Raw genomic sequence first — 56,803 nt, forward strand, 5'->3', positions numbered from 1 at the left:
GGGGTTTTTTTGTTTGTTTTTTTTTTTGGGGGTGGGGGGGGGGGGGGTTGGGGGTGTTTTGGTTAAAACCCCCCCACCCCCCCCCCCCCCACAACCCCCCCCCACGGGTGCCGCGCCGGCATCGCTCACATGCCGCACCTCTGGCACGTGCCGGCGCGGCTACCGGTCGGGTCCCAGCCCTCTCGGACAAGGACGGTGCGGACCTCCGCGGCGACGTCGCACGGGGAATTCCGCACGTCGTTCCAGCCGTAGACGAGGCGCGCCCGGCCGGCGAGTTCCGCCGCGTTGTCCCGTTCCCGGTCACGGAAGGCCACGTCCGCCATCGCGTGAGTGGCCCGGCCGTCGAGCCTGACCGTCGCCGGGGCACCGTGCGAGTCATAGGTGACGTCTTCCCAGAGGGTCTTTCCCTTCACCTCGAAAGGTGTTTGCCGGCTGCCTTGCGGGAGACCGTGTGCGTCTTCGACCGCTTCCTTGTATTCCACCTCCAGTGCTGACATGAGTCCTCCGCCGAGAAGCGCGAGGCCGTGCCGGATGGCGGGCCGGTAGCGGAACGGGGGTCTGAGAAATACGCATTCCTCCATCGCTCGCAAGGAGACTTTGCTGCGACTGGCAAGATCGACCACCGTGGTGGTGGCCAGTTTCGGGGTTCTCTGCGAGGTGGCCAGGTCGACGATCGTGTCCGTCAGGCGGGTCCGGGGCGGCGCTGTTCCGGTCGCGATATGAGGCAAGGCGCGCGAGCGGTGCACGATGACCAGCGGTGGGCACGAGACAGCTGAAAACGTGTACGGAACCGTGATCTCGACCGGGCCTTCGATGACCGGCAGGAGCCCCCATTCTTCGGCGGCGGTGCGATGACTCAAGATGGCGTGGCCGCCGCCGTACTTCAGTGCGGCGTGGATCTTGGCGGACCTGGAGAGTGCGCCGGTGAACATCGCATAAACGCGCGGTAGCACCCGTTGCCAGCGTCCAGCCTCCAGGTTGGCTTCGATATCGGCCACCGTATGGCCATAGGCGCGAAGTTGCCGGGTGTTGACGATTCCATGCTGTTCCGCCAGGAGTACGGGCCAGCTCGGGCGTTGTTCGGCCGGGATCGAGGCCTCGGACCAGCGGCTGTGAGTAGGCACCTTCCCAAGATCGCCGTCCGATGACGGTCATGGCGGGCATGGAGTGAATCTGTGGATAAACAGGTGGAGAGAAGCGGCGGCTGTGGATAACTGGGTCGGGGGGGGGGGGGGGGGGGGGGGGGGGGGGGGGGGGGGGGGGGGGGGGGGGGGGGGGGGCGCCGCGCCCCCCCCCCCCCCCCCCCCCCCCCCCCCCCCCCCCCCCCCCCCCCCCCCCCCACCCCGACCCATGCTTCACCGCAGCATGAACACTCACGAGATCGTTACGCGTCCCCTGTAGCGTTTCGTGTCCCGCGAGCGATGAGTGATTCCCTTGCCGCACAGGCATTCCGCCAAAAGCAGGCGAACGCAGGACACCGGTAACGAACCCGGTCCTCCGGCCGACCAACGGGCAGCGGAATGCGGCTGGAGGAATTCGTCATGAAGATCAGTGTCTTCGGGCTCGGTTACGTCGGTTGCGTGTCGGCGGCGTGCCTGGCCGGACGCGGGCACGAGGTCGTCGGGGTCGACGTGAACCCGGTGAAGATCGACCTCGTCTCCAGTGGCAAGGCGCCGGTGGTCGAAGAGCGGATCGGGGAACTGACCGCGGAAGTCGTCGCCCAGGGCAGGCTGAGAGCGACCACCGACGTAAGACAGGCGATCGCGGACAGCGAAGTCTCCCTCATCTGCGTCGGTACCCCGTCCTCGCCGAACGGCAGCCTGTCGACGGCGTTCCTGGAGCGCGTGGCCGAGGAAATCGGCGAAGCGCTCAGGGAAAAAGCCACCCGGCACACCGTCGTCTTCCGCAGCACCATGCTGCCGGGCACCTGCCTGGACCTGCTCGTCCCCATCCTCGAGAAGGCGTCCGGCCGCACCGCCGGCGTCGACTTCGGGGTCGCGGTGAACCCCGAGTTCCTGCGCGAGGGAAGCAGCGTCAAGGACTTCTTCGACCCGCCCAAGACCGTCATCGGCCAGCTCGACGAGGCCAGTGGCGACGTCGTCGCGGCGCTGTACGAAGGGCTTCCCGGCGAGGTCTTCCGCGTCGCGATCCCGGTCGCCGAGATGACGAAGTACGCCGACAATTCCTTCCACGGGCTCAAGATCGGCTTCGCGAACGAGCTCGGCGCGATCTGCCGTGCGCTGGGGCTCGACTCGCACCAGGTGATCGATGTCTTCCTCGCCGACCGCAAGCTCAACATCAGCCCCGCCTACCTCCGCCCCGGGTTCGCCTTCGGCGGCTCGTGCCTCCCCAAGGATCTGCGCGGCCTGGTCTACGCCGCGCACCGCGCGGACGTCGCCGTCCCGATCCTCTCGCACGTGCTGCCCTCCAACGACGAACACCTCCAGCGTGCCTTCGAACTGGTCGCGCGCACCGGAAAACGCAAGATCGGACTGTTCGGCCTGTCGTTCAAACCCGGCACCGACGACCTTCGCGAGAGCCCGCTCGTCGAGCTCGCGGAGCGGCTGCTCGGCAAGGGTTACGACCTCCGCATCTACGACGCCAACGTCAGCCTTTCGCGGCTGATGGGCGCGAACCGCGAGTACATCGAGGGCAGGCTGCCGCATCTCGGCCAGCTGCTGGCCGGCTCCATCGGCGAGGTCGTCGACCACGCCGAGGTCTGCCTCATCGGCTGCACGGACCCGGAGGTCCTCGCGGCGCTCCCCGCGGGCGGCGGCCACACCATCATCGATCTCGTCCGCGTACCCGACGCCGCCGAGCGCCGGGCTGAAGAGGGATATGTCGGTCTTGCCTGGTAAAGCTCTCATCCTCGTCGAGAACCTTTCCGTCCCCTTCGATCGCCGCGTCTGGCAGGAATGCCAGACCCTTCGCGACGCCGGCTGGGAAGTCCACGTCATCTGTCCACAAGGGACGAAACGGGACACCGAAGCCGAGGTCACCATCGACGGCGTCCACATCCTGCGGTACCCGCTGAAGGCCGCCACCGGTGGTCCGGCCGGGTACGTCCAGGAGTACGGATCGGCGCTGTGGCACACGCTTCGCCTGGCCCGCAAGGTCGGCCGCGTCGACGTCGTGCACGCCTGCAATCCGCCGGACATGCTGTTCCTCGTCGCGCTGTACCTCAAGCGCCAGGGCGCGAAGTTCATCTTCGACCAGCACGACCTCTGTCCTGAGCTGTACCTCTCGCGCTTCGACCGCGGCGAGGATTTCCTGTACCGCGCGGTCTGCGCCCTGGAGCGCCGCACCTACAAGACGGCCGACGTCGTCATCGCGACCAACGAGAGCTACAAGGACGTCGCTGTGAAGCGCGGCGGCAAGTCGCCGGACGACGTCTTCGTCGTGCGCAGCGCGCCCGTGGTCGAGCGGTTCCACATGGTCCCGGCCGAGCCGGAACTGAAGAAGGGCAAGCCGCATCTGCTGGCGTACCTCGGCGTGATGGGCCCGCAGGACGGCGTCGACTACGCGTTGCGCGCGCTCGCGTCGCTGCGTGACGAGGTCGGCCGCGCCGACTGGCACGCCGTGTTCATCGGTTCCGGTGACGCCTTCGACGCCATGGTGGCGTTGTCCAAGGAACTGAAGCTCGACGACCAGGTCGAGTTCACCGGCCGGATCCCCGACGAGGACCTGCTGCGCTACCTGTCCTCGGCCGACGTCTGCCTTTCGCCGGATCCGCTGAATCCGCTCAACGACGTGTCGACCATGAACAAGATCATGGAGTACATGGCGATGAGCCGTCCGATCGTCTCCTTCGAACTGCGGGAGGCGCGGGTTTCGGCGGGCGAGGCCGCGCTTTACGCGCCGGCCAACGACGAGCCGGAGTTCGCGAAGCTGATCGCGCATCTGCTCGATTCGCCGGACGAGCGAGCGAGGATGGGTGAGCTGGGCCGGGCGCGCGTCGCCGGGCCGCTCTCGTGGGAGAACTCCCAGAAAGCCCTGCTCGCGGCCTATGCGGCCGCCGTCCGTTGATCGGCTTCCCGGTCGCGTTTTGAACAAGACTCCGGCGATCCTGTAACCAACACCGCGGTCACTCCGACGGGATTGATGCTGCACCCGCACGCACCGATGGGAGACCCCGGCTTTGACTGACGACACGGTGCGCCTGTCCATGATCGGACAGGTTCTGCGCGGGAGGTGGCGGACCCTGGTGGTCCTCGCCCTCCTCGGCGCCCTGGTCGGCGCGGGATCGTCGGTGATCCTTTCCCCCGGCTACCGGACGACGTCCAGCGTGCTGCTGCAGGGCCCGCGCGAGGCGGACGAGCTGCTCACCCAGGCCGAGGTGGCGACCAGTTCGGTCGTGCTCGACCGGGCCGCCGCCGGGCTCGGCGACGGGCAGACCGGCGCCGATCTGCGGGCCAAGGTGGCCACGTCGGTCGCGCAGGGCAATGTCATCACCATCGAGGCGACCGGTGACACTGCCGAACAGGCGCAGCGGATGGCCGATCAGCTCGCGAGCGAGTTCGTGAAGTACTCGACGCAGATCATCGCCGGTTCCGGGGACGCGGCGGTCCAGCTGGCGCAGGAACGCCGCGAGACGCTGCGGCAGCAGGTCACGCAGACGAACCAGCGCATCAGCGACCTCTCCGCGAAGGTCAACGAAGGCAAGACGACCGTCGAGAGCGTCCAGCTCCGCACCGAACTGCAGGGCCTGCGCTCGACGATCGAGTCGGCGATGTCCAGTTTGAACGCGGCCGACACCGCCAGCGGCCTCGGCAACATGGTCGTCCTCGGCTCGGCCGAACTGCCGTCGTCGGCGGCCGCGCCCACCCTCCCGCAGCTCGCTCTGGGCGGCGCGGCGCTGTTCTTCTTCATCGGCCTGTTCGGCCACCTCTTCACCGCCCGCACCGACCGGCGGCCGCGGGACGAGGAGGAGATCGCCGCGGCGATCGGCAGCCCGGTGCTGGCCACCTTCGACGCCGTCGAACAACCGCCGAGCGACACCACCTTGCGGGCCAAGCTCCTCCGTGACGACCGGCCGTGGAACGTCCCGCGGGTCGACGTCTTCGCCGACGAGATCGACTCCGACGTCTTGTACCGGCGCCTGATCTCCCGGCTGCCGCGCCGCCGGCTGCTCGTGGTCGCCGCCGGCGGCGATCCCACCGGCCAGGCGGCCGCCGAACGGCTCGCCGCCCTCTCCGAGAGGTGGTTCACCGTCGTGACGGTGTCCCCGGCACGGCCCGTCGTCGCGGACACCGACGCGGAAGGCGTCCTCGTCGTGACGAGCCTCGGTGCCCGGTCCGCGTGGGAGCTGGTCGGGATCTCCGAAGCCATCGCCGACGCCGGTCTCGCCATGGTGGGCACCGTGCTGATCCGGCCGGTCCGGCCCGCTCGCACCCGGCCCGGCACGCCCGCCCCGTCCGACCACGAAGCACTGGCAGGTACAGCGTGACCAGCGCCGAAAAAGCGAAGTCCGAGCCGCTCGTCGACCTGCAGCGGCTGGTCGTCTCGGTACGGAGACGACGTCGGCTGTGGGTCGCCACCGCCCTGCTGGGGCTGATCGCCGGCGGGCTGGTCGCGATGCTCCTGCCGTCGCCGCCGACCGCGGTCGCGCAGATCCTCGTGATCCACCCCGACGACTCGCCGACCGACAGCGGAACCCTGATGCGGACCGACGTCGCCGTGCTCAAGACGACGAAGACCGCGGGCGAGGCGCTCAAGAAGCTCAACAGCACCCAGGCGCCGGAGGAATTCCTCAAGGATTACGACGGGCTCGGCCTGACGAACAACGTCCTCCAGCTGACGGTCAAGGGCAAGACCAAGGACGAGGCGCTGGCCCGCGCGCAGGCGATCTCCGACGCCTTCATCGCCGAGTACATCGGCCGCAACCAGGCGGCCGCGGCCGCGCAGCAGAAGGCCCTGCTCGACCAGCGCAACCAGGCGCAGAACGAGCTCACCCCGATCGAAGCGTCGATCGTCACCGAAGAGGCCAAGGGGCGCAACGCCAACCCCGCTCAGCTGGAACGGCTGTACTCGCGCCGCGCCGAGCTGACGTCCAAGATCTCCGACTACGACGGCCGCGCGCAGGAGGCGGGTATCGGCACGCCGAAGGTCGCCGCCGGCACGCAGATCGTGGACGCGCCGCGGATCCTGCCGCATTCGCTGCTCAAGACCCTCGCCACGGACGCCGGGATCGGCTTCGCGCTGGGGTTGCTCGTCGGACTGGGGCTCGCGGCCATCACGAGCGTGGTGAAGGACCGGCCGGTGCTGCGCCGCGAGATCTCGCAGCACCTCGGCGCCTCCGTGATCGCGCAGCTGTCCAAGCCGCCGCGGTTCCTGCGGTCGTCGCGCGCGGCGACCGGGCGGCAGCGGGTCGCGGCGACGCTGGTCCGCGCGGTCCGGCCGGAGGGCGGTTCGGTGTCGCTGCTCGACCTCGGCGCCCGTCAGATCACCGCCGCGCTCGCCGTCGACATGGCGCGCGAGCTGGCCGAGAAGGGGCCGGTCTCGCTCGTCGACGACCTGCCGAAGACGAACCTCCGCGAGCTGGCGGGCGAAGGCCCGATCACGGTGCTGGACCGCGGCGACATCCCGGTGGCGGCGAAGGAACGGCGTATCGGCGTCGGCTCGATCGAGCCCGGCACGGCGTGGACCGACCTCGAATTCCTCGGCGAGGAGACGATCCTCGTCGTGCGCACCGGGTACGCGAACACCGAATGGCTGCACACCGTCGCCCGTCAGCTGGCGGACCGGCGGATCCCGATCATCGGCGTCGTCGTGGTGGACCCGGATCCGCGCGACCACACCGACGGGACGCTGTGGGACGGCCTGCACACCGCGTTGCGCGGTCGCGCCGGTGCCGTGCCGGAGAGCAGGCCGGTGCCCGAAAGCCGTCCGGTGCCCGAGCGGAAGACCTCACCGATGCGGCGGATGCCGGTCGAGCGGGTCCACGGGCCCGCGCCGAAACCGGTCGAGATGTTCCCCCGGGAGAAGAAGAACGGGCGGCGGCATCCGACGCCGTACAAGCGGCCGGAAGAGCACGACAACGCCGATCAGCCGACCAAACGATTCTCGCCTGTGTCACCGGACAACGCCGAAGCCTTGTAGGGGGAGCGAAAGCAGATGTGCGGTATCGCAGGGGCCTATTCCTGGCCGGACGGGGGACCGCTCACCGATCGGCTCACCAAGACACTCGCGCACCGGGGCCCGGACGGTTCCGGCAGGTACGATCACGGCGAAGTCCACTTAGGACATCGGCGCCTGTCGATCGTCGACCTGACCGAGACCGGTGCGCAGCCGATGGTCAAGGACGGGCTCGCGCTCACCTACAACGGCGAGCTGTACAACGCGCCGGAACTGCGGAAGGAACTCGAAGCCGCCGGTGTGCGCTTCCGTGGCACGTCCGACACCGAGGTCCTGCTGGAAGCCTGGCGGAAGTGGGGCACCGACGGCCTGCACCGGCTTCGCGGCATGTTCGCGTTCGGTGTCTTCGACGAGCGTTCCGGCGCCTTGACCTTGGTGCGAGACCAGCTCGGCATCAAGCCGCTCTTCCTGGTGCGCCGCGGCAAGGGCGTCGCGTTCGCGTCCGAGCTGAAGGCGCTGGCCGCCGAACTGGGCGGCTCGCTGACGGTCGACGACACCGCGCTCGTCGCCTCCCTGCTCTACTACTGGGTCCCGGACGGCCGCTGCGCGTTCCGCGAGGCCGAGAAGCTGCCGCCGGGCAGCTGGGCGCGGTTCCGGCCGAACGGCGACGTCGAGCGTGGCACGTTCTGGTCGCTGCGCCAGGTCGCCGAAGAGGGCGCGGCCTATGAGGGCGAGTTCGACCTCAACGCCGTCATCGAGGACTCGACGCGCAAGCACCTGATCTCGGATGTGCCGGTCGCGACGTTCCTCTCCGGCGGGCTCGACTCCAGCTACCTGACCGCGATCGCCGCCCGCGAGCGGCCGGGGATCTCCGCGTACACCATCGGTTTCCGCGCCGAGGACGCGAAGTTCGAGGCCATGCCGGACGACCTGATGTACGCGAAGAAGGTGGCCGCGAAGTTCGGCGTCGACCTGCACGAGATCGAGATCGCGCCGCAGGTGCTGGATCTGCTGCCGCGGATGACGTATCACCTCGACGAGCCGATCGGCGACCCGGCGGCGATCAACAGCTACCTGATCTGCACCGCCGCCCGTGAGGCCGGTGTCAAGGTGATGCTTTCGGGCATGGGCGCCGACGAGCTGTTCGCCGGATACCGCAAACACCTCGCGAACACGCTCGCCGTGCAGTACCAACGGGTTCCGGGTCTCGTGCGAAGGCCCGTGGAGTCCCTTGTGGACAGACTGCCGGTGGCGACGTCGAAGCGTGGGTTCCGTTCCGTCCGGTTCGCCAAGCGATTCCTCTCGTTCGCGGAGCTGCCCGAGGAGACCGCGTTCCGGCGCAGCTACACGATGTACGACCAGGCCGAACTCGTCGGCCTGCTGAACCCGGATCTCGCGGGCGCGGTGGACGACGTGATCACCGAACACGCGGACACCTACCACGACAACACGTTGTCGGACTTCGTGAACCGCATGTGCCTCGCCGATTCCCGGCTGTTCCTGCCCGGGCTCAACCTCGCCTACACCGACCGGTCCAGCATGGCCGCGTCCACCGAGGTGCGGACGCCGTTCGTCGACATCGAGGTCGTGAAGGCCGCGTTCCGGATCCCTGGCGACAAGAAAATCGTGAAGCGCCAAGGGAAGATGGCGCTCAAGGAAGCGGCGCTGTCCATCCTTCCCGCCGAGATCGTGCACCGGCCGAAGGGGCTGTTCAGCGCGCCGCTGCGGGCTTGGATGAGCCGCGACCTCGCGCCGCTGGTGCGCGAGGTGACGAACGAAGGTGAATTGGTGAAGGCCGGGTTCCTCCGCCGGGAGGCCCTGCAACGGCTCGTCGACGAAGACGCGTCCGGGCAGCAGGACCGGTCCAAGCATCTCTGGCACATCTTGACCCTCGAGTACTGGTATCGCGGCGCCGTCGCGGCCCGGACCACCTGATCGCTGAGGAGCGACGTGAAGCAGGTAGTGCAGAACTACAAGAGCGGGGAGCTGGCACTCCTCGACGTCGAAGTGCCCGCGTGCAAACCGGGAGGTGTGCTGGTCCGCACCGCCTATTCGCTGATCTCCACCGGTACCGAGATGATGAAGGTGTCCGAGGCGAGCCTTTCCCTGGTGGGCAAGGCGAAGGCGCGGCCGGATCAGGTCGCGAAGGTGATGCAGAGCGTCGCGGCGAACGGGCTGGGCGCCACCTACCGCAAGGCCATGAACAAGCTCGACTCGTACACGCCGCTGGGGTACTCGCTGTGCGGCGTGGTCGAAGAGGTCGGCGCGGGCATCGACGACGTCGCCGTCGGGGACTACGTGGCGTGCGCGGGGAACGAGCACGCGCTGCACGCGGAACTGAACTGGGTGCCCAAGAACCTCTACTCGAAGGTGCCCGACGGCGTCGACCCGCGGCACGCCGCGTTCGGCACGGTCGGCTCGATCGCGATGCAGGGCGTCCGCCAGGGCGAACCGCAGATCGGCGACATCGCGCTGGTCATCGGGCTCGGCCTGATCGGCCAGCTGGTCGTGCAGTTGCTGGTCGCCTCCGGGGTCCGCGTGGTCGGCGTCGACCCGGACCCGGCGCGGTGCGCGATCGCCGAACGGCTCGGTGCGCTGAAATGCGGTGATCCCGGCTCCGGCGTCATCGACACCGCGGTCGCGGAGATCAGCTCCGGGCACGGCGTCGACCAGGTGTACCTCGCCGCGGGCGGCAGCACGAACGAGCCGGTGGAGCTGGCCGCGAAGCTGGCCCGCGACCGCGGCCGGGTGATCGACATCGGCAAATGCTCGCTGAACCTGCCGTGGAACGCCTACTACGAAAAGGAACTCGACGTCCGGTTCTCCCGCTCGTACGGCCCCGGCCGCTACGACCCGGAGTACGAACTCGAAGGCCGCGACTACCCGATCGGCCAGGTCCGCTGGACCGAGCGCCGCAACCTCGAATGCGTCGTCGACCTGATGGGCAGCGGCCGCCTCGACGTCGAGCCGTTGATCTCGCACGTCTCGGCCTTCTCCGACGCCGTCGAGACGTATCGGAAGCTGAACGAGGGCGAGCTCAAAGCCGTCGCGGTGCTGTTCGAGTACGAGAAGCGCCCGGTCGCCGTCACCGAGCAGGTCGCCGCGGTCACCATGCCGAAGACCGCGTCGGTCCGGGCGGTGCCGAAGCCCGGCAGCTTGCGGATCGGCTTCATCGGCGCCGGCAACTACGCGTCCTCGATGCTCCTCCCGCATCTCGCGGAGATGGAGTACATCGACCTCTACGAAGTCGTCACCACCTCCGCGCTCTCCGGCGCGAACGCCAAGCGCAAGTTCGGCTTCGCCCGAGCCACCACCGATCTCGACACGATGCTCGAAGACTCCTCGATCGACGCCGTGTTCATCGTGACCCGGCACAGCTCGCACGCCGAGCTGACCCGGCGCGCGCTGCTCGCGGGCAAGGCCGTGTTCGTCGAGAAGCCGCTCGCGCTGTCGGAGAAGGAACTCGAGGTCGTCCTCGGCGCGATCGAGGAATCCGGCAACGACCGGCTGCAGGTCGGGTTCAACCGCCGGTTCGCGCCGCTGCTGAACGAGTCGATGCTCCACTTCGGACCGCGGATCGGCCCGGCCTCCGTGCGGTACCTGGTCAACGCCGGTCAGCTCGACGCCGGCAGCTGGTACAACCAGGCCGACAGCGAGGGTTCGCGTTTCGCGGGCGAGGGCGGCCACTTCATCGACACGGTCAGCTGGCTGCTCGGCTCCGACCCGGTGTCCGTGTACGCCACCGCGACCCCCGGCCACCAGGACCTGCAGATCCTGCTGCGCTACCCGGACGGCTCGACCGCGTCGATCGCGTACACCACCAGCGGTTCGTCGGCGTTCCCCAAGGAAACGATCGACGTCACCGCCGACGGCAAGGTGCTGAAGTTCGACGACTTCGCGCGCGCGTCGGTGTTCGGCCGCAAGAAGTGGGCCAGCTCCCGCATCCCCAAGGGGCGGGACAAGGGCCAGGCCGCCGAGCTCGAAGCGTTCGTGAACACGCTGACGACCGGCGTTTCGATGCCGGTGTCGGTCGAGTCGCTCGTTTCGACGACGCTGGCCACGCTCGCGGTGAACCGCAGCCTGGAGACCGGTGCTCCGGTGCGGATCAACGCCAAGGAGGGGCTGGGCTGATGGATCCGTCCTGGTACCTGCGAAGACTGTCGAGGATGGGGCCCGCCGAGGTCGCGGGCCGCGTCACCGACGTCGTGCGCAAACGCCAGTGGCGCGGGGTCGCGAGCGAGACGCCGGCTTGGCTGCCGGACCGGCGATTCGCGACGGTGCCCGGTGAAGACGTCCTCTCCGCCGTATCCGGTGAAGCGGTGAAGGATCTGCTCGTCACCGCCGACCGGCTGATGGACGGGCGCGCCGAGTATTTCGGCGTCGAGCGGGACGACCTCGTCGACCCGGACTGGTCGCACGACCCGAAGACCGGGCGCCGCGCACCGTCCGATGTGTACTCCTTCGACATCCCGTACCGGAGCGAGGAGACCGTCGGCGACATCAAGCAGATCTGGGAGCCGTCGCGGCATCAGCACCTCACCGTGCTGGCCGCCGCGTACGCTCTGACCGGCGAGGACCGGTACGCCGAACGCGTCGCCGCGCACCTGAAGTCGTGGTGGGCGGCCAACCCGCCGATGCGCGGGGTGCACTGGGTCAGCGGGATCGAACTCGGCATCCGGCTGCTGTCGTGGGTGTGGGTCCGGCGGCTGCTCGACGGCTGGGCGCAAGCGCCGGCGCTGTTCGAGGACAACCCCGTGGCGCTCAACCAGATCTGGCACCACCAGCGCTGGCTGGCCGCGTTCCCGAGCCGGGGTTCCTCGGCGAACAACCATGTGATCGCCGAGGACGCCGGACAGCTCGCCGCGGCTTGCGCGTTCGCCTGGTTCCCGGAATCCGCCCGGTGGCGGGATTCGGCGCTGGCGTCGCTGGACAAGATGCTGCGGCACAACACCTTCGACTCCGGCCTCAACCGGGAACTCGCCACCGAGTACCACGGGCTCGTCCTGGAGCTGGGGCTCGCCGGGGCGCTGGAGGCGAAGGCCGCCGGTGTCGCGGTGCCCGAGTCGACCTGGCTCGTGCTGCTCCGGATGACCGACGCACTGGCGTCCATTGTGGACAATCGGCTGAGGCCGCCGCGGCAAGGCGACGCGGACGACGGCTTCGGTCTCATCGTCGACGGTGCCGAGACGAGCCGCTGGGCGTCGCTGATCGACACCGGATCCGTCCTTTTCGGACGGTTGGACTGGTGGCCGGAGACACCGGGTGGTGACGTCCGCACGCAGCTCTTTTCCGCGCTGGCCAAGGACATCCCGGTCGAGGCGCGGCGCCCGGTGCGGCGGCGGGACGATTTCGCCGACGCGGGAATGACGATCCTGCGGGACGGCGAAATCTGGTGCCGGTGCGACGGCGGGCCGCACGGCTTCCTGTCCATCGCCGCCCACGCGCACGCGGACGCGCTCTCGGTGGAGGTCCGGCACGACGGCGTCGACCTCCTCGCCGACCCGGGAACCTACTGCTACCACGGCGAACCGAAGTGGCGGTCGTACTTCCGGTCCACGGCAGGGCACAACACGCTGGAACTCTCCCGCGCCGACCAGTCCGTTTCCGGCGGGCCGTTCCTGTGGACGAAACACGCGGTGACCACCGTGATCGCGGCGGGAACGCCGTCGCGCTGGAGCGCGGAACACGACGGCTACGCACCGTCCGTGCACCGGCGTTCGGTGGAGCTGGACGGCACTGACCTGAGGATTCTCGACGAGGTTCGAGGCGGCGAGGCACAGCTCTGCCGCCTCGCGTTCCACCTCGGACCCGCCGTCGAGGTCGTCTTGGCCGGGAGCAGGGCCGTCCTGTCGTGGACGGTCGACGGCCGGGACAGGTCGGCTTCGTTCGAGCTCCCACCGGAGCTCACCTGGTCGGCGCATCGCGGCGAGACCACGCCGCCGATGGGCTGGTATTCGGCCGGGTTCGGCCGTCGCGAGCCCGCGTGGACCCTGCTCGGTGGCGGAACCGTCGCCGACGGTGCCACGTTCACCAGCGTGCTCACCTTCGAATCAGGTAACGAGGACCCTCCATTGTGATCGCACGACCGCACCGCCTCCGCCGGGCAGCGCTTCTGGTGCTGCTCGGCTCATTGACGCTCACCGCCTGCACGACCCCGGTCGAGGAACCGGGACCGGATCCGGCCAAGCCGCCACCCTCCGCGCAGGTGTGCGACAAGCTGCCGGAGGGCCCGGCCGAAGCGCCGGCGGGAGCGGTGAAGATCGACCCGGCGGTGCAGGGCGACCTCGCCACGAAGACCCGTTCGAACCCGGCCGGGACGACGTTCTGGCTGGCGCCGGGGACGCACAAACTCGGCGACGACCGCTACGACCAGGTCAACCCGAAGCCGGGCAACGTCTACATCGGCGGACCGAAGGCGATCCTCGACGGCCGAAAGATCAACCAATACGCCTTCTCCGGGAACGCCGCCGACGTCAAGATCCGCACCCTGACCGTCCAGGGTTTCGCCGCGCCGCACGACGAAGGCGTGGTCAACCACGACTCGGCCGACGGATGGGTCATCGAGCACAGCACCGTCCAGGACAACGACGGCGCGGCGCTGATGGCGGGCGCGCGGCAACAGGTCCGCGGGAACTGCCTGCGGCGCAACGGGCAATACGGGATGAACGCCTACGCGCAGGACAACCGGATCACCGGTCTCGTCGTCGACGGCAACGAGATCACCGGCAACAACACCGGTGACTGGGAAGCCAAGATCGACGGCTGCGGCTGCTCCGGCGGGATCAAGTTCTGGTCGGTCGACGGCGCCGACATCACCGGCAACTGGGTGCACGACAACCGCGGCGTCGGCTTGTGGGCCGACACGAACAACAACGACTTCCGCATCGAGGCCAACGTCATCGAGAACAACGACGGCGCGGCGCTGATGTACGAGACCAGCTACAACGCCGTCATCGCGGGGAACACCATCCGCCGCAACAACGCGGTGGACGGCAAGCGCTACATCGACCGCGGCGACAGCTTCCCGGTCGCGTCGATCTACGTGTCCGAATCCGGCGGCGAGCCGAGGGTGAAGGCGCGGACGGACAAACTGGAGATCTCCGGGAACACGTTCGAGAACAACTGGAACGGCGTCACCCTGTGGGAGAACTCCGACCGGTTCTGCAACAGCCCGGCCAACACCTCGTCCGGGTCCTGCACACGGCTGGTGCCCGAGCAGGCGAAATGCGCGCAGCCCGCGATCGCGGCGGGCGGGTTGAACGCCGACTGCCGGTGGAAGACCCAGCGCGTCGAGATCCACCACAACCGGTTCGTGCTCGACCCGGCCGTCGCCGGCTGTGAAGAGAGCTGCGCGCGGATGGCGATGCTCGCGAACTTCGGCACGTACCCGGAGTGGTCGCCGTACAAGGGCGAGGTCGTCCAGCAGGCGATCACGTTCCACCAGGGCAACCGGTTCTACGACAACGTCTACTCCGGGCCCTGGAACTTCGTCGCGTTCGAGCCGAGCCGCGTCCTCGGCTTCGGCGAGTGGCAGGGCGCGCCGTACAAACAGGACCAGGGCAGCAAACTGACCCGTGCGGGAGGTGGCTGACATGCTCGAATCCGCGGTCCGTCCGGCGGCGGCGATCCGGAGCACGCCCAAGGCGGTCGGCATCGCCTGGACGCTGCTGATCATCAACACGCTGGGCTCGACAGGGGCGAAGACGGTCATCCCGCTGCCGAGGTCCGTCAGCCAGCTGATCACCATGGGCGCGCTGGGCACCGCGTTCCTGATCGCGCTCGCGCTGAACGCCAGGCTGCGGATCAGGCCGAGCGCGTATCTCTTCCTGCTCACGGTGCTGCTGGTGCTGAGCGTGGTCGCGAGCCTGAACCTGGAAGGCGGCTACGGCGCGCTGTTCCGCTGCTTCCGGTTCGGGCTCTTCCTCAGCACGTTGTGGTTGCTGACCCGCTGGTGGAACGGCGGCCTCGACCTGGTCCGCACCCATATCCGCGCTTACGGCGTGGTGCTGGTGACCGTGGTGATCGGGCTCGCGCTGAGCCCGGGCAAGGCGATGCCGTTCGAATACGGCGGACGGCTCACCGGGACGCTCTGGCCGCTGACCCCGCCGCAGGTCGGCCAGTACGCGGCCATCGTCATCGGGCTCACGACCCTGCTGTGGCTCGGCGGGAAACTGGAGCGGCGGAACGCGCTGGTCGTCATCGTGCCGTCGTTCGCGATCCTGCTGCTGACCCACACCCGGACCGCGATGCTCGGCCTGGTGGCCGGGACCGTGGTCGCGCTGATGTCGCAGTGGATGTCCAGCGCCCGCGCGCGCAAGGTGTTCACCGGGCTGGTCCTCGGCGGGGTGTTCTGCGTGGCGGCGCTCGGCGGACTGCTGCAGACCTGGTTCCTGCGGGGCCAGTCCGAGGAGAACTTCTCCAGCCTCACCGGCCGCGCGAAGGTGTGGGACGCGCTGCTCGACGCGCCGCGGACGACGCTCGAGTACCTGTTCGGTGTCGGGCTGACCGACAAGTCTTACGACGGGCTCCCGATCGACAGCAGCTGGCTCGCCGTGTACCACGAACAGGGCTATGTCGGGATCGCGATCGTGGCCGCGTTCCTGCTCGTGCTGGTGGTGGTCGCGGTATTGCGGCCGCCGTCGCCGGCCAGGGCCTGCGCGATCTTCCTGATCACCTACTGTCTTTCCGCCTCCTACACCGAGGCGGGCCTCGGCGACGCGTCGCCGTACCTGCTGCACCTGGCCTTGGCCGCGTCGCTGCTGGTGCGTGTGCCCGCCGAGAACCCGGAGTTTCTCAAGGAGACTGTGTGAAGGTCCTCGTGATCCACAATCGGTACCGATCCGAGCAGCCGAGCGGGGAGAACAACGTCGTCGACCAGGAGACCGCGCTGCTGGCCGAGGCCGGGCACGAAGTCGGCCTGTTCGAGCGGCGCAGCGACGACATCGCGGAGATGTCCTTGCCGCGCAAGGCCGTCGTCCCGCTGCGGGTGCCGTGGAACCGGGCGGTGCGCGCGGAACTGGCCAGGCGCCTGGCCGACGACCGGCCGGACGTCGTGCACATCCACAACACGTTCCCGCTGCTTTCGCCGTCCGTGCTGGCCGCGTGCACGGACGCCGGGGTCCCGACGGTCGCGACCTTGCACAACTACACCCAGATCTGCCCGCCCGGCACGCTGTACCGCGAGGGCTACATCTGCACCGACTGCGTGGGCCGCAAGCCGATCCCGGCGGTGCGGCACGGGTGCTACCGCGGCTCGGGGCTCGCCACCGTGCCGATGGCGGCGAGCATGGTGCTGAACCGCAACCGCTGGTGGACCGGCGTTTCGCGGTTCTTCTGCATTTCGCGGGCGCAACGCGAGATCCTGATCGCCGGCGGGATGCCCGCCGAGCGGCTCGCGGTGAAGTACAACTACGTCACCGACCCGGGCAAGACGCGCAAGGGCGCGGGGGAGCACCTGCTGTTCCTCGGCCGGATCACCGAGGAAAAGGGCATCGGCCTGCTGATGAAGGCTTGGGACCGGCTCGTCGCGGCGGGCGGCCCGGTGCCGCCGCTGGTGATCGCCGGCACCGGCCCGATGCAGGACGAGGTCGCGCGCTGGGCCCACGGCCGGGACGACGTCCGCTACGTCGGCCTTCAGTCCAAAGTGGAGTGTCAAGACCTGATCGTCCGCTCGAACGCCGTCATCGCCCCGTCGGACTGGCTGGAAGCGTTCGGGCTGGTCGTGGTCGAGGCGATGGCCGCCGGTGTCCCCACCGTCGCCGCCGCGCACGGCGCCTTCCGCGAACTCGTCGAAGACGGCGTCACCGGCCTGCTGCACGAACCCGGGGACCCCGAGTCGCTGGCGGACCGGTTGCGCGAGATCGTCGGCGACGCCGAACGAAACCAGGAGATGGGCTGGGCGGCCCGGCTGGTGTACGAGCAGGAGTTCACCCCGAAGGTCGGTCTCGAACGGCTCATCGGCGGCTACCAGGCCGCGATCGACGCGTGATCACCGGTCCGCCCGCGGTCCCGCCACGGGCGCGGATCCCGCTCTGGACACTGGGCGTCTTCGGCTTCGTCGTCGCCCTCGTCCTCGGCTTGCGCTACGCCGGGACCTCGCACACCGCCGGACTGGACGCGCTCGTGCTCCCCGTCGTCGACCGTGTCGAGGGCCCGCTCTGGTACCTGGCGACCGCCATCGACTTCGCGGGCGAACCGGTGGGCGCGGTGGTGGTGATCGCGCTGTTCGGCTGGCTGTGCCTGCGGCACCGGCGATCGCGTACGGCGATCCTGATGCTGGCCGCCAGCGCGGTGACGGTGGCGCTGACCTCGGGACTGAAACCCTTGACCGGCCGTCTGATCCATGGTGAGTTCCTCTCTTATCCAAGCGGGCATACGGCCTTCGCGGTGACCGTCGCGACCGTTGTCGCGCTGCTGGTGATCGATGTCCGGGGCCTCGGGACTGGCGGCTCTGTCGCGGTGCTGGTGGGGCTGGACGCGTTCGCGGGGCTTGCGATGGGGTGGGCCGAGGTGGCGCTGGGGGCGCACTATCCGACGGACACCTTCGGGGGGTTCGGGGTCGCTGTCGCGGTGGTGCCGGTGGTGGGCTGGGTGGTGGACCGGCTCATGCGGCCCGCTTGACGTTCGGTCTCGGCCGGGCCTGCGCCGTCCGGAAGGCGGCTTGCAGCTCGCGCTCGACTTGTGCCGGCTCGGTGCGCAGCCGGGACGGCAACGTCTGGAGCACGACGATCCCCGCCGCGACATAACGCGCGTTGCGCGCGACGGTGGTGCGATGGCCGTCGAGGCCGGCGTGGTGGCGGTAGGAATCGATCTCCCAGGCGAAGGCGCACTCGTCGCACCAGAAGTCCGGGGTGGCGATGTAGTTCCCGTTCGCGTCGAAGATCGGGACGTTCCAGTGTCCGGGCGGGAGGCCGGATCTTCGCCAGAGCCGCCAAGCGTCGGCCTCCGCGACGGATCTCGCTCCGGCGAGGAGCGGGGCCAGGGCTTTCCGGGGCAGGGCGGTTCCGGTGCGGCCGGCTTGGTCCAGTTCGCAGGTGAGCATTTCGGTGGTGCAGAAGCGGCGTTGGACGGACTCGGCCATCATCGCCTGGATCTCGTCTTCGCCGGTGAGTCTTCCGGCGGCGTCGATGACGGCTCGGGGGACGGGCGCCACCGGGAGATCTCCCCGGAAGTGGGGGCGTGGAAGGCGGTGAGTCCGCTCTATGCGGGCGAACCCGGCATCGGTCACACCGCGGTTCGCCGGGATGAGGACATGGATTTCCTCCTGCTGAGGAACCCTTTCCAGACCGTGTCGGCGGAGTGCCCAAACGCCGGTGAGCACCGCGTCTCGACGGGCATGGAGGAGTGCGGCGCGGACGCGATGCTCATCGTTCGGTGGGCCGCTGCTCAGCAGCACGACTCCGGGCAGGAGCGTCTGCCAGGGCCCGCCCGCCGCGCATCGGCGAGAGATGGTCCGTCGTGGCACTCCGATCTGTTCGAGATCGGTCGCGCGGACCACCTCCGGATGACCCGGGGCGGTGAGCAGGGGATCGGTAGTCCAGGTTCCTCGTCGCACCGGATCATCGTGCGCCTCGCCACCGACAATTTCCGCTCTCGGGTGGCGCGAAAGTCCCTCTCACGTCGAAAAGGTGGCGACGATGTAGGAATTGGGACACTCAACGTCCCAATTCCTACATCGTCGCGGGAGGTCCCCACTGCTCTCCACTCAGCACCCACCATCCCCAAAAGAACTACAAGCATCCTGCGAGTAAGGATCCCCCTGCCACTCCGAAACCCCCACCGTCCGCGATGTGTCATGAACAACGAACCGCCACTCACCCGAGTAAGCGTTGTCGTACCACCGATTCCCCTGCCGGAACGTGACAGCGTCCGAAACGGACGAACCCCGATAAGGCGACCACTCCGGAAAAGTCCCGAAGTTCGCCAAGAGCGCCATCCGCCCGCAATATCCTGAGCAGGAAGACCCGTGGGAGAACTTGTTGCCGTGAATCGAAACCCGCTGCGTCTTCCACCGGCAGTCGTCGTACAACGGACGCGATGAGATCCCGGGAGCGGAACAGGAAGAGACCGAAGGAACGAGAAGCGTGCAAGAGCCGGAAGAAGTGTTCGCCGGGCTGTTGCAGAAGCGGTCGGCATTCTCCCACAGGGTGATTCCGGACCAGTTGTCCTCGAAGACGTTGTCGACGATCTCCACCAGCGAAGTCCGGGCAGGGACACGCGGCTCACCGCCGGATTCCGAGATGTACACCGTCCCGACCGGGAAATCGTCCCCGCGAGCGGCGAAAGCCCGGCCTTGCACGAGCGTGTTCCGCCGGAAGGTGTTCCCGCGGACCACGACGTTGTAGGAGATCTCGTAGAACAACGCCTCCGCCTCGTTGTCCTCGATCAGGTTGTCCTCGATGAGGAAGTCGTTGTTGTTCGTGTCCGCCCACAGCCCGGCGCCGTGGTTGTGGTGGACCCAGTTGCCGCGGACGTCGGCGCCGTTCACCGCCCAGAATTTCGCGCCGCCGCTGCAGCCGCAGCCGGGTTCCTTCGTTTCCCAGTCGTCGGTGTTGTTCCCGGTGATCTCGTTGCCCTCGACGAGCAGCCCGGTGATGCCGTCGCCCGCCCGGTAGGCGTTGATGCCGTACTGCCCGTTGTTCCGCAGGCAGTTCCGGAGGATCTCCTGACGCGGTCCCGCCATCATCGCGGCGCCGCGGTTGTCCTCGATCGTGTTGCCTTCGATGGTCCAGTGTTCGCCCGAGTCGTGGTTGACCACGCCTTGATCGCGCGGCGCCGCGAAACCGCGGATCGTGAGGCCGCGGATGACGACGTCGCGCGCCTGCTGGGTGAACGCGTAACGGTTGACGCCGCCACCGTCCAGCACGGCACCGGGCGCGCCGAGGTAGGCGTTGCCGTCCTTGGGGATGATCTGTCCGAACTCGTCCGGGTCCAGCGTGTGCTTGCCCTCGGTCAGCCAGAATGTCGTGCCGGCCGGGAGTTCGCGGGTCTTCGCGGAAAGGTCCGTCCCCGGCGAGACGACCACGGCGCCGTCCGGTTTCCCCGGGCTCACCGGCCCCGCGGCGCAGGCCGCGACAGGAGCCGTCGAAGCCGGGACGACTCCTGTCGCGAGCAGCAGCAGTACAACGAGGAACGCGGGCATACTGGAACGGTAATCCGGTATCGACCGTCCCAGATGGACACTTACAGGTGAACCTTCAGCAGGTCACCGTCTCTCCGAAGCCGCTGCACGTGTCCTGCAGGTAGGGCGACGCCTGCCACTGCGCCGCGGTCAGCCGCCGCGACGTGTCGTGGGCGACGAACGTCCACGGACCGTAGTACTGGTTGTCGTACCACCGGTTGTCCTGCCGGAAGGTGATCGCCTCCGAGATCGTCTGTCCCTTGTAGGGAGACCAGGCCGGGAAGGTCCCGTAGTTCGAGAGCACCGCCATCCGCCCGCACAGGTCGAGACAACCTTCCAGCGACGAGTCGAACTCGAAGGTGTTCTCGTGCACCGAAACGTGCTGCGTCTTCCAGCGGCAGTCGCTGTACAGCGGCTCGGTCGCGATGCCCGGGTCGGAGCAGGAGGACGTCGGGGAGACCAGCGCCGTACACGAGAGCGTCGAGGTGTTGGCCGGGCTGTTGCAGAAGCGGTCGGCGTTCTCCCACAGCGTGATCCCCGACCAGTTGTCGGAGAACATGTTGCCGCGGATGTCGATCCGGCCGGTGCGGGCGGGCAGTCTGGGCTCGCCGCCCGATTCGCTGAGATACACCGCGGCGACCGGGAAGTTGTCGCCCTTCGCGGCCCGTTTCCGGCCTTGCACCAGCGCGTTCCGCCTGAACGTGTTCCCGATCAGGTCCAGGTTGTAGGAGATCTCGTAGAACAGGCCCTCGGAGTCGTTGTCCTCGATCAGGTTGTCTTCGATGAGGAAGTCGTTGTTGTTCGTGTCGGCCCAGAGCCCGACACCGTGGTTGTGGTGGACCCAGTTGCCGGTGATGTCGGCACCGTTGACGGACCAGAACTTGGCCCCGCCGCTGCAGCCGCAGCCCGGGATCTTCGTCTCCCAGTCGCCGGTGTTGTTCCCGGTGATCTCGTTGCCCTGGATCACCAGGTCGGCCAGCCCGGCGCCGAACCGGTAGGCGTTGATGCCGTACTGCCCGTTGTTCCGCAGGCAGTTCCCGATCACCCGCTGGCCGGTCCCGGTCATCATCCCGGCGGCGTCGTTGTCCTCGATGACGTTGCCTTCGATGGTCCAGTGGTCGCCGGAATCGTGATTGACCACGCCTTGGTCGCGTTCGGCGACGAAGCCGCGGATGGTCAGCCCGCGGATCACCACGTCCTTGGCCGAGGTGGTGAAGGCCGCGCGGTTGATCCCGCGTCCGTTGAGCACGGCGCCGGGTGCGCCGAGGTAGACGTTGCCGTCCTTGGGCATCACCTGGCCGAACTGGTCGGGGCTCAGCGTGTGCTCGCCCGGTGACAGCCAGAACGTGGTCCCCGGCGGGCTGAACCGGGTCCGGTCGGTCAGATCGGTGCCTGGATCGACGACCTGGGCGCCTTCCGGGGCGGAAGGGACGCCGACGGTCGTGCCGCACACCCCTCGAGTCGGCTCTTCGGACGCCACCGCTGTGTGCACAACGGCGACCTGGAGCAGTAGTACGGACAACGCGGCGCAGAGCACCCGCGTGCCGGTCGAGCGGTCTGCGATCCCTGAACTCATACCCTTCTCCGAAATACCGGCTTCACCGGACGGCCACCCAGCCACGGCGCCGGATCATCCGCGTCGAGCGCTTTGCGGTACACGAGGCATGCCTGCGAGACCACTTCGACCGTCCGGTCGATGTCTGCTTCGGACAACGCGCTGCTGACCACGAACGACGGTCCGAGGACCCCGCCCGTGACCAGTTGCCGCAGGAACAACGTTCGGTAGTCCTGCGACGGTTTCTTCTCGGCGTCGAGCGTGCCGAAGACGAGATTGCTCGCCCGGCCGCGCAAGACGACGTGTTCCTCGACTCCCGCCGAGGCCGCGGCTTCGCGGATCCCGGCGGCGAGCCGGTCGCCGAGCGCGTGCAGCCGCGCGGCGATGCCTTCTTCGGTGTAGGTCTCCATGACCGCGATCGCGGCGGCCAGCGAATGCGTTTCGGCGCCGTGCGTGGTGGACAGCAGGAAGACGCGCTCCTTGGCGGTGCGCAGGCCGCCGAGTTCCATCAGCTCGCGTTTGCCTGCCAGCGCCGAGACGGCGAACCCGTTGCCGAGCGCCTTGCCGAACGTCGAGAGGTCCGGCGTGACGCCGTAGAGACCCTGCGCGCCCTTCTCGGACCAGCGGAAACCGGTGATCATCTCGTCGAAGATCAGGACGCAGCCGTACCGGTCGGCGAGTTCCCGCAGGCCGACGAGGTACCCGGCGGGCGGTTCGAGCTGGGTGGCCGGTTCCAGGATCAGGCAGGCGACCCGGCCGGCGTTCTCCCGCAGCAACCGTTCCGCCGCCGGAAGGTCGCCGTAGGGGAACGAGACGGTGAGATCGGTGATCCCGTCCGGGATCCCCGTCGACATCGGCGTGGTGCCGATGAACCAGTCGTCGATGGAGAAGAACGCGTGATCGCCGCAGATCGCCACCAGTGGCCTGCCGGTGGCCGCCCTGGCGAGTTTGACCGCGGCCGTGGTGGCGTCCGAGCCGTTCTTGGCGAATTTGACCATCTCTGCGGTCGGCACGGTTTCGAGGAACTTCGTCGCCGCGCGTTCCTCCACAATGGACGGACGGGCGAAGTTGGTGCCCCGGTCGATCTCGCGGTGGGCGGCTTCGCTCACTCGCGGGTGCACGTGCCCGAGGCTGACCGCGCGCAGCCCCGAGCCGTACTCGATGTATTCGTGCCCGTCGACGTCCCAGACATGCGAGCCGAGCCCGTGCGAGATGACCGGTGCCAAGTTCTCCGGGTACTGGTCGTCGCCCTTGGCGTAGGTGTGCGCCCCGCCGGGGATCATCGCGTGGAGGCGTTCGTTGGCCCGCATGGATCGGGGGAGATGGCGGGTCATGCTCCTCACCTCGTGTTCCGTAGGACAGCGGAAAGCGGGAGCGCGGCGCGGTCCCGCTCCGACATCAGCGCCACCGGGAGCGGCCACGGGATCGCCAGTTCCGGGTCGTCGTGGGCGATCGCGACGTCTTCGGCCGGGTCGTGCGCGCGGTCGATCCGGTAGGAGACGTCCGCGTGGTCGGTGAGAGCCTGGAAGCCGTGCGCGCAACCGGCCGGGATGTACAGCGAAACCTGGGTCTCCCCGGACAGCTCGAAAGTCTCCTTGCCCAGGTACGTCGGCGAATCCGGTCTCAGGTCGACGACGACGTCGAAGACGGCGCCCCACGAACACCGGACCAGTTTCGCCTCGCCGAGACCCGAGCGGAGGTGCATCCCGCGTAACACTCCCTTGCGGGACCGGGAAACGCTGTCCTGGAGGAATCCGTTCGGGTCGATTCCGACCGAGCGGACGACGTCGGCGTCGAACGTGCGGCTGAAGAAGCCGCGTTCGTCGGCATGCGGGGTCGGCTCGAACAGGTACGCGCCCGCGATGGCGGGCACCGGAATGGCCTTCATCGGACTCCCATCGGCAGGAAGGCGGCCGACAGGACGGCGAACTGCTCTTCCAGCAGCCGTGCCTGTTCCGCGCCTCGTTTCGCCACGATCTCGGACAGCTCGCCCGCCCTGGACTCGAGCTCCGCGAACTGGCGCACCAGCGCTTCGAAGTCGATCTCCTTGGCGGACTGGCAGAACTCGCCGAGCCCGAGCGTGGTCATGAGGACCTCGTTCTTGCGGGCGTATCCGATGCCCAGCGTCGGTTTCGCCAGCTTCAGCGCGCACAGGACGTTGTGATACCGGGTCGCGACGACGGTCTCGACGGCCGACATCTCCCGCAGCAGTTCGTCCAAAGTGGACATCTCGGCCGTGGCGATCAGCGGCGAACCGACCTTCGCCATGATCTCGTCGACGACCTGCCGATCGGCCTGGTCGCCGATGAACAACCGGACCGGGCGGCCGTCACCGGCCAGCTTGGCCACGAACCGGGTGATGTTGTCCACATAGGACTCGTAGATCTCGTCGGCGCGGGCGCGATCCTCGTTCCCGCCGTGATACGCCATCACCCCGACCCCGACGGAGCGGGGCCGCACCGGTTCCGAAGGCGCGGGGAGGGCGAAGGCCAGGTCGGGATAGACGCGGTCGTTCGTGACGTCCACGCCCATCTCGCGCATCGCGTCACGGGACGGCTCGTCCCGGTAGGACCGGAACGCCGCCAGCCGCGCGGCCCAGCCGATGATCGCGCGGGTGGCCCGCTGAGTGCTCACGTTGGCGCCGACGCTCACCAGCGCCACCTTGGTGCCGACGAGTCTGCCGCATGCCGAAAGCAGCAACAGTGAGTACGGGAAACCCCAGGGGCGTAAGGGAAGGGTGGATTCGAGGACGCCCATCCCCGGCACGATCACGGCGTCCTGGCGCCGTACCCACGCCATCGTGCGGACGATGTCGACGAGTTTCCCGAAGCCCTTCATGGCGATGGACAGCGGTCCCGATGCCGTCCGGTATTCACCGCGGTACCAGTTCAGGGCGGTCGTTTCGAGTCCGTGGCGCGACGCGACGATTTCCGGGCCGCCGCACATCACGCTGAGCGCGGCGTCCGGATGATCCGTGCGCAAGTACCCGAGAACCGCCTCGAAGGAACCGTCGTTGCCGAGGTTCCCCGATCCGAGGAGACCGAACAGCCCGATCCTCGCGGGCGGGGTCAAGGGACTCGTCCCTCCTGGCCGGCGACGACCGCGGCCACGGAAACCTCGCGCGGGCCGAGTTCGGCTTCGGCCTGGACGGGCATCCGTCCCATGGCCGGGTTCCCCGCCCGGTTCAGCAGCCATTGCCGCAGGTAGCGGAAGCATTCGCGCTTCTCCGCGCTGGAGATCGGCGCGTTGCGGATCGCCTTGACGTACCCCAGGACGTACTCGCCGAGCAGCCGGACCATCGGATGGCGGAGCTTGTCGGCCCGTTTCGGGTCGAGGTTGGCGGCCCGCCTGCGCACGGTCGGGTGCTCGTGCTCGGAGCGGCCGGGGTGGTCGCGCCGGAAGTACAGCCAGTCGGGCACCTGGTGGAACGGGCCGTGCAGGGCCAGTTCCGAGATGATCGTGCGATCCGCGTGGTGGTAGCTGTCCAGCGGCGCGACGCGGCGCAGCACCTCGGTGCGGATGACCGAGCCGTCGTCGTCCCCGCCGGTGGCGAACAGCGTGCTGCGGAAACGTTCCGCGGCGTGCGGCGAGACCGTGTTGAGCGGGTACTTCAGCGCCTGGGTGACGACACCCTTCTCGTCGATCATCGCCGTCCACGAGTGCGACAGCACGAACTCGGGATGCTCGTCGAGCGCCTCGATGCAGCGCTCCAGCAGGTCGCGCGCGTAGAGGTCGTCGTCGGAGCCCCATTTGAACAGCTCGCCGCGCGCGACGTCGACGCAGTAGTTGTGGTTGGGCGCGCAGCCGATGTTCACCGGCTGGCGCACGTACCGGACGCGGGAATCCAGCTTCGCGTACTCGCGGCTGATCTCTTCGGTGCGGTCCGTCGACGCGTTGTCCGAGATGATCAGTTCGAAGTTCTCGTAGCTTTGGCCGAGGAGTGCGTCCAGCGACTCGGCGAGGTAGTCCTCGCCGTTGTAGACCGGGAGCCCGATGCTCAGCCGAGGAGCGGTGCTCATGACGTCCTCATTTCTTCCTTCTCCGAAGTCAGGTGTTCCTTGAGAGCGGCGAGCAGCTGTAGCCACCACACCACCGACCCGCCGGTGATCGCCAACGCGACCCCCCAAGCGGATCCGGACGCCCCGGCCAAGAAGGCGCCAATGAGCCCGAAGCCGGTGTAACCGGCCGAGTTGATCAGCTGGGCGCGAAGGCTCCGTTTCGCAGCGCCGAGCGCACGCAGTCCGGCGGCCGCCCCGGTGTTGAATCCCGCCGCGGCGATACCGATGGTCACCGGGAGGATCAGTTCCGAAGCGGGATCCCACACGTCGCCGAGCACGAACCGGCCGGCGTCGTGGGGTACCAGAAGCAAGGCGAGACCCCAGAGCAGGGCCGCCGCCGCCTGGCCCGCGCCGAGAATCGCGCAGAAGTGCCGGAGGCGGTGCGGGGCCCGTTGGAGCACCCGCGAGCCTTCGGCCACCGTGGCCAGGGAAAGTCCCATCAGCAGGGCGAAGAACGGCCCGAGGAGCAGTTCCGCGCCCCGCACCGCACCGACGCTCGCCAGCCCCGCGATCGCGCCGAGGCCGTACATCCGCAATTGCGACGAGCCGCTGGCGCTGACGTTTTCGATCAGGTAGCGGGTGCCGAGGTCGCGGTGCCGTTTGAGCCAGTCGAGCGTGCCGCGCGGATCCGGCCGGACCCCGGCCTGCAGGCAGCCGTAGCCGGCGGCGACCGCCCCGGACAGGCCCCACGCCAGGATGAACGCGACGACCGTGTCGAACCACCGGTGCGCGACGAACAGCGCCGGGATCAGCGCGATACCCCAGACGACGTCGTTGACGAACGCCTTCTTCCCGTGCCCCGCGGCGAAGAAGGTGAACCGCCAGGCGTCCTGCAGCAGCAACGCCGGGATGACCACGCCGAGCGCGACGAACGCCCCGCCGAGGGGGCCACCCACCACGAGACCGGCGACGACACTGACGGCACCGGCGGCGACGCCCGCGGTGAGCGCCGTCCCGGTCGCCTTCGCGGTCGCTGCCCGCCAGGTTTCGGTGGGCACCCCGGAGAACCGCACCATCAGCGGGTCCGTCGTCAGCCCGCGCGAGAGGTTGAGCACCACGCCGTAGCTGACCCAGGCGAGGCTGAACATGCCGAACGCCGTGGTGCCGAGCGAACGCGCGACGTAGAGGCCGACCACGAAGTTGGTGATACTGGAAACGGCCTGGTCGCCGAGGCCCCAGCTGAGCCGTCCGGCCATGGCCCGGACGGCTTGGGAACGCAGAAGTGATCGCATGGGGCCTCTAGTCCTTGAGCAATCCGGCGTCGTGCAACGCCTCGGCGGCGGCGACGACGGAATCGAACGGCAGCCCGGACCGCTCGGCGACGTCGAGCAGGCTGTGCTCGCCGTCCGAGAGGTTGAGCACCCAGAGCATGGCCATCTGGGCTTGTTTGGCGTCGCTTCGCCCACCGAGCGAGCCGTACAACCCGCGCTTGCCGAGTTGCGGCTCGCCGAAGGGGCTGAGGTTGACGTAGCTGCGGTTGCGGTCGAGGACGGCGTGTACGTCCCGCAGGGTCTGGAGGGTTTCCTCCATGGCCTCCGTGGAAACGAAATCGAGGTTGTCGGCCGAGGTGTGGTACTCGGGATAACCCGCGTACGGCGTCCTCGTCAGCGAGCCGACGCCGAGGTTGAAGCCGGGAGAGCAGAACTGGCGTTCGTCGTAGCCGTACGGCGAGAAGTCCACGATCGTGTGCGCGCGATCGGCCAGGACGTACGCGAGCACACGGTCGATTTCGGCGTCGCCCCGGCGGCTTCGCTTGTACGTCAACGATCCCGGGTCGCCCGCGCACGCGAGCACGAGCCCGGCCTTGATCCGGCCGACGCGGTCGTTGTTGCGCGCGAGCCAGGTGATGGCGCCGATCGTGCCCGGCATGAACAGGAACCGGTACGTGTAATGCGGATTTTCCAGCGTCTGCGCGAACGCGGCGGCGATCGCGATCCCGGCGACGTTGTCGTTCGCCAGCGACGGATGGCAGGTGTGGCAGGAGATGATCACCTCGTCGCTGACCTCGCCCGGCACGACGTGCTCGGCGTAGGTGAGGCTCCCGTCGGCCAGCGTGGAATCGATGTGGACCTCGTACTCGCCGTCCGGCATCGCGTCGAGGGTTTCCTGCGCCAGGCAGAAACCCCAGGTCGGCGAGTAGTAGCTGGTCCGGTACGGCACCCACGACGGCTGATCCGGCAGCGTGTGGAGATGACCGCGCAGTTCGTCCAGCGACATCTTCCGCGACACCGGGACGCTGTAGCCGACGACGTGCAGGTTCGACTCGGCGAAGTCGACCACGCGGCGGCCCGAGGCGTCCTTGATGTACGCGTCGCGGATGTTCCATTCCTGCGGCACCGTCCAGCCCAGCACCTGGGTGCCGGTGGGGACTTCGTGGATCTCCAGCGGGACATGCTCGCCGACGATCTCCAGCGTGCGGCGGACGCCGTCGCCGGTGATGCTGCGGCACAGCGGATACAGGCGCTCGACCAGCCTTCGCAGGTCGGCGCTCGGCTCCAGGTCCCGGTGCGACATCAGCGACGCCGCAAGGTGTCGTCGAGTTCGCCGGCGGCGGTGCGGTCCTGCAGCCGCGCGAGCCGGGTGAACAGGCGCTGGAAGCCGTGTTCGGTGAGGCCGTGGGTCTTGTACGCCTCGATCAGTTCGAGGGCGCCGTCCTTGACCGACCAGTCGCAGTCGAAGCCGGGGATCGCCGCGCGGAACCGCGAGAAGTCGACCCGGTACGAACGCGGATCCGCGCCCGCCTCGCCGGTGATCCGCAGCGTCGAGCCGGGAACGGCCTCGACGACCTCTTCGGCGATCTCGGCGACGGTCACGTTGTTGCGTTCGGTGCCGATGTTGAACGCCTTGCCGTGTACCGCTTCCTTCGGCGCCACCAGTGCCGCCGCGAACGCGCGCGCGATGTCCTTGGCGTGCACCAGCGGCCGCCACGGCGTGCCGTCGGAGAGCACCAGCACCTCACCGGAGAGGTGCGCGTGCGCGGTCAGGTTGTTGAGCACGATGTCGCCGCGCAGCCGCGGCGAGAACCCGAACGCGGTGGCGTTGCGCATGTACACCGGGCTGAAGTCGGCGTCGGCGAGTTCCTGGACGTCGTCCTCCACCCGCACCTTCGACTCGGCGTACGGCGTGACCGGGCGCAGCGGCGCGTCCTCGTCGACCAGGCCGTCGCCGCCCGAAGCGCCGTAGACCGAGCACGTCGAGGCGTAGAGGTACCGCTTGACCCCGGCGTCCTTCGCCAGCTTCGCGAGCTTGACCGAAGCGTGGTGGTTGATGGCGTAGGTCAGCTCCGGCGCCAGCGAACCGAGCGGGTCGTTGGACAGCGCGCCGAGGTGGATCACCGCGTCCACGCCGGCCACGTGCTCGGCCGTGACGTCACGAAGGTCGACCTCGAAGCCTTCGGGGTCTTCGGGCTTCGGGCCCAGGACGCAGGTGTCGTAGAGACCGGAGTCGAGGCCGATCACCTCGTGGCCTTCGGCGGCCAGCACCGGGGCCATCACCGTGCCCAGGTAACCCTTGTGCCCGGTCAGCAGCACACGCATGGCTTTCAGCCTTTCGGAGTGAGGTCGAGCGTCAGTTTCTTGAGGTCGAAAGCCTCGGCATAGCGCTGCCCGCATTCGATACCGCGAATGCGGGCGAGGCCGAGAAAGGCTTCCCGGTCGTACCAGGGCCGGTGCCGTTGGGAGGCGTAATGCTCCTGCAGCAGGCGGACCTTCTCCTCGGCGCATTCGGGCGACAGCGGCACGTACGCGGTGGGTTTGCCGAGATCGCCGTCCCATTTCGCGATCTCGTACTCCAGCTGGAGATGGGTGCGGAACACCGTCGGCACCAGCTTCGCCAGGCCGCGGTGGTCCTGGTGCGCGTCCGCCGTGCGCGGGGAGAGGACGAGATCCGGGTCGGTGCGGCGGCGCAGCTCCTCCAGCCCGTTCTTGGCCTCTTCCCAGTGCGCGGGTAGCCGGCCGTCGGGCAGTTTGAGCACGGTGACCTCGACGTCGGCGCCCGGGCAGAAGGCCGCGAGCGCGGCGCGCTCCTCGGCCTCCCGTTCGGTGCCACCGCCGGAAAGGACCAGCGCGTCCACCCGGACGCCCAGGTTGGCGGCGCAGAGCGTCAGCAGGGTGCCGCCCGCCCCGATGGCGATGTCGTCACAGTGCGCGCCGAGCGCGACGAGCCGCCGGACGCCGCCGGTGCCGAGCTCGATCACGCCGTACTCGCCGTTTCGCGTTCCCAGCGTGCCCACGGACGGTCTCCGTGCGCGTAGGCGTCGTCCAGCTGGACGCGTTCCTTCACGGTGTCGGTCGGCTTCCAGAACCCGCGGTACGGATACGCGAGCAGCTTGCCCTGCTTGGCGAGCTCGCCGCAGCCGTCGGCCACCAGGTCGCCGCCCTCGGGGATGTGGTCGAAGATCTCTTGGCGCAGCACGAAATACCCGCCGTTCTCCCACAGCGGCATCTCGCTGACCGGGGTCAGCGCGCCGATGCGGCCGTCCTCGCCCAGTTCGACGCAGTGGAAGGACGACTGCGGCGGCACGACCATCATCGACGCGCCCGCGTCGGAGGCCGAGAAGCGCTCGATCATCTCCGGCAGCGGCGCGTCGGTGAGGACGTCGGCGTAGTTGGCGAGGAACATCTCGTCGCCCTCGAGGTACGGGCGTACCCGGCGCAGCCGCTCGCCGATGGCCGATTCGAGACCGGTCTGCACGAAGGTGATCGACCAGTCCGCGATATCGGTCGACAGCAGTTCGGCCTTGCCGCGCCGCAGGACGAAATCGTTGGAGGTGGTCTCCTGGTAGTTGAGGAAGAATTCCTTGATGTGGTGCGCGCCGTAGCCGAGACAGAGGACGAACTCGGTGTGGCCGAAATGCGCGTAGTACCGCATCACGTGCCAGATCAGGGGTCTGGGGCCGACCATGGCCATCGGCTTGGGCACGTCGGACGCGTCACCGTTGCGCATCCGCATGCCGTAGCCGCCGCAGAAGAGGACTACCTTCACGACTTCACCTCGACGATTTCCAGGTGCGGGATGGGGAAGACCAGTTTCCCGCCCCATTCGTCCACAAAGGACAGCTGGGCGGTCAGTTCCTTCCGGAGGTTCCACGGAAGGACGAGCACGTAATCGGGCCGGTCCGCCTCGATCTGCTCCGGCGGCAGGATCGGGATCCGGGTGCCGGGGGTGAACCGGCCGTGCTTGTACGGGTTGCGGTCGACGGTGTACCGCAGCACGTCCGGGCGGATACCGCAGTGATTCAGCAGCGTGTTCCCCTTGCCAGGGGCGCCGTACCCGACGACGGTCTTGCCTTCGAGCGCCGCGTCGGTGAGGAACTTGTTCAGCTCGAGCCGGACCTTGGTGACCCGCTCGGAGAATTCGGTGTAGCCGGACATTTCGTGGAGTCCGGCCGCCTTTTCGGCGTCGAGCACCCGCGTCATCCGCTCACTCGGCTCACCGGCGACGGCGTCCGGGCGTGCCCACAGCCGGATCGAACCGCCGTGCGTGGGCAGGAGTTCGACGTCCACAACGGACAATCCGCCGCGCGCGAGGGCCCGGCGCGCGGATTCCACCGTGTAGTACTGGAAATGCTCGTGATAGATCGTGTCGTACTGGTTCTCCTGGATCAGCGTCAGCAGGTGCTGGACTTCGATGCTGACCCAGCCGTCGTCGGCGACCAGGGCGCGGAGCCCGTGCGTGAAACCGACGATGTCCGGAATGTGCGCGTAAACGTTGTTCGCCACGACGAGGTCGGCCGGACCGTGTTCCTCGCGGACGTCGCGGCCGCTTTCGGGACCGAGGAACGCGGTCTTCGTCGGCACCCCGGCGTCACGCGCGGCTTGGCCCACGTTCACCGAAGGTTCCACGCCCAGACAGCGGATCTTTTGTGCCACAACGTGTTTGAGGAGATAACCGTCGTTGCTGGCGACCTCGACGACGAACGAGGACTCGTCGAGCCCGAGCCGCTCGACGGCGCCGTCGACGAAGGTTTTGGCGTGTTCGACCCAAGAGGCGGAATACGACGAGAAATACGCGTATTCGGTGAATGTCTCTTCCGGGGTGATCAGCGGCGGGATCTGGGCGAGCCGGCATTCGGTGCAGACGCGCAGGTGCAGGGGGTATGTCGGCTCAGGCTCCTGCAGCTGTTCCGCGGTCAAAAATCGTTCGCACGGCGGTGTGGCCCCGAGGTCGACGACACTGGCGAGATGGGCCGAGCCGCAGAGTCGGCAGGTGGTCATCGAGAGGCTCCTTGGCTCGCGTCACGTATCCCAGACGTCGGCACCTCGGGTCACCTCGTTACATGCCTTCGAGAGGTCTCACGCTTCCGTCTCACAACCGACACCTGCCGTCTCGGCCATCGGCGCAGACGTCTCCGCCATCCGGGCGCGGGCATGCCGGGGCCGATCGCGTTTAGCGGGCTAAACGCGACGCGTGAGGCCGGCGCGGACGTCGCGAAAGCCACTTTCGCGACGTCTGATGTCCCGAAAGTGGCTTTCGCGACACCGACCGCCGCGCTCGCCCGGCCGGATCGCGTTTAGCGGGCTAAACGCGATCCGGCCCCAGACCCGCCCACTTCGCGTTTAGCGGGCTAAACGCGATCCGGCCCCAGACCCGCCCACTTCGCGTTTAGCGGGCTAAACGCGAAGTGGGCGCATGGGCCTCACAGGGTCAAGAGACCACCAGCGCGTAGTCCGCATCGGTCGCCGACGTCTCCGGGTGGCCGTCGGCGTTCACCTGCGTCGCCACGACCTCCACCGTCCAAGTACCCGCGGCCGGCTTCTCGAGGATGACGTTCTCCACCGTGTCGATCGTGTTCGGCGACCCGCCCGCGGTCGAGAAGTTGCCCGCCTTCAGCCCGTTGTTGCCGTAGTAGACGGTCCCGTTCGGCGCGGTGACCTTCAGCGTCAGGTCGTTGACCCTGGTGACCGACGCGCTCGGCGAGCCCGCCGGGTCGGTGTAGGCCAGCGTGGCCTTGAACTGCTTGGTCCCGTTCACTGCGACCGTGTACTTCTTCGACTGTCCGGTGCCCAGCAGATCCGTCTCGTTCACCAGCACCGGCAGTTTCCACCCGTTCGCCTTGGCCTGTTCGTGCAGGTACCGCACGTTCGCGGTGCCCCAGCCCTGGTGCGTCCGGGTCATGTCGTGCGAGGTGCCGCTGAACGCGAACTGGTCGGCCCCGTTGATCAGCAGCGCCTTCGCGGTCGCGGCGTGCGGGCGGCTCGTGAAGACGTCGCGACCTTTGCCGGGGCCGCCGTCGAACACACCGTCGGCCCACATCTGGAACAGCAGCCCGGCGTTTCCGCAGGTGATCGGCGTCGCGCCGCTCGTGCCACCGAACGACGTCGTGTACGAGGTGTCACTGCCGGAGGACGTGGTGTCGATCCGGTCGTAGTAATTCGACAGTTCCGGTTTGATCCGGCCGTCGGCGGCCGGGCCGATGCTGGCACCGCCGCTCCACTTGTCGTCGGTGCGGCCCAGCGTGTTGTAGTGGTACTGCCCGCCGACCGAGAGCACGTTCTTCGACCAGGCCTGCGGCCGCGACTGCTGAGTGCCCGCGTTGCTCTGCGACTGGCAGATCAGCAGGTCGTGGTCGAAGACGATCTTGTCGAGCTCGGCGGAGACCGAGTTGTAGGCCGTGGTCAGCCCGCCGCCCCAGCTGTTGCTCTGGAACACCGCGCGGTACTTGCCCGCCGGGTCGACCAGTTCCTTGGTGTGGGCGTAGCGGTCCGGCTTGTCGTAGGTGGCGAAGATCCCTTGGGCCTCGGGCAGCAGCCCTCGTTGCGGCGCGCTCACGCCCGACGCGAAGATCTCGCCGTACGTGGACGTCCCGTGGCTGGTGCTGGTGGAGTTCGACCCGTGCATCACCGTCGGCCGCGCCTTGAACTCCTGATGGGTGACGCGCAGCCCGCCGTCCATCACCTCGCCGCGCACGCCCTGGCCGCGGTAGCCGCCGACGCTCTCGAGGTAGTTCGCGCCCCCGCTCTCCCTGGCGTTGGCCATGTCGGTCTCGGGAGCGGTGATCGCGCCGACCGCGAGCACCTCGGCCCCCTGCGCCACGGTGGCGGCTTGCCCGGGGCCGAGGTTCGCCACGATGTGCTGCCCGCTCTGCGAGATCGCCTCGATACGGCCGCCGAGCCGCAGGATCCGCTCGGCCACCGCGCGCTGGTCCCGCACGTCCGATTCGACCAGCGTCACCAGGTAACCGCCCGTCGCGGCGAGTGAGATCTCCACCTTGTCGTCCGCCCGGTATTCGCCGAGCCAGCGGACGAAATTCAATTTCGCGACCGATTCGCGGTTCTCCGGCTTCAACCGCACCACGTAGGCGAAATCGGGAATGTAGGTCCCGATCCGCACGCCGAGCGAACGCAATCGCCCACGCTGTTCGTCGGTCAGCGCGTTCCGGACCTGGAGGAGGTAGGCGCCCTTCCAGTCCTGGCTCGCGGCCGTGCGCTGGCTGAGCGGATCGAAGGTCCTGCTGGCCAGGCGGATGAACTGGGGATCTTCGGCGGCCGGGGCGGCGACGGCCACCCCGCTCGTCAGGAGCATCGCGCCGACCAGGGGCGCGAGAAAGCGGACAGACTTCGACCGTGGCATGAAATACCTCCGGGGAGCTCTGCAGGGGAGAGATCTTCCGAAGGTACCGGCCGAAAAGCGTGACGATCAGCCGCTGAACGGCCCAGCCGTTTTCCGGCGCCGCGGGAAATGGAGCATAAACGGTTAAAAACTGATTCAGATCTCGTCGATCGCCCCGCTGAACCGTGTCAACCGCTCGCGTTCCTCCTCGCCGAGCCGCCTCGTGCTGCCTTCGGGCAGGACGCACGCGACCCAGATGGTGCGGCAGCGCGCGAAGACGGCCCGTTCGTCGCGCAGCCTGCTGTTCACCACGACGTCGCAGGTCCCGATCCGGCCGACCACGGTCTCCACCTCCACCGGGTTGTCGCGGAAGGTCAGCCGGCGCAGGTAGCTGACGTTGTGCTTCGCGATCAGATACGCCGGTCCCTTGGCCTGGAAGAGGTGCTCGCGCCGCGGGTCGAGCATCGCGACCTGGGCTTCCTGGAAGTAGTCCAGCAGCCGCACGTTCCCGACGTGACCGAGATGGTCCAGGTCGGTGACACGCAGGCGATGGCGGTAGAGGTGGATCTCGGGAGCGGGACGCGCACTGGTCGTCCCCAGCGGATGTGCGTGCACGAGGTGGATCTTCAAGGATCACGTGGTGTTCCGGCCGCGCGGCGCAACGGACACCGGCCCGGTTCACTCCATCAGGGCTTCGGAGAGTTCGCGGATCGCGGCGGTCTCGGCGGTGTGGATGTCCCGGATCATGGTGCCCATCGTGCTGAAGAGGTCACGGGTGTCGACGTCGGTGAACGGCGTTTCGTCGTTGTAGTGCGCCCGCAGTTTCCACATCTCCTCACCGGCCGCGGCGGCGGCGTCCTGCCCCGCGTCGCCCTCGCGGACGCCCGCCGACACCGCGTCGGCCAGCCCGCGCACCCAGGCGAATTCGGCGTTCGACGCCGGAACGGCCGCCTCGGCCAGCTCCGCCCAACGCTCGGCGATTCCGCGCCAGGTCGAGGCCTGTTCGGCCAGTGCCGGGAGTTCGAGCAGGGCGGCGGCCTCGGTGAGCGCGTCGGCGAACAGCCCGCGCAGATGCCCGCCCTCCATGCCGGCGGGGGTGACGCTCTCCCAGACGTTGAACAGCGCCCCGACGAGCCCTCGCCGCTCCCCGAACGCGCGCGGCCAGCCCTTGGGGCCACGTTCGTCGGTCATCGCCTTCGCCCAGCGCTCCCAGGCGGGCAGCGAGAACGACTTCGACGGCTCCGAGAGGTTGCGCGCGCAGTCCGTCAGCCCGTCGCGCACGGCCGCCCGCCAGTCGGGGACCTCGCCGGGCTGAGGCGTGGCGAGCAGGTTCTTGTACGAGCCGACCCGGCCGCGCGCGGCGTCGAACGTCTTCCGGTCGACGGTCAGTGGCGCGAGGTTCCGGTCGTCGACCAGCACCCGGCCGTCCTCTTCGCCGTACGCGACGACGAAGTGGCCGCCACCGCCGGACATCTCCGGCGGCAGGTGCCAGTAGCCGAGCGACTCGCGGTCGGGTAGGACGAGCACCGGCCGTCCCGCTTCGAGGTCCGCGGAAAGCCGTTTCGCGGCGGCCCGTTTGCCGCCGGTGGTGTGGATGCCGGCACCGAGCCCGAGACGGTCCATTGTGGACTTGAGCCATTCGAGCGGATATTGCCAGCGCGCGCGGAAACCGAACACGATCGTCGACATCGTCTCGTGCGCGAAGTCCCACAGGATGTAGCCTGCCCCGATCCCGCCGGACACGGCGAAGACCAGCGCCTCGCCGGGCGCCTTCCCGTCCGGCCCTTCGACACCGTGATGGTTCAGAACGGCGGTCACCGCTGAAACGTCGGGTTGCAGCCCGCCACGCAATGCGTACTCGCTCACCCCGCCATCATGCCCGTTCCGGCGTCAGAAGTCCCTGATCAGGCAAACCCTGCCGCGTAAGGGATCCGCCACGTACACCGTCCTGGTGCGCTGATCGACCGCGACCGCGCCGGGGTTGACGCCGAGTGACAGGTCGCCGGTGAGCAGGTTCGTCCTGCCGTCGACCCTGGCGATGCCGTTGGGGCCGCCGTTGGTGTAAACGGTGTTCGACCCCTCGTGGATCGCGAGCGCCGACGACTCCGAGCGCAGCAGCACGGTCGCCTTCTCCCTGCGCGCAGCTGTGTCCACTATGGACAGATGATGGATGGCCGAATTCGCGACGAACACCGTGCCGGACGCGCTGTGCACGGCGACGCCGGTCGGCGACTTGCCCACCGGGATCCCGCCGGTGAACTCGCCCGCGCCGATGTCGAAGATCTCCAGCGAGTCGGTGGCCGTGCTGGTGCAGTAGGCGAGCTTGCGCCCGCTGTCGACCGCCGTCGACGACAACCCCGGTGTCGGGCCAGGGGCCAGGGTCAGCAGGCGGCAGCTCACGCCGTCGATGACGGCGAGCGTCCCGGTGAGGTCACTGACCGCGTAGATGCGGTTCGCCTGCTCGTCGACGTCGACACCGGACGCGCCGGGGCCGGCGGGCACCACGCTGACGACGTCGTTGGTGCGCCCGTCCAGGACGAGGACGGTCCCGCCGGGCGGGTTCGCCACGAAGACCCGGTTGGTCACCGTGTCCACGGCCAGTCCGGCGGGCTCGCCGCCGACCGGGATCACGTCGCCGACCGTGCCGGACCGCGAATCGAGGACGACGATCGTGCCGGTGGACGGATCCGAGACGTACGCGAAGCCGGTGACGGAATTCACCGCGATCGCCTCCGGGGCGCCCCCGACCTCGACGAGAAGCACTTTCTCGGCTCTGGCCGCCGGCGCGAAGGCGACCGCGGAGGCACCGGCCGCGGCCAGCGTGAGCAGGGCTCGGCGGCTCAGCTCGGGTCCTCGCACAGGCGCCTCCCGATGATCGTTCCGGGCTTCGACGATAACCCGCCGTCCGAGCGCGCGAAGGAACTTCGCGTCCCCCGATCGCGTTGTTTCCGATGAGTAACCCCCACCCCCGCGAAAGAAAGGAGCAGGACGCCGTGCACAAGCACCAGAACGGGCTGAAGACCGTCGTCCTGCTCGGCGTGCTGTCCGCGCTCATCGTCGGGATCAGCGGTTTCTTCGGGCGGGGCGCGCTGGTCATCGGCCTGGTGGTGGCGCTCGGCGTCAACGCGTACGCCTACTTCAACTCGGGCAAGCTGGCGCTGCGGGCCATGCGCGCGCGGCCGGTCTCCGAGGCCGAGCATCCGGCGATGTACCGGATCGTGCGGGAGCTGGCGACCACCGCGCGGCAGCCGATGCCCCGGCTCTACATCAGCCCCACCGTGGCCCCGAACGCCTTCGCCACCGGCCGCAGCCCCCGGCACGCGGCGGTGTGCTGCACCACCGGCATCCTCGACCTGCTCGACGAACGCGAACTGCGGGCGGTGCTCGGGCACGAACTGTCCCATGTCTACAACCGCGACATCCTGATCTCGTGCGTGGCGGGCGCGCTGGCGAGCGTGGTCAGCGTGATCGCCAATATCGCGATGTTCACCAGCGTCTTCGGCGGCGGCGACCGCGAGGACGGTGACAGCCCGCTGGTCGGGCTGCTCCTGGTGCTGATCGGGCCGATCGCGGCCGCCGTCGTGAAGCTCGGGGTGAGCCGGTCGCGGGAGTTCCAGGCGGACGCGTCGGGAGCGGAGCTCACCGGAGACCCGCTCGGGCTGGCGTCCGCGCTGCGGAAGCTCGACCAGGGGACGCGCGCGGCGCCGCTCGTGCCGGAGCCGAAGCTGGTCTCGCAGTCGCACCTCATGATCGCGAACCCGTTCCGGCCGGGCGAAGGCCTCTCGAAGCTCTTCTCGACCCATCCGCCCATGGCCGAACGCATCCGGCGCCTCGAAGAGATGGCCCGCCGCCCCTACTGACCAGCCGTTTCGCGTTTAGCCCGCGAAAGGCGACGCGTCCGGATCGCGTTTAGCCCGCTAAAGGCGACGCGCCGTCCGGATCGCGATTAGCCCGCGAAACGCAGGTCGCCCTCCGGATCGCGATTAGGGGGCTAAACGCAGGTCGGCCCCGGCGTCCCACCTCGTGAGAGCGGGAATCGAGGGGTGGGCGCGCGAGTTCCCCGGGCATGGGTTCCGCACAGCAGTTGCACCTCGGGGTCGCGCTCGACGGGGCCGGGCAGCATCCGGCCGCCTGGCGGGTCTCCGGCGTCCGCCCGTCCGCCTTGTTCACCGCCGCCCACTACCTCGCCCACGCGAAGCTCGCCGAAGCGGCTTCGCTCGACTTCGTCACCCTCGACGACACACTCGCGCTCCAGCCCGGAGGCGAGGAGGTCGTCCGAGGCCGGCTCGACGCGTTGCTGACCTTCGCCGCGATAGCCCCCGTGACCAGCGGAATCGGCCTCGTCCCCACGGTCACCACCACCCACACCGAGCCGTTCCACATCTCGACGGCCGTCGCTTCGCTCGACTTCGCGAGCCGCGGCCGCGCAGGCGTCCTCGCGGTGCCTTCGCGCACCGAGGCCGAGGTCGCGCATTTCGGCAGGCGCACCCTGCCGTCCGAGGTGGACGCCGAAGCGGAGAACGCCGAGGTCGTCGACGTCATCGCCCGCCTCTGGGACAGCTGGGAGGACGGCGCGATCATCCGCGACGAGCCGACCGGCCGCTTCATCGACCGCGAGAAACTGCATTACGTCGACTTCGAAGGCCGCTTCTTCAGCATCAAGGGACCTTCGATCACGCCGCGCCCGCCGCAGGGCCACCCCGTCGTCGCGGTGTACGGCGACTCGCCGTACGCGCACGGCGCCGACGTCGTCCTGGTCGACGAAGTCCGCGGCGCCCGCGAGCGTTTCCCGGACGCCAAACTCCTCGCCGGTCTGTCGATCGTGCTCGCCGAGACCGAGCAGGCGGCCCTCGACCGCCGTCGCGCGCTCGACGCCTACGCACCCTTCGCGACCGGAGGGCTCACCTTCACCGGAACGCCCGCCGACCTCGCCGCCGAGCTGCCCCGCATCGCGGAGTCGAGCGGCCTCGACGGCTTCCACATCCGCCCCGCGGTCCTGCCTGACGACCTGGCGCTCTTCACCGCCGAGACCGTGCCCGCGCTTCAGGCCGCGGGCGTGTTCCGGCGGGCCTACCCCGGCACCACCCTGCGCGACCATCTCGGCCTCGGGGTCGCCGCCAACCAGTACGCGGAGGCGTGACAGATGCCCAAGCAGGTCAAACTCGCCGCGCATTTCCCCGGCGTCAACAACACGACCGTGTGGAGCGACCCGCGTTCGGGTAGCCAAATCGACTTTTCGTCCTTCGAGCATCTCGCGCGCACGGCCGAGCGGGGCAAGTTCGACTTCCTGTTCCTCGCCGAGGGCCTGCGCCTGCGTGAACACGCGGGCAAGATCCTCGACTCCGACGTCGTCGGGCGGCCGAACACCACCACCGTGCTGGCCGCGCTCTCCGCGGTCACCACCCGGCTCGGCCTCGCGGGCACGCTGTCGTCGACCTTCAACGAGCCGTACGAGGTCGCGCGGCAGGTGGCGAGCATCGACCACCTTTCCGGCGGCCGCGCCGCGTGGAACGTCGTCACCTCACCGGACGCGTGGACCGGGCAGAACTTCCGTCGCGGCGGCTTCCTGAAACGCGAGGACCGCTACCGTCGCGCCGAGGAGTTCCTCGCCACCGTGCGGGAACTCTGGGACAGCTGGGCGCCCGACGCGCTGGTGGGGGACAAGGAGAACGGCGTCTTCGCCCGGGGCATCGACCGCTTCGTCCACAGTGGACCGCAGTTCGACATCCGCGGCGAGTTCACCGTCCCGAGGACCCCGCAGGGGCAGCCGATCGTCATCCAGGCCGGCGATTCCGACGAGGGCAGGGAGTTCGCCGCCAAGACCGCCGACGTCATCTTCAGCCGCCACGGTTCACTGGAAAGCGGCAAAGAGTTCTTCGCCGACGTCAAGCGGCGGCTGCCCGCCTACGGCCGCGAGCCCGGCGAACTGCTCATCATGCCCGCGGCGACCTTCGTCCTCGGCGACACCGAGGAGGACGCGCATGAGTACGCCCGCGAGATCCGCTACCAGCAGGTGCGCCCGGCGACCGCGATCCAGTTCCTCGAACAGGTCTGGAGCCGCGACCTTTCCGCCTACGACGCCGACGGCCCGCTCCCCGAGATCGACCCGGATCCCGATGCCGAACCGCTGACCTGGGGCCGGGTCCGCCACGAGAAGGACCCGCTGGCCGTGGCCGCGAAATGGCGGGCGATCGCGGAGGAGAAGAAGCTCTCCATCCGCGAGCTGGTCATCGAGGTGACCGCGCGACAGCAGTTCGTCGGCACCGCCCGGCAGGTCGCGGAGTCGATCGACGAATACGTCCAGAGCGACGTCGCCGACGGTTTCGTGCTGGTTCCGCATCTGACCCCTGGTGGGCTGGACGCGTTCGTCGACGGCGTCGTCCCGCATCTGCAGGAACGGGGCGTCTTCCGGACCGACTACACCGGAGACACCCTGCGGGAGCACTTGTTCAGCCGGTAGCACCCTGGGTACGCGCGACGTTCATCAGATATTCGCCGTAGCCGGACTTCGCCAGCTTCGCGCCGAGCGCGTAGCACTGGTCGGCGTCGATGAAGCCCATGCGCAGCGCGACTTCTTCGAGGCAGGCGATCCGGACGCCGGTCCGGTGTTCGAGGACCTGCACGAACTGGCCCGCTTCCAGGAGCGAGTCGTGCGTGCCGGTGTCGAGCCAGGCGAACCCGCGGCCGAGGTCGATCAGCGTCGCGCGGTCCTGCCGAAGGTAGGTGAGGTTGACGTCCGTGATCTCCAGCTCGCCGCGCGGGGAGGGCTTGAGGTCACGGGCGATCTCGATCACCTGGTTGTCGTAGAAGTACAGGCCGGTGATGGCCTTGTTCGACTTCGGCTTCTCGGGTTTCTCCTCGATGGAGAGGAGCTTCCCGTCGGCGTCGATCTCGCCGACGCCGTACCGCTGCGGGTCCTTGACCGGGTAACCGAACAGCACGCAGCCGTCGAGCGCGGTCGCCGCGGCCTGCAGCCTGCTGGAGAAACCTTGGCCGTAGAAGATGTTGTCGCCGAGCACGAGCGCGACGTCGTCTTCGCCGACGAAGTCCGCACCGATGACGAACGCCTCGGCCAGCCCGTTCGGGGCGGCCTGTTCGGCGTAGCTGAAGCTGAGCCCGAACTGGCTGCCGTCGCCGAGCAGCCGCCGGAAATGCGGCAGGTCGACCGGGGTCGAGATGATCAGGATCTCGCGGATCCCGGCGAACATCAGCACCGAGATCGGGTAGTAGATCATCGGCTTGTCGTAGACCGGTAGCAGCTGTTTCGATATCGCCTGGGTGATGGGATGCAGACGCGTCCCACTGCCCCCCGCCAGCACGATGCCCTTCATGCGATGCCCCCGCTTCGGTATCCGATCGCTCGGAACCTCACACTACCGGGTGGTTCAGAACGCCGGACCCTTCGCGAAATACGCCTTGCAGCCGAGGTTGTACTCGGTCGAGATCTGCAACACGTTCTTGCCGCCGTCGACGGGCAGCAGCGTCGAGCTGTAGTTGGGGCAGAAGTTGTTGTGGATGCCGGTGATGTGCACCGGCGCGGGCAGCTCGTACCAGTTCCCGGCGCCGAAGTTGTCGTTGGCCAGCAGGACCTGGCCGTTCTTGGCCTGCGGGACCCCGGCGGCGTCGGTGTAGATCTGCCCGACCATCACCAGCCGCACCCCGTTCGGTCCGCCGGGGAACAGCGTGATCGTCTGCGCGTGCTGGAAGTAGTTGCCGCTGGCGGTGGTGACACGGGTGCCGGGATCGAGGGGATCGCCCCAGTTGGCGCCGTCGGAGGAGATCTTGAAGTACGGGTCGCAGTAGCGGTCGCGGTAGTTGCAGATCTCGTAGGCCAGGTAGTACCGGCCGTCGGGGAGGCGGCGGATGATCGGCATCCCCGGCCGCACCCGATGCGGCGGGATGGCCATCGTGCGCTGCTTGGTGCCCCAGTTCACCCCGTCGGTGGAGGCGACCCGGTTCATCACCTGCGCGAACTGCGGCGCCTCGGTCTCGTCGGCGTAGTGCAGCCACAGCGTGCCGCCCGCGTCGACGACGAACTCCGGCTCCCAGATGCCGTCGTGATTGTGCGAGCGTGCGGCCTCGGACAGGAAGGACCATGAGCGGCCGGCGTCGCGGCTGTACCAGATCCTGATGCCGATCCGCCGTTGCGGACCGGCGTCCTGCCGGTAGCTCGCGGCCCACAGCACGGTGCCCGCGCGAAGCCTGCCGACCCGCTGCGGCAGTTCGTACAGCGTTCCGCAGCACATCCCGCGGCGACCGTCGCGGTCGCGGACCTCGCCGACCTTGTGGAAGGTCTGGCCCTCGTCGGTGCTCTCCATGATCGGGGTGAACTTGCCGTCGGCGTCTTCGCTGGTCAGCGACGCCAGGATGCGGCCACGGCCGATCTGGGAATGCTCCAGGCGGATCAGCCGCGGGTACGAGCCGTAGCCGGGCACGAGCTGTTGGCGCTCCGCGGCCTGCGCGGACGTGAACAGGGACGCGATCACCGTGAGTGACAATGCGAAGGCGAGTGCGGAGCTGAAACGGCGTTTCATCGTGACCTTCCTCGAACGCGATCGCCGGATTACAACACGGACTTTTGTCCCTTTCGGGCTCCTGTGAAGGCGTCGCGCCGGAAACCCACGTCCGAGTGGCCTGAATCGCTCGCCCGAGTGATTCGGTAACGCTGGGCTATCGACCGGCGAAGATCCGATGACGGGTCCGACTAGGGGGAAACACGTGATCAGGCGCTTGTGCGCGGCCTCGGGTGCCGTGCTGCTGACCGCGGGCCTGTTGGCCTGCTCGCCGACGACACTGGGTCGCGTCGTCCCACAGGCGGCCGCCCCGGAAGGGCTGCGCCCGCCGTCGTTGTCGAGCCCCACGCCGACCACTAGCCCGAAGCCCGGCCCGCAGCCGGAGGAAAAGCACTCGGGGAAGGGGAACGCGTCGGTCCCCATGGCCTGGCCGTCGCGCCTCGGTTTCGTGACCTTCGACTGCCCGAAGTGTTCCGGGCACGTCGCGGTCAACACCGAGAACGAGCTGATCGTCAACGACATCGGCCCGTACAAGGGCACGCAGTGGATCAACGACATGCCCGGCCGTCAGGCGAAGACGTTCACCATCAAGGCCAACGCCGCCTGGACGCTGACGATCACCGACGAAAGCGGCTTGCCCGTGCTCTTGCCGGGCAAACCCCTGTCCGGCAAGAGCGAAGCGGTCTTCGCCGCGCCCGACGGCGTCACGTCGGTCGCCATCACCACCAAGAAAAGCGGTCGCACCGCGGTGTGGGTGCACAGCGGCGACTACTCGGAGCTCCCCGTGAACCAGCTCGGCGACTACCAGGGCAGCGTGCCCGTGTCCGGCCCGGCCTTCGTGTCGGTGGAAGGCGACGGGACCTGGACGGTCACCGCGTCGTAGACATGACGAAGGCCACCTTCGGTCGAAGGTGGCCTCGTCGTCGCCGTGCTCAGCGGTAGTTCGTGAACTGCAGCGCGATCTCGAAATCCTTGCCCTTCAGCAAGGCGATCACGTCCTGCAGCTGGTCCTTCTTCTTGCCGGACACCCGCAGCTGGTCGCCCTGGATCTGCGCCTGGACGCCCTTGGGGCCTTCGTCGCGGATGAACTTGGCGATCTGCTTCGCCTTGTCCGACGCGATCCCCTGCAGGATCTTGCCGCCGATCTTGTAGATCTTGCCGGACAACGCCGGCTCGTCCGCCTCGAAGGCCTTCAGGGAGATGCCGCGCTTGATCAGCTTCTCCTTGAACACCTCGACCGCCGCCAGCGCCCGCTCCTCGGTCTCGGACTCGATCGCGATCGCCTCTTCACCGGACCAGTCGATCTTGGTCCCGGTACCCCGGAAGTCGAACCGCGTACCGAGTTCCTTGCTGGCCTGGTTCAGGGCGTTGTCCACCTCCTGGCGATCGACCTTGCTCACCACGTCGAAAGAGGGATCCGCCACGTGTTCTCACACCTCGTACTCGCTTGTCAGGAGCTTCCACCCTAGCCCTGCGGAACCCGGTTGACCGGCCCGCCACGGCATTGGGTATTCTTTCGTCTCGGCCGGGGACACCCGGCCACGGCGAGTTGCCCGAGCGGCCAAAGGGATCTGACTGTAAATCAGACGGCACAGCCTTCGGGGGTTCGAATCCCTCACTCGCCACACCGAAGCGGCCCCGTGACCCAGTCACGGGGCCGCTTCGTTTGTTGTGCGGCTCACCTTTGGTTAGTGGTTAGTAACCAGTAACTTAGCGGTATGGCTGGACGGATGAGCGGACCCGAACGACGTGCCCAGGTGCTGGCCATCGCCGCGAAGGAGTTCGCGGAACATGGGCTGCACGGGGCGTCGACGGAAGCGATCGCGAAGACGGCGGGGATCACGCAGGCGTACGTCTTCCGGATGTTCAGGACGAAGAAGGCCCTGTTCCTGGAGCTGGTCCAGGCCGCTTTCGAGCGGCTCAGCGACGGGATGCGGGACGCGGGCGACGGGAAGACCGGCCTGGACGCGCTCTCGGCGATGGGCGCGCAGTACTTCGACCTGCTGGCCGATCGGACCGGATTGTTGTTGCAGCTTCAGGGCTTCGCCGCGTGTGGAGACCCGGAAGTGCGGGACGTGGTGCGGTCGTGTTTCGCGCGGATGTGGGACACGGCCGAGGACGGCACCGGTCTCGACCCGGTGACCGTGAAGGCGTTCCTCGCCTTCGGGATGTTGCTGAACACCGGCGCCGCGATGGACGTCGAGCAGGTCGGCGCCGCGTGGGCCGAGGGCGTCCGCACCCGGATCCGGCCGGGTCTGTTCACACACATCACCACTGAAACGAACCGATGAGTGCCGACGGACGGTTGAGCGCCGCGCTGGTGTGCACGGCGTTGGCGGGCGCGGTGATCGGCAGCGTCGGGGCGCCCCTGATCACGCCGGTCGCCACGGGCATGCACGTCTCGCTGGACGCCGCGCAGTGGACCTTGACGGTGACGCTGTTCAGCGGCGCGATCGCGGGCCCGGTGCTGGGCAGGCTCGGCAGCGGCCCGTACCGCCGCGCCACGATCCTGGTCACCCTGGCCCTGGTCATGACGGGCGGGTTGCTGACGGTGCTCCCGCTGCCGTACGTGGCGTTGCTGATCGGACGCGGCTTGCAAGGGCTCGGAGTCGCGGCCGGGGCCCTGCTGATGAGCGTCGCCCGCGCACACCTGCCGCCTGAGCGCTCGACATCGACGATCGCCGCGCTTTCGGTCGCGTCGACCGTCGGTATCGGGGTCGGTTACCCGGTGGTCAGCCTTCTCGACCAGCTCGCGGGACTACGCGCCGCGTACGGGTTCGGGTTCCTCCTGTCCGCCGTCGCGCTGGTCATCGCCTGGCGGTTCCTGCCTGCCGAAGTGCCCGGCGAGCTGCCCAGGATCGACGTCCCCGGCGCGTTGCTCCTCGCCCTCGGCACGTTCGGGGTCCTGCTGGTCATCGCCGAACCTTCGCTTTGGGCGACCGCGTGGACGGCGGGTGGCCTTCTCGCCGGTTCCGCCGCGGTCCTGGCCGGGTGGGTGTTCGTCGAACTGCGCACGACGGCGCCGCTGGTGAACCTTCGGTTGCTCGGCCAAGGCCCCCTCCTCCGCGCGAACCTGGCGATTCTCGTGGCTGGCGCGGGTTTGTACCTGCTGTTCAGCTTGTTCACCCGCTACGTGCAGACTCCCGCCGGCGCCCACTACGGCTTCGCTCTGCCCGGCGTTGCCGCGGGTGCGGCGCTGATCCCGTTCTCACTGCTCGGATTCGTTGCGGGAAAAGCGATTCCTGGACTCGTCGCGCGGCTCACCGAACGGTGGATGTACGCGTTCTCGGTGGTGATCGCCGTGGCCAGTGCGCTGTTGTTCGCCGTCGGCGACCAGTCGTTCCTTCTCGTCCTCGTCGCGATCGCGCTGCTCGGCTTCGCTGTCGGAGGTGTCTTCGCGGTGATGCCCAAACTCGTGCTGGCCGTTGTGCCGCAAGAGGAAACGGCCAGTGTGCTCTCGATCAACCAGATCGCCCGCAGTGTCGGGATGGCCGTGGGCAGCGCGCTCGCCGGGCTCCTGCTCGCCGCCGCCACCCCGGACGGTGCGTTGCTCCCCGCCCGGGGCGGCTACCTCACGACGGCACTGTGGGCGCTGCCCCTGCTCGCCGTCAGCGCGGCCATCATCGTCACGAACCGCGCTCCCAGACCGACACGTGTTTAGTGCTCTCGGCGGTGAACTCCGAGCGGTCCCAGTCCGCCCAGCGGTACTTCAGGCGCATCCCGGCGATGCGTGCCATGAGGTCCAGTTCGGCGGGCCAGACATATCGGAAGGGGATGCGGCGGAACCGTCCCTGTCCATCGGGTGACACGGTGACGTGGTTCGACGTGAACTCCTGCGTGACCACGTCGTACTGGTCGAATCCGACATAACCGGGCGCCATCGCGAACGGCACGATGTCCTGCCCCGGCGGCAGACGGCGCAGCTCCGGCAGGCCCACCTCGACGATGAACAGCCCGCCCGGCCGCAAGTGCGCTGCGGCGTTACGGAAGACGTCGACCTGCCCGTCCTGGGTGGTCACGTTGCCGATCGTGTTGAAAACCAGATACACCAACGAGAATTCGCCGTCGACCCGCGTTTTCGTCATGTCGCCGATCGTGACGACGACCGCGTCGCCGCCCGGTTTGCCCGCGATCCGGTCCGCCATCGCCCGGCTCAGTTCGATGCCGCGCACCGGCACACCGCGGGCGGCCAGCGGGATCGCGATCCGCCCGGTCCCGACGGCGAACTCGAGCACCGGGCCGTCGGCCAGGTCTTCGAGGACGTCCACCGCGGGTGTCACCGCTTCGGGTGCGTTCTCTCCACCCGGCTCGTCATAGGTCGCGGCCACGCTCTCGGGGAACCAGCCGTCCGAAGGGTCGTCTCCTGTGTCCGTCTCACCGATCACGGTCGCCGACGCTACGCGCGGGACCGTGCGCTTCTCATCCCGTTTTTCCCGGCCGGGCGCTCACCGGCCGCGATCCCGCCTTTGCGGCCATGAGGGACGCGTGTTCGGTTCGGCCAGGTCTTCGAGATAGGTGTACTCACTGAAGTCGTCGTCCGTCGCAGGCGCCCTTCGCGCCCGCCGGGGCTCCGGCGGCGGGGGCTCCGACTCGAGCTCCGCGGCGACCTCGGCCAGCAGCGGCCACAGCTTCTCCTGGGCCCTCGGCGCGAACAGCGCCTGCGCGAGCGGGTGCTCGCAGTTCCCGGTGGCGACCTCCTCCCAGCTGAACTTGCCGTCCCGGACGCAGGTCGCCGCCCGTGCCAGCCGCGGCGGGACCTCCGGCCGTTCCGCCGCGCGGCGGAACACCTCGGCCGTGAACTTCGACGCGTCGACCATGCGCGCCACCTCCGTCGTTCTCCCGCCGCCGAATCGGAGTACGACCCTACCGAGCGGGCGGGTGAGCAGGGAATTCCCGCCGCACGACCCGGTGAAGCGTCAGTTCGCCACGGCCCGGTAGCGCAGCAGCACGATTCCCGAAGCGAACGCCCGCTCCTCCACCAGCCGAAGCTTCGGAACGCCGGTGGCGCCCTCGAACAGCCGGCGGCCTTCGCCGACCACGACGGGGTAGACGAACAACCGGTACTCGTCGACGAGGCCCTCGGCGATGAGCGCCCGCACCAGCGAGATGCTGCCGGTCGTCACGATGTCCTTGCCTTCGGCGGCCTTCAGCTTCTCGATCTCCGACCGCAGCTCACCGGAGAGGACCGCCGTGTTCTTCCATTCCGGCTCCGTGACGGTGCTCGAGACGACGTACTTGTTCACTGTGTTGAGGTAAGCCGAAATCCCTGTCGTGTCTTCGGTTTGCTTCGGCCAGTACCCGCGCATGTCTTCGAAGGTGACGCGCCCGAGCAGGAACGCGTCGGCGTTTTCACGTTGTTCCTCGAGCGTGGCCAGGACGTCCGACTGGTCCACCTCCGGATCGGTGTCGCCCGGACTGAACCAGTCGCCCGCCAGTTCGATCACGCCGTCGATCGTGCAGTTCTCGGTGACGATCAGCTCCCGCATGGATCCGACGGTACCGCCGGCCACCGACAAGAATGGATCACGAGATCGGCGGCGTCGGGCTGTTCGCCGTCCTCCGACAGGGTCGCCAAACGAGCCAACGGTTGCTCAGGCCGCGAGAATCCTGGCACGGTTCAGGATCAGCATGTCGGTGACGAAGCAGACCGGCGTGCCGTCGGCCGCCCGGCCGATCCAGGTCGGATAGCTGCCGTCGCCCCAGCCGGTGGTGAACGCGATGATGTTGCCGTCGGCTCCGTCCGGTGTGACGTCGATGTGCGGGTCCACCTCCTCGAACTTCTCCAGGAGGTCGTCGTCCATCTCCTCGGGGAGGGCGTCGGCGTCGGTGAAGCAGCCTGTGCCGCTGTCCACGCCGTAGCCGTAGAACTCCCCGTCACCGAGGAAAAGCGCGTTCTGCCCAGGCCAGAGCGCCGCTTCCCAGGTGGCGACGGGGACATCGGCGACGACGAGTTTGGCGGCCACGACCCGTTCGTGGGCCGGTTCCTCGACGAACCGGATCACGGCGACCGCTACCCGGTACTCGCCGGGAGGGACGGTGACCGTGAAATGCGCGGCGTCCGAATCCAGGAAGGCCGGGTCCGCCGCGACGAGCCTGCCGCTGGGCATGCGGAGCTTCCCGGCGTCCCGAAGCTCGATCTCGACGACACCATGGCCGCCGCTCAGGGAAAAACGCGTGCCCGCCGTGAACATCTCGTCGATACCGAAGGGCCGCAAGGGAACGGAGGGCCGCCAAGGGCGTTCTTCGACCGGAAGCGGTGGATCGGTGACCGGCGTGTCCGGTGTGCGGAGGGTCAGCTGCTTCGAATTCGTGAAAGGTTTCCAGTCGCCGAAGACCGGCTTCGGCATCGTCAGCTCGGACACCGGCTTTCGCACCCGGCCGCTGCTGGAACCTCCGCCGTAGCCACGCGGAGCCCTGTGCGCCCAGCCCTCACCGTCGGGGCCGAAGGACAGCTCGGCGCGGCCGGCGTTCTGCTCGTCGAATTCCTCCTGGTCGTCGAATTGGTAGGTCCACTGTTCGACCCGCACCAAGAACAGCGCGCCGTCTTCGAGCACGCGGAACTCGAACAAGCCGCGGCGCCTGCTCCGCTCGTCGAAGTGCGCGGAGCGGGCGAAGCGGTGCTTCCAAGCGACTTCGAGCAGCACCATCGGCATTTCGGTGCCGGGGTGCACCAGCGCAACCGCGTACTGCTCGCCGGCGGCGTCGCGTTCCCGCGCGACGTCGGGGGAGAACCTTCCGATCAGCGCGCGGGCGGCCGGATCCCAGCCTTCGCAGTAGACGACGTCGAGCGAGGTCCCCTCAGACATGGAGCGAAACCTAGCGGCTGCCCCCGACAAAACCCAGGGGTCATTCGCGGATCGCGTAGTCGCCGAAGGCCGGCTCCAGTAGCTCGAAAGCCCGCTGTGTCGCCTTCGTCAGCGCTTCGGCGATCTCGTCGTTGCTCTCACCGGCATGGGAACGCCGGAGGACCTCGCGAAACAGGACGCGGTCGATCGCGTTGAGTTCCGCGGCCGCCATGACCGGGGTGACGTCGTCCGCGTCGGCTCCGGTCTCGGTCGCGAGCAGTTCGGCGAGTGCCGCTTCGCGCAGTTCGTGCAGCTCTCGCAGCCGCGCGGTCAGGGTCGGGCTCTCCAGCACCATTTTCGCGAAGACCGGCCCGGTGAAGCCGATCACGGGCGAATGCTCCGCCACCGCGTCCAGGAAGGTGCGCCGTAGCGCGGCCAGCGCCGACTCACCCGGCTTCCGGTCGCGGACGGCGTTCGCCAGGCCGTTCGTGAACTCCTCGTGCTGGTCGAGCGCCAAGTCCTCTTTGCGCGCGAAGTAGTTGGTGACGGTCTTCTTCGCGACTCTCGCCGCCGCGGCGATCTCGGCGATCGTCGTCTCCTCGAAGCCCTTCTCGATGAAGAGGAGCGTCGCCTGGTCGGAGATCAACTGCCGTGTCTCCTGCTTCTTGAGCTCCCGAAGGCCCACATCCGCGCTGGTCATGAGCGAAGTTTACCACCGTCGTAAAAATATCCTTGACTTCCAGTAGGTCGGATGTAAACTTACGTCCGTACTACCGACCACGAGAGAAGAGGCTCCTTGACCGCTCGAATCCCCCAAGGCAACGAAGGCACCAACCGCGCCCAGGTCCGCCGGGGTGACCACCGCCATCAGCAGCCGTTCCCCGGCCGCTCGATGCCGGTGCGCCGCTCGATCGGCGTCCCGCGCCGCCGGTCGTACTGACCGATCAGCTCATCCGAAAACTCATCGCCGACCGAAGGGGATAGCCCATGAACGTCCTTGCCTCCACCATCTCGTTGACCGTCGACGACGTCGCCGCCTCCAGCCGTTTCTTCACCGAGCACTTCGGCTTCACCGAGCAGATGGCCGCGGAGGGTTTCGTCTCCCTCGGGCACGAAACCGCGAAGGTGACCATCGTCCTGCTTCAGGCGGGGATCGAGGTCTTGCCGGAGAACCTGCGGCAGCAGCGCGCGTCCGGCGTGATCGTGGCCTTCACGGTCGAGAACCTCGAAGCCGAGGAGAAGCGTCTGCGCGGCGAAGGTGTCGAGATCACGTTGCCGCTGAGGGAGGAGCCGTGGGGAGAACGCCTCTTCATGGTCACCGACCCGAACGGCGTGCCCGTGGAACTCGTGGAGTGGGTGCAGCAGTAAGGAAACGCACCATCTCGCGGTGAAAACGAAGCGGCGCTTGGTCCACAGTGGACCGAGCGCCGCTTTTCGTGGCAGGACCTACTTCATCGTGGCGAGCTGGATGAGGTTGCCGCAGGTGTCGTCGAAGACGGCGGTGACCACGGGCCCCATGTCGACGGCGTCCTGAGTGAACTCGACGCCGAGCCCTTTGAGCCGCTCGACCTCGGCGTACACGTCGTCGACGGCGAACTGGGTGAACGGGATGCCGTCGCTCGCCAGCGCCTTTTTGAACGGCTTCGCCGCGGGGTGCCCGTCCGGTTCCAGTAGTAGCTCGACGCCGTCGGGGTCGGCGGAGGAGACCACGGTGAGCCAACGGGCGTCGCCGGTGGGCACGTCGTGTTTCTTGATGAACCCCAGTTTTTCGGTGTAGAAGTCGAGGGCCTTGGCCTGGTCGTCGACGAAGACGCTGGTGATGTTGATCCGGATCACGGATTCGGTTCCTCTCGGTCGATGGGCCACCGCTCGACGATCGACCGCAGCGGGCCGGTGTCGAGGTGGTGGAACTTGTAGCGGCCCTGCCGCCGGGTGTGCACCAGGCCCGCCTGTTCGAGCATCGCGAGATGCTGCGAGACGGCCTGCCGCGAAGAGGTCAGGCCATGCTTCATGGTCAGCCTGCCGCAGATCTCGAACAGGGTCTGACCGTCCTTTTCGGTCAGCTCGTCCAGGATGGTGCGTCGCGTCGCGTCGCCGATCGCCTTGAACAGGTCGCCGTCCACGACCCAGTTATAGGCAAGTCGTCACTTGCCTGTCAACTCGGGTCAGGACCCGAGATAGCGCAGGATGGCGAGGACGCGACGGCTGTAGCCGGCGGTGCTGGCCAGTCCGAGCTTGTCGAACAGGGCGTTCACGTGCTTCTCGACGGCGCTCAGCGATACGAACAGCGATTCGGCGATCCCCGCGTTCGTGTGGCCCTGCGCCATTTTCTCCAGTACTTCACGTTCGCGGACGGTCAGCTTCGCGAGTGGATCGGTGTGCGTGGTCCGCGCGAGCAACCGCCGCACCACCTCGGGATCGAACGCCGCCCCGCCCGCGGCGACCCGGTCGAGCGCGTCCAGGAATTCGCCCACCTGGGCGACCCTGTCCTTCAGCAGATAGCCGACGCGCTCGCCGTCGCCGGTGATCAGTTCGGCGGCGTAGCGCTTCTCGACGTACTGCGAGAGCACCAGGACCCCGATCTCCGGCCAGCGTTTCCGGATCTCGAGCGCCGCGCGAAGGCCCTCGTCGGTGTGGGTCGGCGGCATGCGGACGTCGGTGACGATCACGTCCGGCCGGTAGGCGGCCGTCGTCGAAAGGAGCGCGGCGCCGTCGCCGACCGACGCCACGACCTCGTGCCCCTCTTCGACCAGCAGCCGGACCAGTCCCTCGCGCAGCAGGGTCGAGTCCTCGGCGAGGATCACTCGCACGGCAACACCGCGGTCACCACTGTCGGACCGCCGGGCGGACTGTCCACGCTGAACCGCCCGTCCGCCGCCGCGACGCGCATCGCGAGGCCGGAAAGCCCGCCGCCCGACTCCCGCGCCCCGCCCGTGCCGTCATCGGTGATCCGCACCCGCACGCTGTCCCCGTCCCGTTCGGCCTCGATGTCGATCCGCGTCGCCGCGGCGTGCTTGATCGTATTGGTGACCGCCTCGGAAGCGACGAAGTAGACGACCGTCTCGATGGCCGCCGGTGGCCGTTCCGGCAGGTCGACCCGCAGGTGGACCGGGACTCCGGAGCGTTCCGCGAGCGCCTCCAGCGCGGGGTGCAGCCCGTCCGAGTCCAGTGCGATCGGATACACCCGCCACGAGACCTCGCGGAGGTCTTCGAGGGCGCGCTGCGATTCCTCGTGCGCCTGCCGGAGCAGCTCCGACGCATGATCCGGATCACCGGCGCGGCGCGCCCGGCCGAGCAGCATCCCCAGCGCGACGAGCCGCTGCTGGACGCCGTCGTGCAGGTCCCGTTCGATCCGGCGGCGCTCACCGTTGACCGCCTCGACCACCTCCGCCCGGCTGGTCGCGAGTTCGGAGACCCGGCGGCGCAGCTGTTCCTTCTTGCTGGGGCCGAAAAAGCGCATCGCCAGCTTGTGGTCCAGCGTCGCTGCCCCGATGAGCCCTTGCAGGGAAAGGAAAACGAGCAGCGCGCCGAAGAGCGCGGTGGTGACCGGGTCGTACCAGTCGGCCGGTGCCTCACCGCCGGGCGACCTGCCGTCGAGGAGCTGAAATCCGATGATCACGCCGGATCCGGCGCCCAGCAGGATCATGCCGAAGATCCCGGCGGTGAGCAGCCCGATGGCGCAACGCGGGACCAGGTAGGCCATCGCGCGGCGCGCGGTGTAGTCCGTCGCGTTCTCGGCGCCGAAGTACTTCTCCAGCCGCTGTCGCTCCATTTCGGACAGTGTGCGGGCGCCGGAGAACACGGTCCGCCGGAACGCGGGGACCGCGAGCGCGATGCCGCCGAAGAGCACGTAGAAGAACTCCGCGACCGCTGTCGTGGCGCCGATCGCCAGGCCCAGCGTGCCACGGAGCACCTTGCGCAGATAGCGGCGCATCGCTGCCGGAACAGGCATCACGCCAGGTTAGCGGGGTAGCCGGAGATCGGTATTGCGGTTTTCCTCAGTGATCTGTGCCGCTTAACCGCAGGGTGCGGAACCCGGTCGATTCGTACGTTCGTTGATATCCGAGACGACCACGAAAGGCCGCCATGAACCTCCTCCTCGCCCAAACCGCCAGTGAACCGATGGGGGGACTCGCCGGCTGGGCGGTGTCGCTGATGGACGCGCTGGGCGGTCCGGGGGCCGCGATCATCGTGGGCCTGGACAACCTGTTCCCGCCGATCCCCAGCGAACTGGTGCTCCCACTCGCCGGGTTCTCCGCCAGCCAGGGCACGTTCACCCTGGTGGAGGCACTGGTGTGGACGACGTTCGGCTCGGTCGCGGGCGCGATCATCGTGTACTACCTCGGCCAGCTGCTGGGCCGAGACCGCACACGCCGCTGGATGGCGATGATCCCGTTGGTCAAGGCCTCCGATTTCGACAAGACCGAGGCCTGGTTCCAGAAACACGGCACCAAGGCGGTGTTCTTCGGCAGGATGGTGCCGATCTTCCGCAGCCTCATCTCCTTGCCCGCCGGAATCGAACGCATGCCGTTCTGGCGGTTCCTGGCCTTGACCACGCTGGGCAGCCTGATCTGGAACACGGTGTTCGTGCTGGCGGGCTATGCCCTCGGGGAGAGCTGGCATCTGGTCGAGGAGTACGCCGGGTTCTTCCAGTACTTCGTGATCGCCGCCGTCGCGGTCGCACTGACCCTGTTCGTGGTGAGCCGTCTCCGCGAGAAGAACCGCACGAATGCCTGAGCCGGTGCGGGACGCCCGGCCGGGCGTCCCGCACGAGGGACTCAGGAACGGAAGGGGCCGGTCACCTCGTAGGTGATCCCGCCGGAGGACGAACCGGAGGTGCCGCGTTGCGAAGAGAAGTACAGCCGGTTCCCGGCGGGGGTGAACGCGGGGCCGCAGATCTCCGACGAGCTCTGGCCGTTGATCCGCAGGAAGGGCGCCACGATGTCGTTGGGCGTGATGATGCAGATCTCCATGTTGCCGCCGTCTTCGGCGACGTACAGGTCACCCGACGAGGTCCCGGTGACGTTGTCGACGCCGGTCAGCGGCGCCGAGCCGGGGCTGACCAGCGAGTCGTCGTAGGCCAGTTCGTAGGTGCTGTTCGTCAGGTTGAGCTGCCAGACACGGTTGTCGCCCTTGGTGGTGAACCACGCGGTGTCGTTGGCGTAGTGCAACCCTTCGCCGCCGTTGAACCGCTTGGCTCCGGACACCTGGTTGCGGGTGGCGGTGGGGGAGCCGTCGGGGTCGGGCACGTTCGCCCAGGTGAAGCTGCCCGAAGTCGCCGTGCCCGCCTTCAGCACCTGAAGCGTCCCGGCGGAGAGGTCGCCCCAGGTCGTCGGGACGAAGCGGTAGAAACAGCCGTCCGTGGTGTCCTCGGTCAGGTAGACGACCTTGCGCACCGGGTCGGCCGCCGCGGCCTCGTGCTTGAACTTCCCCATCGCGGGCCGCTGGACGGCGGCCGAGGCGGGACCGTTCGGCTGACACTCGTAGACGAATCCGAGGTCGATCTCCTCACAGGAAAGCCAGGTGTTCCAAGGAGTCTTGCCGCCCGCGCAGTTCTGGCGCGTGTTCGCCAGCACGCGGTGGGCGCCGGTGATGTTCCCGCTCGCGTCGAATTTGACCGCGCTCGCGCCGCCGCCCGGGTTGATCTCCGAATTCGACACGTAGATCCAGCCGCTGCCGTCGGCGAACACCGCGCCGCCGTCCGGGGCGCTGTGCCAGGTGTACCCGGTGCTCGCGACCTTCTGGCCGGACCTCGCGATGACGCGGCTGGTGAATCCCGCCGGCAGCTGGATCCCGTTCGCGTCGGCCGCCTGGAGCGCGCCGTACGGGCTGGGTCCGTTCTGGGCGGGCGCGGCGAGAGCCGCCCCCGAGAGCCTGTTTCCGAACGCCGTGACACCGGCGCCGACCACGGCCGCGCGCAGGAAATTCCGTCGCTTCACTCGTGCCTCCGAGACATCCGCTGTTGTGGTGGTGCGGGATGGAGCGGGTCGGAGAGTACGGGCGGAACGGGACTTCCAGGTGAATTCGCGGCGTATTCACCGCGCGGAGAGAACTTTCGTAGGGAACCTTCGCTCAGCACTATTTCCTTCGCTTTGCGAAGGCCCGGTGCTTCGACGCCGCCGCGTTGCGCGGCGATTTCCAGGGCGACGAGTATCCGGTCGAGCGGCGCGCATCCGCCATTGCGGTGGTGACGACGTCCGATCAGGTGACGCCACTCGGCGAGATACTCGTCGATCCCGGGTTCGTCCGGGACCGCGCGGAGGAGGGTGCGCAACAGGACTCTCATCTGGTTTTCGTTGCCGGGCAAGGTGTTCCGGGCCAACATGTCGGCCAAGGTGCTGCGTGACCAACCGGTCGCGGTGGCCAGCGCGCGGATGCTGAGGCCGCTTCGGTCGCGGAGTTCGCGCAGCCGCGCCATGTACTCCGGTTCGGTGTTCATCGGGGTGCCCTGGCGGGCACGGGGTGGCGGAGAACGGTGCCGAACAAGGCGATGGCGATCCCCGCGGCGATCGAGGCACTGGTGCCGGCGAAGGTCAGCGCCGCGGTGAATCCGGTGAGAATGCTCAGACAGACGATCTGACCGGCCGAAACGCACCTGCGCCTCGGCCGCAACGGGGAAAGAATTCCTTGACTCATGACCTTGCCCTCCCAAGGATCACGCACCCCGGCTGGGTGGCACGCAATACACGTTATCAAAACGTGATAGGGAGTTTAAGGCGAAGCAATGTCCGGGTTCGTCCGGATCTCGAAAGCCGACAGCCCCGGACCCTTGCGGGATCCGGGGCTGTCGGCCTCGCGCCGTTACGCCGCTTGGGCGACCGGAGCCGTCGCCGGGGCCAGCGCGATGTCCAGCACGTCGCGGACGTTGGCCACGGCGTGGACGTCCAGCTGTGCCAGCACTTCGGCCGGGACGTCGTCCAGATCGGGTTCGTTGCGCTGAGGGATGATCACCGTCTTCATCCCCGCCCGGTGCGCGGCCAGCAGCTTCTGCTTGACCCCGCCGATCGGCAGCACCCGTCCGGTCAGCGACACCTCACCGGTCATCGCGACGTCCGACTTCACGACCCGGCCCGAAAGCAGGGACGCCAGCGCGGTCGTCATCGTGATACCGGCACTCGGCCCGTCCTTGGGCACCGCGCCCGCGGGAA

At 68.4% G+C, this 56,803-nt stretch carries 54 protein-coding genes and 1 tRNA gene (1 of these 55 only partly in view); 21 read left to right on the forward strand and 34 right to left on the reverse strand.

Annotation, left to right across the window (positions count from 1 at the left end; genetic code table 11):
* Window positions 1–125 precede the first annotated feature (125 nt).
* A complete protein-coding gene (locus ACIRGA_RS02620; protein WP_400935919.1) occupies window positions 126–1,124 on the reverse strand; it encodes a hypothetical protein in 999 nt (332 codons plus the stop codon).
* A 417-nt stretch (window positions 1,125–1,541) separates the two neighbouring features.
* Here ACIRGA_RS02620 and ACIRGA_RS02625 point away from each other — a divergent pair, with 417 nt between their 5' ends.
* From ACIRGA_RS02625 to ACIRGA_RS02675, 11 genes are all read left to right on the forward strand, one after another.
* On the forward strand, window positions 1,542–2,858 hold the full coding sequence (locus ACIRGA_RS02625) for a nucleotide sugar dehydrogenase (RefSeq protein ID WP_400935921.1): 1,317 nt from the start codon (window positions 1,542–1,544) through the stop codon (window positions 2,856–2,858).
* A complete protein-coding gene (locus ACIRGA_RS02630) occupies window positions 2,839–4,026 on the forward strand; it encodes a glycosyltransferase family 4 protein (protein ID WP_400935923.1) in 1,188 nt (395 codons plus the stop codon). Before ACIRGA_RS02625 ends, ACIRGA_RS02630 begins: the two co-directional genes overlap by 20 nt.
* A 139-nt stretch (window positions 4,027–4,165) precedes the next feature.
* Entirely contained in the window at window positions 4,166–5,446 is a 1,281-nt protein-coding gene (locus ACIRGA_RS02635) for an exopolysaccharide biosynthesis protein (protein WP_400935925.1), read from the forward strand.
* Window positions 5,443–7,098 carry a Wzz/FepE/Etk N-terminal domain-containing protein gene (locus tag ACIRGA_RS02640; protein ID WP_400935927.1) on the forward strand — a complete coding sequence of 552 codons (1,656 nt, stop codon included), beginning with the start codon at window positions 5,443–5,445 and terminating at the stop codon, window positions 7,096–7,098. Before ACIRGA_RS02635 ends, ACIRGA_RS02640 begins: the two co-directional genes overlap by 4 nt.
* A 15-nt stretch (window positions 7,099–7,113) precedes the next feature.
* Complete coding sequence (gene asnB / locus ACIRGA_RS02645; RefSeq protein ID WP_400935929.1) at window positions 7,114–9,009, forward strand: asparagine synthase (glutamine-hydrolyzing); 1,896 nt, start codon at window positions 7,114–7,116, stop codon at window positions 9,007–9,009.
* Between the two features lie 15 nt (window positions 9,010–9,024).
* Window positions 9,025–11,205, forward strand: a complete 2,181-nt coding sequence (locus tag ACIRGA_RS02650; RefSeq protein ID WP_400935931.1) for a bi-domain-containing oxidoreductase — start codon at window positions 9,025–9,027, stop codon at window positions 11,203–11,205.
* Window positions 11,205–13,151 carry an alginate lyase family protein gene (locus ACIRGA_RS02655; protein ID WP_400935933.1) on the forward strand — a complete coding sequence of 649 codons (1,947 nt, stop codon included), beginning with the start codon at window positions 11,205–11,207 and terminating at the stop codon, window positions 13,149–13,151. The genes ACIRGA_RS02650 and ACIRGA_RS02655 overlap by 1 nt, the downstream gene beginning before the upstream one ends.
* Window positions 13,148–14,665, forward strand: coding sequence for a right-handed parallel beta-helix repeat-containing protein (locus ACIRGA_RS02660; RefSeq protein ID WP_400935935.1), 1,518 nt, complete (start codon window positions 13,148–13,150; stop codon window positions 14,663–14,665). Before ACIRGA_RS02655 ends, ACIRGA_RS02660 begins: the two co-directional genes overlap by 4 nt.
* A gap of 1 nt (window position 14,666) precedes the next feature.
* Window positions 14,667–15,884, forward strand: a complete 1,218-nt coding sequence (locus tag ACIRGA_RS02665) for an O-antigen ligase family protein (protein WP_400935937.1) — start codon at window positions 14,667–14,669, stop codon at window positions 15,882–15,884.
* Complete coding sequence (locus ACIRGA_RS02670) at window positions 15,881–17,062, forward strand: glycosyltransferase family 4 protein (RefSeq protein ID WP_400935939.1); 1,182 nt, start codon at window positions 15,881–15,883, stop codon at window positions 17,060–17,062. Before ACIRGA_RS02665 ends, ACIRGA_RS02670 begins: the two co-directional genes overlap by 4 nt.
* Window positions 17,059–17,694: a phosphatase PAP2 family protein gene (locus tag ACIRGA_RS02675; protein WP_400935941.1), complete on the forward strand. Its 636-nt coding sequence runs from the start codon at window positions 17,059–17,061 to the stop codon at window positions 17,692–17,694. Before ACIRGA_RS02670 ends, ACIRGA_RS02675 begins: the two co-directional genes overlap by 4 nt.
* On the opposite strand, the gene ACIRGA_RS02680 is transcribed toward ACIRGA_RS02675, so the two are convergent.
* The 17 genes from ACIRGA_RS02680 to ACIRGA_RS02760 form a co-directional block, all read right to left on the reverse strand.
* A complete protein-coding gene (locus tag ACIRGA_RS02680; protein WP_400935943.1) occupies window positions 17,678–18,226 on the reverse strand; it encodes a hypothetical protein in 549 nt (182 codons plus the stop codon). The genes ACIRGA_RS02675 and ACIRGA_RS02680 overlap by 17 nt on opposite strands.
* Before the next feature lie 552 nt (window positions 18,227–18,778).
* A complete protein-coding gene (locus ACIRGA_RS02685; protein WP_400935945.1) occupies window positions 18,779–20,215 on the reverse strand; it encodes a right-handed parallel beta-helix repeat-containing protein in 1,437 nt (478 codons plus the stop codon).
* Between the two features lie 55 nt (window positions 20,216–20,270).
* Entirely contained in the window at window positions 20,271–21,770 is a 1,500-nt protein-coding gene (locus tag ACIRGA_RS02690) for a right-handed parallel beta-helix repeat-containing protein (RefSeq protein WP_400935947.1), read from the reverse strand.
* Window positions 21,767–23,083: a glutamate-1-semialdehyde 2,1-aminomutase gene (locus ACIRGA_RS02695; RefSeq protein WP_400935949.1), complete on the reverse strand. Its 1,317-nt coding sequence runs from the start codon at window positions 23,081–23,083 to the stop codon at window positions 21,767–21,769. Before ACIRGA_RS02695 ends, ACIRGA_RS02690 begins: the two co-directional genes overlap by 4 nt.
* 5 nt (window positions 23,084–23,088) lie before the next feature.
* Window positions 23,089–23,637, reverse strand: coding sequence for a dTDP-4-dehydrorhamnose 3,5-epimerase family protein (locus ACIRGA_RS02700; protein ID WP_400935951.1), 549 nt, complete (start codon window positions 23,635–23,637; stop codon window positions 23,089–23,091).
* Window positions 23,634–24,821, reverse strand: coding sequence for a polysaccharide pyruvyl transferase family protein (locus ACIRGA_RS02705; RefSeq protein ID WP_400935952.1), 1,188 nt, complete (start codon window positions 24,819–24,821; stop codon window positions 23,634–23,636). The genes ACIRGA_RS02700 and ACIRGA_RS02705 overlap by 4 nt, the downstream gene beginning before the upstream one ends.
* Complete coding sequence (locus tag ACIRGA_RS02710; protein ID WP_400935954.1) at window positions 24,818–25,768, reverse strand: glycosyltransferase family 2 protein; 951 nt, start codon at window positions 25,766–25,768, stop codon at window positions 24,818–24,820. Before ACIRGA_RS02710 ends, ACIRGA_RS02705 begins: the two co-directional genes overlap by 4 nt.
* Window positions 25,765–27,039, reverse strand: coding sequence for a hypothetical protein (locus ACIRGA_RS02715; RefSeq protein ID WP_400935956.1), 1,275 nt, complete (start codon window positions 27,037–27,039; stop codon window positions 25,765–25,767). The genes ACIRGA_RS02710 and ACIRGA_RS02715 overlap by 4 nt, the downstream gene beginning before the upstream one ends.
* Before the next feature lie 7 nt (window positions 27,040–27,046).
* A complete protein-coding gene (locus ACIRGA_RS02720; RefSeq protein WP_400935958.1) occupies window positions 27,047–28,321 on the reverse strand; it encodes a DUF4910 domain-containing protein in 1,275 nt (424 codons plus the stop codon).
* The gene (locus ACIRGA_RS02725) at window positions 28,321–29,343 is read right to left on the reverse strand and encodes an NAD-dependent epimerase/dehydratase family protein (RefSeq protein ID WP_400935959.1); all 1,023 of its coding nucleotides are present in this window, start codon (window positions 29,341–29,343) and stop codon (window positions 28,321–28,323) included. The genes ACIRGA_RS02720 and ACIRGA_RS02725 overlap by 1 nt, the downstream gene beginning before the upstream one ends.
* Window positions 29,344–29,348: 5 nt before the next feature.
* Window positions 29,349–30,002, reverse strand: coding sequence for a PIG-L deacetylase family protein (locus ACIRGA_RS02730; RefSeq protein WP_400936189.1), 654 nt, complete (start codon window positions 30,000–30,002; stop codon window positions 29,349–29,351).
* On the reverse strand, window positions 29,999–30,790 hold the full coding sequence (locus ACIRGA_RS02735; RefSeq protein WP_400935961.1) for a glucose-1-phosphate cytidylyltransferase: 792 nt from the start codon (window positions 30,788–30,790) through the stop codon (window positions 29,999–30,001). The genes ACIRGA_RS02730 and ACIRGA_RS02735 overlap by 4 nt, the downstream gene beginning before the upstream one ends.
* On the reverse strand, window positions 30,787–32,022 hold the full coding sequence (locus ACIRGA_RS02740; protein WP_400935963.1) for a class I SAM-dependent methyltransferase: 1,236 nt from the start codon (window positions 32,020–32,022) through the stop codon (window positions 30,787–30,789). The genes ACIRGA_RS02735 and ACIRGA_RS02740 overlap by 4 nt, the downstream gene beginning before the upstream one ends.
* 430 nt (window positions 32,023–32,452) lie before the next feature.
* Window positions 32,453–34,378, reverse strand: a complete 1,926-nt coding sequence (locus ACIRGA_RS02745) for a S8 family serine peptidase (RefSeq protein ID WP_400935965.1) — start codon at window positions 34,376–34,378, stop codon at window positions 32,453–32,455.
* 135 nt (window positions 34,379–34,513) lie between these two features.
* On the reverse strand, window positions 34,514–34,972 hold the full coding sequence (locus ACIRGA_RS02750) for an acyl-CoA thioesterase (RefSeq protein ID WP_400935966.1): 459 nt from the start codon (window positions 34,970–34,972) through the stop codon (window positions 34,514–34,516).
* A gap of 63 nt (window positions 34,973–35,035) precedes the next feature.
* Complete coding sequence (locus ACIRGA_RS02755) at window positions 35,036–36,223, reverse strand: BtrH N-terminal domain-containing protein (protein WP_400935968.1); 1,188 nt, start codon at window positions 36,221–36,223, stop codon at window positions 35,036–35,038.
* A 24-nt stretch (window positions 36,224–36,247) separates the two neighbouring features.
* Window positions 36,248–37,216, reverse strand: a complete 969-nt coding sequence (locus tag ACIRGA_RS02760) for a YncE family protein (RefSeq protein ID WP_400935969.1) — start codon at window positions 37,214–37,216, stop codon at window positions 36,248–36,250.
* 134 nt (window positions 37,217–37,350) lie between these two features.
* Between ACIRGA_RS02760 and htpX the strand changes: the two genes are divergently transcribed.
* The 3 genes from htpX (at window position 37,351) to ACIRGA_RS02775 (ending at window position 40,817) form a co-directional block, all read left to right on the forward strand.
* Window positions 37,351–38,217: a zinc metalloprotease HtpX gene (htpX, locus tag ACIRGA_RS02765; RefSeq protein WP_400935971.1), complete on the forward strand. Its 867-nt coding sequence runs from the start codon at window positions 37,351–37,353 to the stop codon at window positions 38,215–38,217.
* Window positions 38,218–38,423: 206 nt separating this feature from the next.
* Window positions 38,424–39,497: an LLM class flavin-dependent oxidoreductase gene (locus ACIRGA_RS02770; RefSeq protein WP_400935972.1), complete on the forward strand. Its 1,074-nt coding sequence runs from the start codon at window positions 38,424–38,426 to the stop codon at window positions 39,495–39,497.
* Between the two features lie 3 nt (window positions 39,498–39,500).
* The gene (locus ACIRGA_RS02775; RefSeq protein WP_400935973.1) at window positions 39,501–40,817 is read left to right on the forward strand and encodes an NtaA/DmoA family FMN-dependent monooxygenase; all 1,317 of its coding nucleotides are present in this window, start codon (window positions 39,501–39,503) and stop codon (window positions 40,815–40,817) included.
* Here ACIRGA_RS02775 and rfbA read toward each other — a convergent pair.
* Both rfbA and ACIRGA_RS02785 read right to left on the reverse strand, forming a co-directional pair.
* Entirely contained in the window at window positions 40,807–41,688 is an 882-nt protein-coding gene (gene rfbA, locus ACIRGA_RS02780) for a glucose-1-phosphate thymidylyltransferase RfbA (RefSeq protein ID WP_400935974.1), read from the reverse strand. The two genes, ACIRGA_RS02775 and rfbA, sit on opposite strands and share 11 nt — an antisense overlap.
* A gap of 54 nt (window positions 41,689–41,742) precedes the next feature.
* Window positions 41,743–42,891, reverse strand: a complete 1,149-nt coding sequence (locus tag ACIRGA_RS02785) for a sialidase family protein (RefSeq protein WP_400935976.1) — start codon at window positions 42,889–42,891, stop codon at window positions 41,743–41,745.
* A gap of 184 nt (window positions 42,892–43,075) precedes the next feature.
* Between ACIRGA_RS02785 and ACIRGA_RS02790 the strand changes: the two genes are divergently transcribed.
* Window positions 43,076–43,753, forward strand: a complete 678-nt coding sequence (locus tag ACIRGA_RS02790) for a hypothetical protein (protein WP_400935978.1) — start codon at window positions 43,076–43,078, stop codon at window positions 43,751–43,753.
* A gap of 49 nt (window positions 43,754–43,802) precedes the next feature.
* Here ACIRGA_RS02790 and ACIRGA_RS02795 read toward each other — a convergent pair whose 3' ends face one another.
* A complete protein-coding gene (locus ACIRGA_RS02795; protein ID WP_007030975.1) occupies window positions 43,803–44,294 on the reverse strand; it encodes a YajQ family cyclic di-GMP-binding protein in 492 nt (163 codons plus the stop codon).
* 119 nt (window positions 44,295–44,413) lie between these two features.
* On the opposite strand from ACIRGA_RS02795, the gene ACIRGA_RS02800 reads away from it, so the two are divergent.
* From ACIRGA_RS02800 to ACIRGA_RS02810, 3 genes are all read left to right on the forward strand, one after another.
* A tRNA-Tyr gene (locus ACIRGA_RS02800) sits at window positions 44,414–44,495 on the forward strand.
* Between the two features lie 93 nt (window positions 44,496–44,588).
* Window positions 44,589–45,161 carry a TetR/AcrR family transcriptional regulator gene (locus tag ACIRGA_RS02805; protein WP_400935980.1) on the forward strand — a complete coding sequence of 191 codons (573 nt, stop codon included), beginning with the start codon at window positions 44,589–44,591 and terminating at the stop codon, window positions 45,159–45,161.
* Window positions 45,158–46,531, forward strand: coding sequence for an MFS transporter (locus ACIRGA_RS02810; protein WP_400935982.1), 1,374 nt, complete (start codon window positions 45,158–45,160; stop codon window positions 46,529–46,531). The genes ACIRGA_RS02805 and ACIRGA_RS02810 overlap by 4 nt, the downstream gene beginning before the upstream one ends.
* Here ACIRGA_RS02810 and ACIRGA_RS02815 read toward each other — a convergent pair.
* The 5 genes from ACIRGA_RS02815 to ACIRGA_RS02835 form a co-directional block, all read right to left on the reverse strand.
* Entirely contained in the window at window positions 46,497–47,255 is a 759-nt protein-coding gene (locus ACIRGA_RS02815; protein WP_400935984.1) for a class I SAM-dependent DNA methyltransferase, read from the reverse strand. The genes ACIRGA_RS02810 and ACIRGA_RS02815 overlap by 35 nt on opposite strands.
* A gap of 60 nt (window positions 47,256–47,315) precedes the next feature.
* Window positions 47,316–47,687 carry a hypothetical protein gene (locus tag ACIRGA_RS02820; protein WP_400935986.1) on the reverse strand — a complete coding sequence of 124 codons (372 nt, stop codon included), beginning with the start codon at window positions 47,685–47,687 and terminating at the stop codon, window positions 47,316–47,318.
* 99 nt (window positions 47,688–47,786) lie between these two features.
* On the reverse strand, window positions 47,787–48,356 hold the full coding sequence (locus tag ACIRGA_RS02825; RefSeq protein WP_400935988.1) for a dihydrofolate reductase family protein: 570 nt from the start codon (window positions 48,354–48,356) through the stop codon (window positions 47,787–47,789).
* 105 nt (window positions 48,357–48,461) lie between these two features.
* Window positions 48,462–49,676: a DUF4241 domain-containing protein gene (locus ACIRGA_RS02830; protein ID WP_400935989.1), complete on the reverse strand. Its 1,215-nt coding sequence runs from the start codon at window positions 49,674–49,676 to the stop codon at window positions 48,462–48,464.
* Between the two features lie 40 nt (window positions 49,677–49,716).
* Window positions 49,717–50,355, reverse strand: a complete 639-nt coding sequence (locus tag ACIRGA_RS02835) for a TetR/AcrR family transcriptional regulator (protein ID WP_400935991.1) — start codon at window positions 50,353–50,355, stop codon at window positions 49,717–49,719.
* Between the two features lie 96 nt (window positions 50,356–50,451).
* On the opposite strand from ACIRGA_RS02835, the gene ACIRGA_RS02840 reads away from it, so the two are divergent.
* Complete coding sequence (locus ACIRGA_RS02840) at window positions 50,452–50,595, forward strand: hypothetical protein (RefSeq protein ID WP_400935992.1); 144 nt, start codon at window positions 50,452–50,454, stop codon at window positions 50,593–50,595.
* Window positions 50,596–50,642: 47 nt separating this feature from the next.
* Window positions 50,643–51,023 carry a VOC family protein gene (locus tag ACIRGA_RS02845; RefSeq protein WP_400935994.1) on the forward strand — a complete coding sequence of 127 codons (381 nt, stop codon included), beginning with the start codon at window positions 50,643–50,645 and terminating at the stop codon, window positions 51,021–51,023.
* A gap of 78 nt (window positions 51,024–51,101) precedes the next feature.
* On the opposite strand, the gene ACIRGA_RS02850 is transcribed toward ACIRGA_RS02845, so the two are convergent.
* The 4 genes from ACIRGA_RS02850 to ACIRGA_RS02865 are packed head-to-tail and all read right to left on the reverse strand — an operon-like array spanning window position 51,102 to window position 53,607.
* A complete protein-coding gene (locus tag ACIRGA_RS02850; protein WP_400935996.1) occupies window positions 51,102–51,491 on the reverse strand; it encodes a VOC family protein in 390 nt (129 codons plus the stop codon).
* Window positions 51,488–51,778, reverse strand: coding sequence for an ArsR/SmtB family transcription factor (locus ACIRGA_RS02855; protein WP_400935997.1), 291 nt, complete (start codon window positions 51,776–51,778; stop codon window positions 51,488–51,490). The genes ACIRGA_RS02850 and ACIRGA_RS02855 overlap by 4 nt, the downstream gene beginning before the upstream one ends.
* 42 nt (window positions 51,779–51,820) lie before the next feature.
* A complete protein-coding gene (locus tag ACIRGA_RS02860; protein ID WP_400935999.1) occupies window positions 51,821–52,465 on the reverse strand; it encodes a response regulator in 645 nt (214 codons plus the stop codon).
* Window positions 52,456–53,607 (reverse strand): sensor histidine kinase, encoded by a 1,152-nt coding sequence (locus ACIRGA_RS02865; protein ID WP_400936001.1) that lies wholly within the window; start codon window positions 53,605–53,607, stop codon window positions 52,456–52,458. Before ACIRGA_RS02865 ends, ACIRGA_RS02860 begins: the two co-directional genes overlap by 10 nt.
* Before the next feature lie 134 nt (window positions 53,608–53,741).
* Here ACIRGA_RS02865 and ACIRGA_RS02870 point away from each other — a divergent pair, with 134 nt between their 5' ends.
* Window positions 53,742–54,392 (forward strand): DedA family protein, encoded by a 651-nt coding sequence (locus tag ACIRGA_RS02870; protein ID WP_400936003.1) that lies wholly within the window; start codon window positions 53,742–53,744, stop codon window positions 54,390–54,392.
* A gap of 41 nt (window positions 54,393–54,433) precedes the next feature.
* Here the strand turns inward: ACIRGA_RS02870 and ACIRGA_RS02875 are convergent, their stop codons facing one another.
* From ACIRGA_RS02875 to lon, 4 genes are all read right to left on the reverse strand, one after another.
* Window positions 54,434–55,594: an alkaline phosphatase PhoX gene (locus tag ACIRGA_RS02875; protein WP_400936005.1), complete on the reverse strand. Its 1,161-nt coding sequence runs from the start codon at window positions 55,592–55,594 to the stop codon at window positions 54,434–54,436.
* Entirely contained in the window at window positions 55,591–56,094 is a 504-nt protein-coding gene (locus ACIRGA_RS02880) for a helix-turn-helix domain-containing protein (RefSeq protein ID WP_400936007.1), read from the reverse strand. The genes ACIRGA_RS02875 and ACIRGA_RS02880 overlap by 4 nt, the downstream gene beginning before the upstream one ends.
* Complete coding sequence (locus tag ACIRGA_RS02885) at window positions 56,091–56,291, reverse strand: hypothetical protein (RefSeq protein ID WP_400936008.1); 201 nt, start codon at window positions 56,289–56,291, stop codon at window positions 56,091–56,093. Before ACIRGA_RS02885 ends, ACIRGA_RS02880 begins: the two co-directional genes overlap by 4 nt.
* Window positions 56,292–56,456: 165 nt before the next feature.
* Window positions 56,457–56,803, reverse strand: the final stretch of a protein-coding gene (gene lon, locus ACIRGA_RS02890; protein ID WP_400936010.1) for an endopeptidase La. 2,056 nt of this gene lie beyond the right edge of the window; only the last 347 of its 2,403 coding nucleotides appear in the window; the start codon falls outside the window, past its right edge — the gene reads right to left on this strand; it ends in the stop codon at window positions 56,457–56,459.

Source organism: Amycolatopsis sp. NPDC102389, from assembly GCF_044765885.1.
Lineage (GTDB): Bacteria > Actinomycetota > Actinomycetes > Mycobacteriales > Pseudonocardiaceae > Amycolatopsis.

Bases quoted from the DNA above. Each gene is read 5' to 3' on its own strand.
- ACIRGA_RS02625 (WP_400935921.1), top strand. From the start codon at position 1,542: ATGAAGATCAGTGTCTTCGGGCTCGGTTACGTCGGTTGCGTGTCGGCG.
- ACIRGA_RS02630 (WP_400935923.1), top strand. From the start codon at position 2,839: ATGTCGGTCTTGCCTGGTAAAGCTCTCATCCTCGTCGAGAACCTTTCC.
- ACIRGA_RS02635 (WP_400935925.1), top strand. From the start codon at position 4,166: ATGATCGGACAGGTTCTGCGCGGGAGGTGGCGGACCCTGGTGGTCCTC.
- asnB (WP_400935929.1), top strand. From the start codon at position 7,114: ATGTGCGGTATCGCAGGGGCCTATTCCTGGCCGGACGGGGGACCGCTC.
- ACIRGA_RS02655 (WP_400935933.1), top strand. From the start codon at position 11,205: ATGGATCCGTCCTGGTACCTGCGAAGACTGTCGAGGATGGGGCCCGCC.
- ACIRGA_RS02665 (WP_400935937.1), top strand. From the start codon at position 14,667: ATGCTCGAATCCGCGGTCCGTCCGGCGGCGGCGATCCGGAGCACGCCC.
- ACIRGA_RS02685 (WP_400935945.1), bottom strand. From the start codon at position 20,215: ATGCCCGCGTTCCTCGTTGTACTGCTGCTGCTCGCGACAGGAGTCGTC.
- ACIRGA_RS02690 (WP_400935947.1), bottom strand. From the start codon at position 21,770: ATGAGTTCAGGGATCGCAGACCGCTCGACCGGCACGCGGGTGCTCTGC.
- ACIRGA_RS02695 (WP_400935949.1), bottom strand. From the start codon at position 23,083: ATGACCCGCCATCTCCCCCGATCCATGCGGGCCAACGAACGCCTCCAC.
- ACIRGA_RS02700 (WP_400935951.1), bottom strand. From the start codon at position 23,637: ATGAAGGCCATTCCGGTGCCCGCCATCGCGGGCGCGTACCTGTTCGAG.
- ACIRGA_RS02710 (WP_400935954.1), bottom strand. From the start codon at position 25,768: ATGAGCACCGCTCCTCGGCTGAGCATCGGGCTCCCGGTCTACAACGGC.
- ACIRGA_RS02715 (WP_400935956.1), bottom strand. From the start codon at position 27,039: ATGCGATCACTTCTGCGTTCCCAAGCCGTCCGGGCCATGGCCGGACGG.
- ACIRGA_RS02720 (WP_400935958.1), bottom strand. From the start codon at position 28,321: ATGTCGCACCGGGACCTGGAGCCGAGCGCCGACCTGCGAAGGCTGGTC.
- ACIRGA_RS02725 (WP_400935959.1), bottom strand. From the start codon at position 29,343: ATGCGTGTGCTGCTGACCGGGCACAAGGGTTACCTGGGCACGGTGATG.
- ACIRGA_RS02740 (WP_400935963.1), bottom strand. From the start codon at position 32,022: ATGACCACCTGCCGACTCTGCGGCTCGGCCCATCTCGCCAGTGTCGTC.
- ACIRGA_RS02745 (WP_400935965.1), bottom strand. From the start codon at position 34,378: ATGCCACGGTCGAAGTCTGTCCGCTTTCTCGCGCCCCTGGTCGGCGCG.
- ACIRGA_RS02770 (WP_400935972.1), top strand. From the start codon at position 38,424: ATGGGTTCCGCACAGCAGTTGCACCTCGGGGTCGCGCTCGACGGGGCC.
- ACIRGA_RS02775 (WP_400935973.1), top strand. From the start codon at position 39,501: ATGCCCAAGCAGGTCAAACTCGCCGCGCATTTCCCCGGCGTCAACAAC.
- rfbA (WP_400935974.1), bottom strand. From the start codon at position 41,688: ATGAAGGGCATCGTGCTGGCGGGGGGCAGTGGGACGCGTCTGCATCCC.
- ACIRGA_RS02785 (WP_400935976.1), bottom strand. From the start codon at position 42,891: ATGAAACGCCGTTTCAGCTCCGCACTCGCCTTCGCATTGTCACTCACG.
- ACIRGA_RS02805 (WP_400935980.1), top strand. From the start codon at position 44,589: ATGGCTGGACGGATGAGCGGACCCGAACGACGTGCCCAGGTGCTGGCC.
- ACIRGA_RS02810 (WP_400935982.1), top strand. From the start codon at position 45,158: ATGAGTGCCGACGGACGGTTGAGCGCCGCGCTGGTGTGCACGGCGTTG.
- ACIRGA_RS02820 (WP_400935986.1), bottom strand. From the start codon at position 47,687: ATGGTCGACGCGTCGAAGTTCACGGCCGAGGTGTTCCGCCGCGCGGCG.
- ACIRGA_RS02825 (WP_400935988.1), bottom strand. From the start codon at position 48,356: ATGCGGGAGCTGATCGTCACCGAGAACTGCACGATCGACGGCGTGATC.
- ACIRGA_RS02830 (WP_400935989.1), bottom strand. From the start codon at position 49,676: ATGTCTGAGGGGACCTCGCTCGACGTCGTCTACTGCGAAGGCTGGGAT.
- ACIRGA_RS02835 (WP_400935991.1), bottom strand. From the start codon at position 50,355: ATGACCAGCGCGGATGTGGGCCTTCGGGAGCTCAAGAAGCAGGAGACA.
- ACIRGA_RS02845 (WP_400935994.1), top strand. From the start codon at position 50,643: ATGAACGTCCTTGCCTCCACCATCTCGTTGACCGTCGACGACGTCGCC.
- ACIRGA_RS02865 (WP_400936001.1), bottom strand. From the start codon at position 53,607: ATGCCTGTTCCGGCAGCGATGCGCCGCTATCTGCGCAAGGTGCTCCGT.
- ACIRGA_RS02870 (WP_400936003.1), top strand. From the start codon at position 53,742: ATGAACCTCCTCCTCGCCCAAACCGCCAGTGAACCGATGGGGGGACTC.
- ACIRGA_RS02880 (WP_400936007.1), bottom strand. From the start codon at position 56,094: ATGAACACCGAACCGGAGTACATGGCGCGGCTGCGCGAACTCCGCGAC.
- ACIRGA_RS02885 (WP_400936008.1), bottom strand. From the start codon at position 56,291: ATGAGTCAAGGAATTCTTTCCCCGTTGCGGCCGAGGCGCAGGTGCGTT.